Raw genomic sequence first — 52,137 nt, 5'->3', positions numbered from 1 at the left:
CGTCGGCGTCCTCGTAGCCGCAGCAGATCGCGAACATGCGCGCGCGGAACATATCGACCAGGCTGTGCACGACCCGCGTCGGATCGCGCCGATCCGGGAACACCCGGGCCAAATTGTCGGCCAAACCGAGACGCCGCTCGGCCATCGCCAGAAGCATCACGCCCCCGTTCGAGGTTAGGCGCCCACCATCGAAGGCAGCTGTGACTTTCTTGGCGTGAACGGCTGGAAACGAGAAGGGCGGAATCGTATCGTCGGTCATGGCGGGCGTGGCGTTCGCGGTTGGAGGTGATGGGGTTGGCTTCGCAACCGAATCCTACGCCGCATCAGCGCTTTACCCCTCAGGCGCACTCTTACGAATAAGACGGGCTAAAGCGACCTCGCGATCAGCAGCTTCATGATCTCGTTGGTGCCGCCATAGATCTTCTGGATGCGGGAATCGATGAAGATGCGCGAGATCGGGTATTCCTGCATATAGCCGTAGCCGCCGAACAGCTGGAGGCATTCGTCTGCGGTCTGGACCTGCTTGTCCGAGCACCAGTATTTCGCCATTGAGGCCGTCACCGTGTCGAGATCCCCGGCGACCAGGCGCTCGATGCACCAGTCGACGAAGACGCGCGCGATCATCGCTTCGGTCTTGCGCTCGGCGAGCGTGAAGGCGGTGTTCTGGAAGTCCATCAGCGGCTTGCCGAACGCCTTCCGCTCCTTGGTGTACTCGGTGGTGAGCTTGACCGCGCGCTCCATCGAGGCGACCGCGCCGACCGCAAGCGCGAGACGCTCCTGCGGCAATTGCTGCATCAGCTGCACAAAGCCCTGGCCTTCCTCCTTGCCGAGCAGGTTTTCCGGCGGCACCGTGACATTGTCGAAGAACAGCTCTGACGTGTCGGAGGCGTGCAGGCCGATCTTGTCGAGGTTGCGCCCGCGCTTGTAGCCGTCCGTGCCCGCGGTCTCGACCACGATCAGCGAAATGCCCTTGGCGCCGGCTTCACCCGTGCGTGCCACGACGACGACGAGATCGGCAGCCTGGCCGTTGGTGATAAAAGTCTTCTGGCCGTTGATGACGTAGGAATTGCCCTGTTTCTTGGCGGTGGTCTTGACGGCCTGCAGGTCCGAGCCGGTGCCGGGCTCGGTCATGGCGATGGCGCCAACCATCTCGCCGGAAGCCATCTTCGGCAGCCAGCGCTTCCTCTGCTCCTCCGAGCCGTAGTTGAGGATGTAGTGCGCGACGATGGCGCTGTGCACGGAAACGCCGGTGGTGAGCTCCGGCACCGTGCTTTCGAGATCGTCCAGCACGGCGGCGTCATAGGCGAAGGTGGCGCCGAGGCCGCCATATTCCTCCGGCACGCTCGCCAACAGCGCGCCCATCTCGCCGAGCCCGCGCCAGGCGAAGCGGTCGACCATCTTCTGCTCGCGCCATTTCTCGGCATGCGGCGCCAGATCCTTGGCCAGATATTTCCGGAACTGGTCGCGGAAGATTTCGAGCTCTTCGGTCATCCAGGAGGAGCGGTAGGACATGGTCACCTCGGTCAATGCGGCTTTCCGGCCTTGGTAGGCTGGTCGGCGGCGGCAATTATTGTGTTTTCAGGCTGCGCCGGTGACGCTACCAAGGCGGCCGGAAACGCGTCTGTCAGGATGGCTGATTGTGGCGACCAAAACCCAAGAGCTCAAGCTCGACATCGAGCGCATCGGCACGGTCTCGGCGATCCTGACGCAGCCGGACAATGCGCGCGCCTGCTACGTCCTCGCGCACGGCGCCGGCGCAGGGATGCGGCATGCATCAATGGACAGGATTGCGGAGGGGCTCGCGGATCGTGGCATCGCGACGTTCCGCTTCAATTTTCCCTACATGGAAAACAAGCAGGGCCGTCCTGACCAGCCAGCGGTCGCCCACGCCACCATCCGCGCGGCAGTCGCGGACACAGCGCGGCTCTGCCCCGGCTTGAAGCTCGTTGCCGGCGGAAAGTCGTTTGGCGGGCGCATGACCTCGCAGGCGCAGTCCAAGGCGCCGCTGCCTGACGTCAAAGGGCTCGCCTTCCTCGGCTTTCCCCTGCACGCCGACAAAAAGCCGTCCACGGAGCGCGCCGAGCACCTGGCCCATGTCGAGGTCCCGATGCTGTTCCTGCAAGGCACGCGCGACGGGCTTGCCGATCTCGGCCTCCTCAAGCCCGTGATCGCGCAGCTCGGCCCGAAGGCGACGCTGCACGAGGTCGCCGGCGGCGATCATTCCTTCGCGGTGCTGAAGAAGTCTGGCCGGACAAATGAAGAGGCCCTCACAGAGGTGCTCGATACGCTCGCGGCCTGGATCGATGAACTCGCTTAAGGCTCAAGCGGAATAAAGCCCCTTGTCCCGCGCCTTCTGGATCGCGAGCGCGGCGATCAGGTCGAGCGTCGGCGTCGACAGGCCGGCGGTACGGGCGAAGGCGGCGGGCGCCTTCACCAGCACGTCGATCTCCATGGCGCGGCCGAGCTCGTAATCCTGGAGCAGCGACGGCTTGTGGTTGGGGGCGGCGCCGCTGCGCGTCACGCGCTTGACCTCGGGGATGAAGTGCTGCGCGATGTCGTTGGCCTCGTTCAGCATGCGCGGAATGACCTCGGCAAAGGCAGGGTCGTCACGCACGCCGCGCGCGGTCTGGCCGGTGAGCAGGCACAGCACCGACAGTGACATGTTGGTCAGGAGCTTTGACCAGATCGCCTCGCGGATCTCGGCCACCGGCGGCGATTCCAGCCGTGCGTCGTTGAGAACGCCGCGAAGCCTGGTGATGCGCTCGCAATTGCGGTCGTCGCATTCGCCGATCAGCAGGCGGTTGCGGTCCGGCGTCAGGTTCTGCACCACACCGGGCGCGGTCACCTCGTTGGAGGAGAAGACGACGCCGCCGACGATCCGCTCTTTCGGAATGCATGCGCGCAAGCGCCCGCCGGGGGTCGAGGAAGGAAATGTCGGGCGGCGTCGGATGCCGCGGCGGCAGGCCGATGCCGTACCACCAGGGAATACCGTTCTGCGCAAAGACGATCGCGGTGTCGTCCTGGAGCAGCGGTTTTATGCTGGCGACCAGCCCCGTCAGCGCGGTCGCCTTGAGCGTGCTGATCACGACGTCCTGCGGGCCGAGCTGGGCCGCATCGCCGGAGGCGCTCACCTTGGCAGTGACCTCGGAATCGCCGACGCGGAGCTTAAGGCCATTGGCGCGGACCGCCTCCAGATGGGCGCCGCGCATCACGCACGAGACCTCATGGCCGGCGCGGGCCAGCCTGACCGCAATATGGCTGCCGACGGCGCCCGCGCCGAAAATGCAGATGCGCATGGTGTGATGTCCCGTCCCTGATCCCGTGATGTCGCCCGGCAGCAGCATGACACAACCCGCCATGCGATGGACGCGGCCGCCCTACGCCGGAAAGATATGGATCGGGATGAGTTGCCTCCGTCATAGTGGGCGGCAAACAAGATGACCGGAGGATCGCCGATGACTGCCAACCCCGTCCTGTGGACCCTCGATGAGCGTGGGGTTGCGACCGTCACGTTGAACCGGCCTGAAGTGAACAATGCCTATGACGGCGCATTGATCGCAGGCGTGCTCGCGGCCATGGACGATCTCGGCGGGAAGTCCAACCTGCGTGTCGTCGTGCTCCGGGGCAATGGCAAGCATTTCCAGGCCGGCGCCGACCTCAAATGGATCAACAGCGTGCGGCCGCAATCGGCTGAGGCGAACGAGGCGGCGTCGCGGGCGACCTTCGAGGCCGTGCAGCGGCTCAATACCTTGCCAATCCCGAGCGTCGCGCTGGTGCAGGGGGGCTGTTTTGGCGGCGGCACCGGCGTGATTGCCGCCTGCGACGTCGTGATCGCGGCGGACAATGCGCTGTTCTCGATCACGGAGGTGCGCTGGGGTCTGACCGCCGCCATCATCATCCCGCAGCTTTGCGATGCCATTAGTGTACGGCAAGTCCGCCGCTACGCGCTGACAGGCGAACGCTTTGGCGCCGAAGATGCCCGCCGCATCGGCCTCGTCCACGAGGTCGTCCCGCTCGCCGACCTCGAAGCCGCCGGCGCCAAGGTGGTCGAGCAGCTCCTCGCCAACGGACCGGAGGCGATGGCCGAGACCAAGCGGCTGGCGCTGGAGAGCTCGTTTGGCGGGATGGCGGTGGACGATGCCGCCTACAAGCGGCTCGTGCACCTGCATTCGGTCAAGCGTCAGAGCGCGGAGGCGGCGGAAGGGCTGGCGTCGTTCGCCGAAAAGCGCGCGGGGCGTTGGAGCAACCAAGGGTAGATTTTGCTCCGGCGATGTGCTGGATGGCCACCACTATCGAGAGTGTGGGGGCTGAGAGGTCATGCGTCGGAAGTTCATTCTTGCACTGCCGTTGCTCGTCGCAATCTGGCCCGGTCATGCAAGCTCCGATGACAGCGTCGTCTGCAACGACGAGAAGGTTGCCTCCAACATACGCATCGAGGTCTGCACAAGACTGCTCGATCAGGAGAAGAACAAGGAGAGCCGATCCCGACTGCTGGCCCGCCGCGCCGATGCCTATTTTGACAAGGACGACTTCCCACATGCGTTGACCGATTTCGACGAAGCGATTGCAAGTCATCCGGGGAATGCTGACGCCTTCATGCATCGCGGTTTCCTGCACTGGTACCGTCTCGAAGATGATGTTGCGTTCAAGGATTTCGATGCGGCGCTTCGGCTTGATCCGGCGCCATCGCGCCTGTTGTCTCGGGGGCGGAGATACGTTTTGCTGCGACAGTTTGATGCCGGGATCGCCGACATGACACGGGCGATCAAGCTCGATCCTCGTTCCAGGGACGCCTATGCGGATCGCGCATGGGCTTACAGCCGGAAAAAGGCATTCGATCTCGCGATCGCGGACTATGATCGGTTGCTCAAGCGTGACCCGAGCGACGGCCGCAGCACGCTGGCGCGTGACAATGTGCGCGCGGCGAAGGGCGCAGGTGTGAAATCCATCGATGAATACGGCCGCATGTTGGTTGCGCGGCTGCAAATCGAAAAGTCCTACCCGCGGCGGGCCGTCAGCGACAGGGTGGAAGGGACGGCGGAGCTTGCATTCAGCATCAGCCGCTGGGGATTGCTCGCGGCGAGCAGCGTGAAAACCAGCTCAGGCTCGCCCATGCTGGATGAGGCGGCGCTCAATACCCTTAGGCAGGCACAACCGTTCCCGCCATTGCCTCCCGGCAGCAGGTCGATCGAGGCCTTCGTGATCTCACTGATCTATCGAAATCAGTCGGAACGTTAGGCGCCTTGAGCTCGGTCGCGATCTCAGCAGCCGCGGCAGATGTTGTTGATGCTGCGATAGACGGCATCGTCGTCCTGCCGCATCTGGCGCATCGATTCGAGCGTCTTGCTTTCCGCGTTCGGCTCCGGCTTGCGCTTGGCGGCCAGCGCGGCTTCCTGACGTTGGTAACACGCTTCGCGCTCCGGCTTAGCCTGGATGAACCGGCATTGCGCGACCTCAGCGCGGGCCGGGGCCGTACCGGCCATGATGCCGATCGCGATGGCGGCAGCCATTTGCATCCTTGATCCCACCGTCATTCCCTCGAACCACTCATTATCCCTCAGCAACCCGATATCATCTGCATCGGACCTCTGTCCCAAATCTCGTCGGCGGCGGATCGAGGCGAATCTCCGTAATTCCGCGGGGCCTTCCTTAAGGGTTCAATCATTCCCGGCCATTAGGGTTACGACAATTGTCACGCCATGGTGTCGAATGCACAGACAAGTTTTGGGACTTTGGAAAGCCGGATCGATCGTCGCCGCGGCGGCAGGGCTGCTGGTTCTGCAACCGGCTGCCGCTTCACCGCGATTGATCTCCCTGGCGTTCAATTCCCAGCTGGGGAGCCCGCAGCAAATCGGGGCCGATGAGTTTCGCCAGAAGCTGGTGGCATCGGCCGGCAAGCGCATCGTGATCGACGAGCGCGCCACCAACGCGCTCGGCAGCGAGAACGCCATCCTGGCGGCGACCCGGGCCGGCTCGGTCGATATGGCGGTGCTGTCGGGTTCTGTGGTCAGTTCGGTCGTCCCCGAACTTGGCGTGTTCGACATTCCCTTCCTGTTCCGCGACACAGCCCACGCGAAGGCCGTGGCGCAAGGTCCGGCCGGCGCGGCAATCGCCACCAAATTCGCTGACAAGGGGCTGACGCTGCTGGCGATCGGCCGACAGGGATTTCGCAACGTCACGAATTCCAAACGGCCGGTTCGCTCTCCCGAGGATATCAAAGGTCTCAAGATTCGCGTCATTCCGAACGAGATCTACCAGATGACGTTCAAGGCGCTCGGCGCCGAAGTGGTCCCGATGGAATTTCCGCTGGTCTATACCGCGCTGAAGGACGGCCGGCTCGATGGACAGGAAAATCCGGTGCCGACCATCGCCGGCTCCCGGCTCTACGAAGTCCAGAAATACCTGACGCTGACCGGTCACTTCTTCGCGCCGATCGCGTTCGTCGCCAACCGTGCCATGTTCGAACAGCTTCCGCCGGCCGACCAGGCCATGCTGATCGCGCTGGCGAAGGAGGGAGCGGAGGCGACCTGGCAGGCGAAGCTCGATGCCGCGTCGCTCGAGCAAGTGCGTAGCGGCGGCATGGACGTCATCGAGACATTCGATCGCCAGCCCTTCGTCGACGCGGTCAAGCCGCTCGATCAGGAATTCGAGAAGCGGTTTGGCAAGGATCTGCTCGCCGCCATCCGCTCCACTCGTTGAAGCATTTCGGATTTGCCATGAAATTATCGCACATGATGTCCCGGGTCGGCGTTCGTCCGCGCGTGTTTGGCGGCTTCGCGCTGGTTCTCAGCTTTCTGGTCCTGCTCGCGGGCTTCGCCATGGTCCAGGTCGAGCGGATCGGCGGAACGGTCAATGAGCTCGTGACCAGCGCTGCCGGCGACGCCGGCATGTCGCAGGCGCGGGCCGCGCTTCTGGAGGCGAACTCGGCGGTCGAGAAATTCATCCGAACCTGGAATGTCGGCGACAAGGATGCGGCGGCCAAGGCGATCGACGGCGTCGGCAAGCTGGCCGATCAGGTCGACCGGCAGTTCGGCAAGCTGCAAGCGATCGCGGAAGGCATCGGCCCGGTCAAGACCGCGCTGGAAACCTATCGCGCGTCGTTCACCGCGGCAGCGGAGGCGGCGGATCGGCTGCGCGCCGCGACCACGAAGACCGACGCCCAGGGTGCAGCCGCCGGCCTCAATGTCAGCGGCATTCAGGTTGCGCTCGCCAACCGGTCCGAGGACGCGGAACGGCTGATCAACCCGATGCGCCTGGCCGGCGTCGTTGACGCACTGCGGATCACCGTGATGCGCTATGGCTCCACCTTGTCGACGGGCGATGCCGACGACGCCAAGCAGGCGTTGTCCTACGCCCAGCTGGCGATCACAGACACCGAGGCTGAGCTGGCGGGGGCGAACGACGCGAAGCTGAAAGCGCTGGTCGCAGCGCTCAAGACTGCGATCACTGCCGACGCGGCCGCGCTGGACGAGGTCATCAAGGTGGCCGCCGATCTGCGCGCCAGGCAGGCCGAATTGAAGAAGGCCAGTGCGGCAATCGACGACCACGTCAACAAGATCAATGCGAAGCTCGGCACCGTGCGCGCCGAGCAGGGCGACAAGACCGCGGCAGCGGTCGATCAGACCAAGCAGACCGTCATCGCGACCGCGGCCGGCGCGCTGCTGCTGGGAGCGGTGCTGGCGTGGCTGATCGGCGCCAGCGTGTCGGGTCCGATTCGCGGCATGACAGACCGGATGCAATCGCTGGCGGCGGGCGAGCTCGATGAGCCGATCCCCGGCGGCGACTCGCGCGATGAAATCGGCCGCATGGCGCGCGCCGTCGAGGTGTTCCGCGAAAACGCGCTGGCGGTTCGCCGCATGGAAGGTGAGGCGACGGCACAGCGCGAAGCCAGCGAGGCCGACCGCGCCCGCATGATGTCGGATCTTGCCGGCCGCTTCGAGCAGGGCATGCAGGGGGTGATTGCCGGTGTCGGCGGCCGTGCCGACGACATGGGGCGCAGCGCCGAGGAGTTGGCAAAGGTTGCCGAACGCGGACGCGGGCTCGCCGAAGCGGTCGCGACCCGCGCCGAGCAGGCATCGATGAATGTGCAGACCGTCGCCTCCGCCACCCAGCAACTCGCGGCCTCGATCCGTGAGATCTCGAGCCAGGTGCACCGCTCCGTCGCGGTCTCGAACAGGGCGACCGACGAGACCAACCGCACCTCCGAATTGATGCATGGGCTGTCGGATGCGGCTGAGAAGATCGGCACCATCATTCAGCTGATTCAGGCCATCGCCAGCCAGACCAATCTGCTGGCGCTGAACGCGACCATCGAAGCGGCGCGCGCCGGCGACTCCGGACGAGGCTTCGCGATCGTCGCCAGCGAGGTCAAGAGTCTCGCCACCCAGACGGCGCAGGCGACCGAGCAGATCGCCAGCCAGATCGCGACGATCCAGAGCGCGACCGGCCAATCCGTCCAGGCGATCAGGCAGTTCGGCTCCACCGTCAAGGAAATGGCCGACATCGCCACGGCGATTGCCGCAGCCGTCGAACAGCAGGGTGCGGCCACGGGCGAAATCGCGCGCAACGTCGAGGAGGCGGCCAACGGCACCACGGCGGTGACGCAGGAAATCGGTCAGGTGCGCGCCGTGGCGGGCGAGACCGACGCCGGCGCCGAGGCCGCCCTGACGGTCGCTGCCGCCCTGAAGCAGCAGGCGGATTCGATGAGGTCGAACGTCGACGATTTCCTCCACACCATCCGCTCGGCGGCCTGAACCCGGAGAAGCCGGTGACGCCACGAGGGCGAACGAGGCGGCCTTACAGCACCGGCAGCAGTGCGCTCTTCAATTCGCGCAAGAGAGCCTGCACCGCGGCGGCGTTGCGCCGCCGCTCGGGGATCGCGGCCTTGACCCACAGCTCGGGAATTGGAACGTCGCGCAGCACCGGCTTGAGCGTACCGTCGCGCAGGGCATCCGCCACGAGATAATGTGAGATCAGCGCGATGCCGTTACCGGCGATCGCGCTACGCGCCAGCACATGGCCCTCGTTGGAGGAGAGCAGCGGGCTGACCTGGATGCTGATGCGCCCGCGCGGGCCGTCGAAGATCCACTCCGGTCCCGTCGGCAGGAAGCTGAGGCAGCGATGGTCGACGAGGTCGCGCGGGTGCTTTGGCGTGCCGTGCTTCTTCAAATAGGCCGGTGAGGCGCAGAGCAGCCGCTTCAGCGGACACAGCGGCTCGTCGACCACGCCGCCGAAGGAATGAGGGAAGGCGCCGATGGCGATGTCAAAGCCTTCGGTGACGGGATCGACCGGGCGGTCGATCAGCACGATCTCGAGTTTCAATCGCGGGTTCTGCGTCTGGAAGGCGCTGAAGGCGTCGGCAAGGCGCGCCACGGTGAGCGAGGTAGGCGCCTTGATGCGGAGGTGATCGACGAGATCGTGGCCCTTCTCGCCCATGCGCGAGAGCAGGTCGGTGGCATCGGCGACGACGCTGCGGGCGCGATGCACATAGCGCTGGCCGGCTTCCGTCAGGCGCAATTGCCGGGTCGAGCGATGGAACAGCGGCGCGCCGATCCGCGCCTCCAGTTGCGTGACGCGCTTGGCGACGACCGAGGTCGAGACATTGAGCTTGCGCGCGGCGGCAGAGAATCCGGCCGTATCCGCAGTGGCGAGGAAGGCCTGAAGGTTCACCAGGATGTCCATGTCGACCTTTCTCGATTCGAGAAAGCTGATCGCGTATTTTGGTAGATTGTAGCTCGCCCTGCGTTAATTCATAGTCGGCTTCAAGCAAGAGATTTTGGGAGCGGACGCGCATGCGGGCCATGATGATCGAAGAACCGGCGCGCCAGGTGCCGCTCTACGGCGAATATGAAGTCGTCGTTCTCGGCGGCGGACCCGCCGGCATCGTGGCGGCGGCGTCAGCGGCGCGCGCGGGACGAAAGACGCTGCTGATCGAGCGCTACGGCTTCCTTGGCGGCATGGGCACGGCTGCCGGCGTCACCAATTTCTGCGGCCTGCATGGCAATGTCTACGGCCAGGCCCACCGGCTGGTGCAGGGCATGGCGTCCGAACTGCTGGCGCGGATCGATCATTTGAACGGCCTCAACGCACCGCATCTGATCCTCGGCAAGGTCTTCGCCCAGGCCTATGACACCGCGGCCTACAAGATCGCGGCCGACGAGCTGCTCGCAAGCCACAAGGTGCACATCCTCTTCCATGCGCTCGGCGCCGGCGTCGTGATGGGCGATAACAACCGCATCGATGCGCTGATGGTCGAGACCAAGGCCGGACGGCAGGCGGTCCGCGCCGAGATCTTCATCGACTGCTCCGGCGACGGCGACCTCGCGGTCTGGGCAGGGGCGCCGTTCGAGGTCGGCGACGAGCACGGTCATCCGATGTACCCCTCGATGATGCTTCGCCTCAACGGCATCGATCCCGAGAAGGCTGGCGATGCCTGGCGGACCATCCCGCAATTGATGGAGAAGGCGCTCGCCGCCGGCACCCACACATTCCCGCGCAAGAGCGCGATCGTGCGGCCGCAAAAGTCCGGCATCGAATGGCGGGTGAATTTCACGCAAGTGGCACGCGAGGACGGCCATGCCATCAACGGCATCGAGCCCGACGACCTCACCCGCGGCGAGATCGAGGGTCGCAAGCAGGCGCTGGCCGCATTCGAGTTCCTCCGCAGCACCGTGCCGGGCTTTGAAAAGTGCTACATCGTCGATCTGCCGCCGCAGCTCGGCATCCGCGAGACCCGCCGCATCAAAGGCGGCTACCAGCTCAGCGGCGAGGATGTGCTCGGCTGCGCGTCTTTCGAAGACTCGATCGGCGTCAATGGCTGGCCGATCGAGGCCCATGTTCCCGGCGACGTCGTCTTCACGTTCCCGCCAATCCCGGAATCGCGCGGTTATAACGAGCTGCCGTACCGGATGCTGGTGCCCGAGGGCGTCGACAATCTCCTCGTCGCCGGCCGCTGCGCCTCGATGACCCATGAGGGGCAGTCGGCGGCGCGGGTTTCCGGTGCCTGTTTCGTGATGGGTGAGGCCGCCGGTTCCGCCGCGGCGCTCGCGCTCTCAGGAAACCGCATCCCGTGCGACATCCCCATTGAAAAATTGCAGGAAACGTTGAAACAACAGGGCGCCTTCATCGGGCGGGACCAGCCCGTGCCCGAAGGTTTGTGACGGTTGTAACAGAACGACCGAGAGAACGACGACGGAGGACACGGGATGATCGGGATTACGCGGCTCGCACTGGCTGGCCTGATGGCGATCACAGCGATGGGCACGGCCCGGGCCGAAGACGCGCTGAAAGCCAGGGTCGGCGTGCTCCGCCTGTCGTCGTCCGCGCCCGTCTTCATTGCGCAGGACAAGGGCTATTTCCGCGAGGCCGGTCTCGATGTCGAGCTGAAGTTCTTCGATGCGGCGCAGCCGATCGCGGTCGCGACGACCTCGGGCGACATCGATTTCGGTGTCACGGCCTTCACGGCGGGTCTCTACAATCTCGCCGGCAAAGGCACGCTGAAAGTGATCGGCGGGATGAGCCGCGAGAAGGCCGGTTATCCCCTGATCGGCTATTTCGCCAGCAACAACGCCTATGCCGCCGGGTTGAAGACTCCGAAGGACCTCGCGGGCAAGCGCATAGCCGTGACGCAGGTTGGCTCATCCTTTCACTATTCGCTGGGGCTGCTCGCCGACAAATACGGTTTCAAGCTCGCCGACGTGAAGATCGTGCCGCTGCAATCGCTGTCGAACGCGGCCGCCGCCTTGAAGGGCGAAACCGTGGATGCGGCGCTGCTGCCGATCTCCACCGCGCGAAAGCTGATGGACGAGGGCGGCGCGAAGTTTTTGGGTTGGGTCGGCGACGAGACGCCGTGGCAGCTGGGCGCAGTGTTCGCTTCGCCGAAGACGCTGACCAACAAGGTGCTGGTGACGAAATTTCTCGGCGTACTCGCGAAAGCCGATCGCGAATATCACGACGTCATCCTCGCCGCCATGAAGGACGGCGTAGCGCCCATCAACGACAAGACCAAGCCGCCGCTGGAGATCATCGCCAAATACACCAATTTGCCGGTCGAGCAGGTGGTCGGCAATTGCGCCTATATCGATCCCGACGGCAAGCTGGACGTCAAGAACGTCGACAACCAGATCAAATGGCTCCAGGAGCAGGGCTTTGCCGACAAGGGCTTTGATGTGAACACGATCATCGCCAAGGATCTTGTGAAGGCGGATTGATGCTGCGTTCCCCAAACCATCCCCGTCATCCTGAGGTGCGAGCGCAGCGAGCCTCGAAGGATGCACGGCCCGGATGTATCTCGGCCGGACATCCTTCGAGGCTCCCATTGCGATGCATCCGCATCGCAATGGGAGCACCTCAGGATGACGGGGAGAGAGCAGAGCGCGTTTCATGGACCTGATCGCCAACCACATTAGCCACCGCTTCGGCGACCTCGCCGTGCTCGACGACGTTTCCTTCACCGTCGGCGCCGGCGAGGTGGTGGCGATCGTCGGGCCTTCGGGATGTGGCAAAAGCACGCTGCTGTCGATCCTCGGCGGGCTGTTGCAGCCGACCTCTGGCGCGCCGGAGCTGCGCGGGACTCCGCCGGCGGACAGCCTCAATCCGCTGACCTTCGTGTTCCAGGATTTCGCGCTGCTGCCCTGGGCGACGGTGGAGGAGAATGTCGAATTCCCGCTGCTGCATACTCAGCTCTCGGCCGCGCAGCGCCGCGCGCTGGTCGACGATGCCCTGCGCCGCACCGGGCTGACCGACTTCCGCACGACCTATCCGAAGCAGCTTTCCGGCGGCATGCGCCAGCGCGTCGGCATTTCGCGCGCGCTTGCGGTCAAGCCCGCCATCCTGCTGATGGACGAGCCGCTGTCGGCGCTGGATTCGCAGACCCGCGAATTGCTGATGGAAGATTTCGTCCGCCTGCTCGCCGATGGCGGCATGGGCGCGGTCTATGTCACCCATAATCTCGAGGAAGCCGCACGGCTCGCCGACCGCATCGTGGTGCTGTCGCGGCGGCCGGGCCGCATTCGCGAAGTCGTGACCGTACCGATGACGCGCACCGAGCGCGGCGAGATCGCTGCGCGTGAAAAGCTGCTGGCGCTTCAGAACCAGATCTGGTCGCTGATCCGCAACGAGGCGATCGACGCCGAGCGCGAGGTCCAGCATGCTTGATCGCGCGGGGACGTCTGCGAAGGACGACACGACGCGGCGCGTCCGTTTTCGCGGCGCCGGCTTCGTGCCCGCCTCGAGCCGCTTCGGCGGCTGGATCGCGCTCGCTCTTGTCATCGCGATCTGGCAGGCGGCCGGCAGCGCCGGGCTCGTCAATCCGCTGTTCCTGCCGGCGCCGGCTGCGATCGCGCGGGCGATCTATGAGCTCGCGGTTTCAGGCGCGCTCTGGCAGCATCTGTCCGCCTCGATCCTGCGCATCGGCGTCGGCTGGCTGCTGGGAACGGCGGCCGGCGTTGCGGTCGGCTTCGCCATCGGCCTGTCGCGGCTTGCGCGCAGCGTCGGCATCACCTTCATCTCGGCGCTGTTCCCGATCCCGAAGATCGCACTGCTGCCATTGCTCATTCTCTGGCTCGGCATCGGTGAAGAGCCGAAGATCGCGACCATTGCGCTCGGCGTGTTCTTCTCGACCGCGATCTCGGTCTATAGCGGCGTCGATGCGGTGCCGCGCAACCTCATCCGCATGGCGCAGAGTTTCAACGTCCCCTTCGCCACCATCGTGCGCAAGGTGATCTGGCCTGGCGCGTTGCCCGCCATCCTCGCCGGCTTCCGCATCACCGCGTCCGTCGCGCTATTGCTCGTCGTCAGTGCCGAAATGATCGGCGCCCAGTACGGTATCGGCGCCTTCGTGCTTCAGGCCGGCAATCTGATGCAGACGGATCAGCTGCTCGCGGGCGTGGTGATCCTGTCGGTGTTCGGGCTCGTGGTGGGGAAGGTGATCGGCTGGCTGGAGACGCGGCTGTTGCACTGGCGGTGAATCCGCTGTCGTCCCCGCGAAAGCGGGGACCCATACCGCGTAATCTATCGGGGAAGGGCGGTCTTCGTACCGACGAAGATAACTACGAATTTTCGTCAAGCTCCTTCCTGGGGTTATGGATCCCGGATCTGCGCTTCGCTTGTCCGGGACGACACCGAGAATGAGGCCAACACGCCGGCCGTCACGCATTACCGCGATCCTCGCGGAACAGATCCAGCTTCTGCTGCACCGGGCGATCCGAGAAGCTGAACAGCACGGCGTCGTCTTCGGCCTCGTGCGTCACCCACTGCCAGCTCGGCACCACGAACAGATCGCGCGGGCCCCATTCGAAAACGGCATCGCCGATCCGGCTGCGCCCCTTGCCCTCGATCGGACAGAACACCGTCGCATCGGTCGCGCGGTAGCGGGCCGTCTTGAAACCCTTCGGCAGCAACTGGATGAAGGTGCCGATGGTCGGCATTGCGAAATCACCGGTCTCGGGGTTGCTGAATTTCAGCTTCAGACCGTGGCAGGCGTCCCACTCCTGGCTCGCGCGGGCTTTCTCCAGCGCCTCGCGGGTGTAGGCATAGGGATAGCTGAAGATCGGTGAGGTCTTGGACGATCGCTTCGCGTCGACCGGCAGCAGATTGTGGCCGTAGCGCGCAAAGCTGTCGCCGGCGGGCCTTGTAATCCTCTGCTGGTCTTCCTTGGAGCCTTCCGCAAAGGAGCAGTCGAAGAACTGCACCAGCGGAATATCGAGACCGTCGAGCCAGAACATCGGCTCAGTGGTCTCGTTGGAATGATCGTGCCAGGTCATCGACGGCGTGATGATGAAATCGCCGGGCTCCATCGCGGTGCGCTCGCCGTCGACCGCGGTGTGGGCGCCCTTGCCTTCGAGCACGAAGCGCAGCGCCGACTGGCTGTGCCGGTGGGCGGGCGCGACGTCGCCGGGCACTACCATCTGCACGCCGGCATAGAGCGAGGTCGTGATTTTCGACTGGCCGCGCAGGCCGGGATTCTCCAGCACCAGCACGCGCCGTTCGGCTTCCTTGGCCGTGATCAGTCGGCCTGCTTCCGTCATGTAGTCGCGGATGACGTCGAATTTCCACAGATGCGGGCGGCAGGCGCTCTTCGGCTCCGGCGTGATCAGATCGCCCATCACCGTCCACAGCGCGGTGAGGTTTTCGCCGTCGATCTTCTTGTAGAAGGCCTCGCGTTCCGGCGTCTTGGTCACGGCTTCCATGGTGCGGCTCCCGTTCGTTTTGTTGATTGACAGTATACTGACGATCTAGGTAGCGTCAACGTAATGGACGACATACAAGGTCGTCATTCCGGGCACTCGCTTCGCGAGCCCCGGAATGACGGAAAATAAAGGGAGGGTTCCGATGAAGCTGCACGGCTATTTCCGCTCCAGCGCCGCCTATCGGGTGCGGATCGCGCTGAACCTCAAGGGCCTCGGCGCCGAGCACCTGCCGCATCATCTTCGCAAGGGCGAGCAATGTGCGCCCGCCTATCTCGCCATCAATCCGCAAGGGTTGGTGCCGACGCTGGAAAGCGATGCGGGAGCGGTGCTGACCCAATCGGTCGCCATCATCGAATGGCTCGACGAGACGCATCCCAATCCGCCGCTGCTGCCGAGGGATCCGTTGCGGCGCGCGAAGGTGAGGGCGTTCGCGCTGGCGATCGCCTGCGACACCCACCCGGTGCAGAATTTGAAGGTGCTGGCGCGGCTGCGCGAGCTTGGGCTCGCCGAGGAGAAGGTCCAGGACTGGGCAGCGTGGGTCAACCGCGAGGGGCTGTCGGCCTGCGAGACGCTGATCAAGGACGAGCCGGGACCGTTCTGCTTCGGCGATGCGCCGACGCTCGCCGATCTCTGTCTCGTGCCGCAGCTCGCCAATGCCCGCCGCTTCGGCGTCGATGTGTCGGCCTATCCGCGGCTGCTGAAGGCGGAGGCTGCGGCAAAGGCGCTGCCGGCCTTCGCCAATGCCGCCCCGGAGAAGCAGCCCGATGCCGAGTAAGCCCGCCGCTCCGATCACGATCGACGCGGTCTATGCCGCGCCGGGCTATCTGTTCCGGCGCATGCAGCAGATCGCAGTCTCGATCTTCATGGAGGAGTGCAAGGCGTTCGATCTCACGCCGGTGCAATACGCAGCGCTGATCGCGATTCACACCCATCCCGGCATCGACGCGACACGGCTGTCGGCGGTGATCGCCTTCGACCGCTCCACGCTCGGCAGCGTGATCGAGCGGCTGCAGGCCAAGGACTTTATCGAGCGCAAGCCGGCACCCGAGGACAAGCGGATCAAGCTGCTCTATCTGACGAAATCAGGCGCTGCGATCCTGCGCGAGATCATCCCCGCGGTCGAGCGCGCCCAGGCGCGCATGCTGGAGCCGCTGAAACCCGCCGACCGCAAGGCGCTGATGGGGCTTTTGGTGCAGCTCGTCGATCTCAATAACGAGGCCTCGCGCGTGCCGCTGCGTGCGGAGGACGCGCTGGAGCATCTGGGGAAGGGTGGGTGAGGGGGAGCGACGCGACGCCGTCGCCTTTATCTCCGCTGTCATTCCCCGCGAAAGCGGTGAATCCAGTACGCCGCGGCTTCTCGGATCAATCACAACCGTCCGTGGAATACTGGATCGCCCGGTCAAGCCGGGCGATGACAGCGGTTGTGTGGTGGTGGGAGTGCGCTCTTCACGGCTGCTGGCTTCACATCCGCAACAACGCCTGCCGGTCGATCTTCCCCGTCCCGGTCTTCGGCAGCTCGTCGATGAAGATCACCTCGCGCGGATATTTGTAGGGAAGCAGCTTGCCCTTGACGTAATCCTGTAGCCGCCGCGTCGCCTCATTCTGATCGGTCTCGCGGTTGTTCATCACCACCACTGCCTTCAGCGTCATGCGGCGGTCCGGCAGCTCGGCGGCGAACACGGCGCATTCGCGGATGTCGGGGTGGTCGGCGAGGCACAGCTCGACTTCGAGCGGATAGACCCACTGGCCGGAGATCTTGATGAGGTCGTCGGCACGGCCGCGGAAGAAGTGGAAGCCGTCGGCATCGCGCACGAAACGGTCGCCGGTGTAGATCCAACCGCCCTCGCGGATGGTCTCGGCGGATTTGTCCGGCCGGTTCCAGTACAGCGGCGTGTTGGAATCGCCGCGCACCCACAGGATGCCTTCCTCGTCGTCGGCGACGTCGCGGCCGTCCTTGTTGCGCAGTGCGACCTCGTAGCCTGGCACGCGCAGGCCGGCAGCGCCGAGCTTCTTCTGTTCGGGGCGGTTGGAGAGATAGATGTGCAGCACCTCGGTCGAGCCGAGGCCTTCGACGATCTCGAGCCCGGTGAGCGTCTTCCAGCCGTTGAAGACGTCCGCAGACAAGACCTCGGCCGCCGAGAGCGACATGCGCAACGACGAGAAGTTGGTCTTTTCTGCCCCCTCCGCCTTGGTCAGTGAGGTGTACAGCGTCGGCAGGCCGAAAAAGACCGTCGGCTTGTATTGCTCGATCGCGGCAAAGATCGATGCTGGCTTCGGCTGCCCCGGCAGCAGCAGCGTCGCGGCACCCGCGGAGAACGGGAAGGTGACGGAGTTGCCGAAACCGTAGGCGAAGAAGATCTTCGGCACCGAGAAGCAGATGTCGCCGGGCGTCAGCTTCAGCACGTTCTGCGCAAAGGCGGCATCGCTGTAGGCCATGTCGTGCTGGAGATGCACGATGCCCTTGGGCCGGCCGGTCGAGCCGGAGGAGTACATCCAGAACGCCATCTCGTCGCGATGGGTGTCCGCTTCCGCGAGCTCGGCCGGGAACTGCGCGAGCCAGCCGGGCGCCGCGATCGCCGCAGGCGCGGCGTGGCCGCGCGCTTCGCCGTTGACGACGATCAGCGTGCGCAGGCAGGTCGCCGCGCAGGCCTCCGCATCGAAGCGCGTCGCGAATTCGGCATCCGCCACCGCGACCGCCGCGGCGGAATCGGCGAGATAGAATTGCAGCAGGTCCGGCGGCGTCAGCGTGTTGATCAGGAGCGGCACGAAGCCGGCACGCACCGCGCCGAAGAATGCGGCCGGATAGGCCGGGGTATCGTCGAGGAACAGCAGCACGCGGTCGCCGCGCTTCAGGCCGAGCGATGCGAAACCGTTGCCCCAGCGGCAAGCTTCCGCGCAAAGCTCGGCATAGCTGCGCGTCCCCGCGGGTCCGATCAGCGCGGGCTTGTCGCCGCGGCCCTTGGCGAGCTGGTCGAACAGCACGCGGCTGGCATTGTAGGTTTGCGGAATGGCAAAGCCGATTTCGCGGGCGCCCGGGCTGTCGGCGGGCACCTGGTCGCGGATCTCGCGGCTCATGCGGCATCTCCGCCGTTCTTCTCGGCCTCGTAGCGCGTCATGAAGGCGGGCGACATCGCGCGCAGCCGGGGGTCGTCGATGCGGCCGGAGCGGGTGATGTAGCTGTAGGCGAAGTCCATCAGGCCGAGCTGCATGTGCTGGGCAAAGTTCTCGTACCAGAAGGCCGAGGTGCGCGCGGCATTGACGAGCTTCTGCACCACCGGCTTTCGAGCCGCCTGGTAACGGTGGAGCGCGGTCGAAAGATGCGCATCCGATTCCAGCGCCTTGACCAGGGCAATGGCGTCCTCGATCGCGAGCCGCGTCCCCGAGCCGATGGAGAAATGGGCCGAGTGCAGGGCATCGCCGAGCAGCACCATGTTCTTGAACGACCAGTGCTCGTTCCAGACCCAGGGAAAGTTGCGCCAAACCGACTTGTTGGAGACCAGGCAGTGGCCGCCCAGCGTGTCGGCAAAGACCTCCTCGCAGACGCCCTTGGACTGCTCGGCATCCTTGTAGGCGAAGCCATAGGCCTGCCATGTCGCGTGATCGCATTCGACCAGGAAGGTGCTCATGGTCGGGGAGTAGCGATAGTGATGGGCATTGAAGGCGCCGCGGTCGGTCTTCACGAAGGTCTGCGACAGCGTGTCGAAGCGTTTCGAGGTCCCGTACCAGACGAACTTGTTGGAGGAGTAGGACAGCGACGTGCCGAAATCGCCCTCATAGGCGCGCCGCACCAGCGAATTCAGCCCGTCGGCCGCAACGATCAGGTCGTGGCCGTTGAGCTGGTCGATGGCGTGGATCTGCGTGTCGAAGCGCGGCGTGACGCCGGCGTCGAGCGCGCGCTGCTGGAGGAACTGCAGGAGCTCCAGCCTGCCGATCGACGAGAAGCCGACGCCGTCGATGGCGACGCTGTCGCCGTGAAGGTTGAGCGTGATGTTCTCCCAGCTCTCCATATGCGGCGCGATCGCATCGACCGTTTCGGGGTCGTCGGCGCGCAGGAATTCCAGGGCCTGATCGGAGAACACGACGCCAAAGCCCCAGGTCGCGTCGGCCGGGTTCTGTTCGAACAGGTCGACTTGATCCTCGGGGTGACGCTTCTTCCAGAGATAGGCGAAGTAGAGCCCACCGGGCCCCCCGCCAATCACGGCGATCCGCAACGTCTGCCTCCCTAATTGACAGTATACTTACTATCTAGGGGTAGACTAATGTGCTCCGTCCGTCCACGCCAGCGGAATTATCGAAGGCGAGGCGCGTCGAAGCTTACTCCCGGACGCGCGCCTGGCGCGTGTCCGAAGCAGTGACGTTGCGAACCATAGCCAAACCGTGCGGGCTTGGCCATCGGGGGGTCAGACGCAGCGTTTCACGTAGACACCGTTCACCAGCACCCTGGTACAGCGGACCGCGGGAACCGGCTTGCGCACCACGACGGCCGCATTCGGCCCGGCACAGCCGGCACGGTAGACGCCGCGGGCGCACACCACCGCGTTGGCATCGGTAGACTCAAAGGTCATGCTCGCGCCGAAGGCGAGGAGCGCGGCAGCAATAAGCAGAAATGAACGCATGTTGTCCTCCCGGTCTTGTCGTGATCGAAATTGGTTACTTGCAAAGGGTTGGTCGCGGCCGGCGCGCGAAAATTCATTCGCGCGCGGCCGATCGTGGTCGCGCGCTTGGCGCGCAATTTCGCGCCGCTTATCGCGCCGCGAATGGCGCCAGCACTTCCTTGCAGGCGGGCGACAGTGATGCGGCATTGCTGGAGATGCATTGCACGATGCGGCCCCCGCCCGGCGCGACGCCGGCGCAGAGCGTGCGGATGTCGGCACCGCAGGCCGAGCGCACGATGAACAGCTCTTCGCGGGGCCGCAGCGGGCGCAGAGCGATCACGGCCGGCGCCGCCGCCGGTGCTGCTGCCGCAGGAGCTGCGCCTGCAGGTGTTGCTGTCGCAGCAGCGCCGCCGCCACCGGTTGCGGCGCTCACCGCCTTCTCACAGGCCGGCGAAACCTTGGCCTTGTTCTTCTCGAGGCATTCGAGGGCGGGGGCGCCGCCCGGCGGCACGCTGGCGCACACCTTGGGATAATCGGCGCGGCACGCGCTCTTGACCGCGGCAATCTGCGTGCTGCTCGGCTGCTTTGACGCCGCCGCTTTCGGAGCCGCTGCGGCGGCGGGGGCCGCTTCGGTCTTTGCCGGTTCGGACTTGGCGGGTGCAGCTTCAGTCTTCGGCGCCGCAGCGGGCTCGACCGCGCGAACCGCGGTCTGGCATCCCGATGACAGGCTGGACATGTTCTTCTGGAGACATTGATACGCCTCCACGCCGCCGGGCGTGACGCTCGCGCAGTGCGCCATGAAGTCCGAGCGGCATGCGGAACGGATGGCGCTCTTCTGAGCCTCGGTCGGCGCTTGCGCGAATGCGCCTGTTGCAGTTGCGAAGAGCGTTGCCGCCAGCAGCGCGCGACGCGTTGATGCATGTTTCAACGTGTTGAACATTTGGGTAAATTCCCTGCCCTGTCGGTCACGCCGACGATTTTTAAATGTAATGCAAGCAATCATTGCGGGTGATGCCGCGTGCAGCATCATTGGCTGCCTCGGCCTCTACCGCAAGTAGATTATACGGGCGCAATTGCGACGTAACCAGAGCACGATCCGGAAAAGTGTGCCGCGGCTTTCCCTCGCGACAAACGCGGAACGCGTTGGCGCGGAGATCATGCTCAAACAATACGGCGTCAGAGCTTGACCATGCGCTTGCCGCGGTTCTCTCCCGCCAGCAATCCGATCAGCGCCTTCGGCGTATTCTCCAATCCGTCGATGATGTCCTCCTGCACCTTCAGCTTGCCGGATGCGACCCAGCCCTGGAGGTCGGCGAGCGCGCGCTGGCTCTCCTTCATGTAGTCCATCACGATGAAGCCCTGCATGACGAGCCGCTTCACCACGACCAGGCCGGGCACGCCGCGCGGGCCGTGCGCGGCAGGTGCGCCGTCATATTGCGAGATCGCGCCGCAGCAGGCGATGCGGCCGTAATTGTTCATCTGCGGCAGGCAAGCTTCCAGAATGTCGCCGCCGACATTGTCGAAATAGACGTCGATGCCTTTTGGCGCCGCCGCGCGCAGGGCCTTGAACACCGCGCCGTCCTTGTAGTCGACGGCGGCATCGAAGCCGAGCTCGGCGGTCAGCCAATTGCACTTGTCGGCGCCGCCGGCGATGCCGACCACGCGACATCCCCTAATCTTGGCGATCTGCCCGACGATCGAGCCGACGGAGCCGGCCGCCGCGGACACCACGACGGTCTCGCCCTCTTTGGGCTTGCCGACCTCCAGCAGGCCGAAATAGGCGGTGAGGCCGGCGATGCCGAACACGCTGAGCAGATGCGTCATCGGTTCGAGCTTCGGCATTTTCGTGAGATGCTTTGCCGGCACCGCGGCAAACTCCTGCCAGCCGGTGTCGCCGAACACGATGTCGCCGGCAGCCAGCCCCGGCGCCTTCGAGCTGACGACCTCGGCGATGCCGCCGCCGGCCATCACGCTGTTGGCCTCGACCGCGGAGCGATAGGTCGCGCCGTGCATCCAGGCGCGGTTGGCCGCGTCGAGCGAGATGTAACGCACCTGCAGCAAGGCCTCCCCGTCCTTCGGCTCCGGCATCGCACCCTCGACCATCTTGAAGTGCTCGGCACCGAGCTTGCCGCTGGGCTTTTCGACCAGAAGAATCTGGCGATTGATGCTGCTGCTCATGGCGTTTCCTCTTCGTTTGCTTGACGATTATTGATGCAGCCGCCGCAAAGAAAACGTGCAAGCCGCATTCGTTGTGCGCTGCATGAAGGCTAGATCGCGCCGACCCGTTTCGCAACGGGAACATCCGGCCATCGCGCGCGCACGCCAAGCGTGTTGCGTCGTCGTCATATCTGCGACATCATGAAGCGCCGGTGTAGGTGGGGGTAAACGATGTCGAACAGGTTTACGCAATACATTCTGGCCGCGATGGTGCTGGGCATCGTCATGGGGGCGGCGATCTTCAACTTCCTGCCTGACACCAGAGCCGAATGGGCTTCCTCCATCAACCTGATCGCCATGATGTTCCTGCGCTTGATCAAGATGATCATCGCGCCGCTGGTGTTCGCGACCCTGGTCGGCGGCATCGCGCATATGGGCAGCGGCTCGCGGCTCGGGCGCATCTTCGCCAAGACCATGGGCTGGTTCGTCAGCGCCTCGTTCGTGTCGCTGCTGCTCGGCCTCGTCATGGTCAATCTGCTCCAGCCCGGCGCGAACTTCCCTGGCACGCTGCCGCAGGCGGGGCAATCGACCGGCTTGCCGGTCTCGGCCTTCTCGATCGAAAAATTCCTGACCCACCTGATCCCGACCTCGATCGCCGACGCCATGGCGCAGAACGAGATCCTCCAGATCGTGATCTTCGCCGTGTTCTTCTCGGTGGCGATGGGCTCGATGCCCGAACGGTCGAAGCCGATCCTGGCAATGATCGACGACGTCGCTCACATCATGCTCAAGGTGACGAGCTATGTGATGCTGTTCGCCCCGCTCGCGGTATGGGCCGCCATCACGGCCACTGTCGCCAAGAACGGTCTCGGCGTGCTGTGGAAGCTCGTCGTCTTCATGGGCGGCTTCTATCTCGCGCTGGCGATCCTGTGGGGCATCCTGATGGTCGTCGGCTTCATCGTGATCGGGCCGCGCTACAGCCATCTCTTGAGACTGATCCGCGAGCCGTTGATGATTGCGTTCTCCACCGCGAGCTCGGAAGCGGCCTATCCGAAGACGCTGGAGGGGCTGACCAAGTTCGGCGCGTCGTCGCGGATCTCGAGCTTCGTGCTGCCGCTCGGCTACTCCTTCAATCTCGACGGCACGATGATGTACTGCACCTTCGCAAGCATCTTTATCGCGCAGACCTACCACATCGAGATGTCGCTCGCGACGCAGCTGGCGATGCTCGCGACGTTGATGATCACCTCCAAGGGCGTTGCCGGCGTGCCGCGTGCGTCTCTCGTGGTAATCGCCTCGACGCTGTCGCAGTTCGGCATCCCCGAGGCAGGCCTGCTGATGATCATGGGCATTGATACGTTCCTCGACATGGGACGCAGCGCCACCAATGTCATCGGCAATTCGCTCGCGACCGCCGTGGTCGCGAAATGGGAAGGTGAACTCGGGCCCGAGCACGAGCTCGGACCCGGCGAAGCCGCGACGCCGGACATGGTGCCGGGCGAACTGCCCGCGATGGCCGGCCACTGACGGGAGGGCGTCATGCGCCTTTCAACTGCGATATCGGGCGGCCTGTTGCTGGCAGCATGTCTGCTGGCAACCGGCGCCTCAGCCCAGACCGGCGGCAGCGAGGGGCTCAGCCCGACGCTGTCGGCCATCAAGCAAGCGCACACCGTGCGGCTCGGCTATCGCGAGAGCTCGCCGCCGTTCTCCTTCCTCGACCAGTCGGGCCGCCCGATCGGCTACAGCCTCGAACTCTGCGAGGCCATCGTCGAGGAGATCGGCGTCGAGGTCGATGATCCCAATCTGAAGATCGACTACGTCAAGGTCACTTCGGACGACCGCATCGACGCCGTGCTCCAGAACAAGATCGACCTGGAATGCGGTTCGACCACCGCCAATGCCGAGCGCGGCAAGCGCGTCGCGTTCTCGCCTTTGATGTTCGTCGCCGGCACCAAGCTGATGGTGCCGAAGGCATCAAAGGTCCAGTCGCTGACCGATCTGAAGGGCAAGACCATCGTGGTGACGAAGGGCACCACCAACGAGCAGGCGATCCATGCGGCCGACAAGAAGTCCTCGCTCGGGCTGAACATCGTCACCTCGCCGGATCACGAGCAGTCCTACCAGATGCTCGTCGACGGCAAGGCCGACGCGTTTGCAACCGACGACATCCTGCTCTCCGGCCTGATCGCGCGTCACAAGGCGCAGGACAAGTTCCGCGTCACCGGCGATTACCTGTCCTATGACCCCTACGGCATCATGTTCAGGAAGGGTGAGCCTCAGCTGACGGCGGTGGTCGACCGCACCTTCCGCAAGCTCGGCTCCAATCAGGACCTCATCCCACTCTACAACAAATGGTTCATCGCACGGCTTCCGACCGGTGAACGTCTGAACGTACCGATCTCCCTGCAGCTGGAGGAAGCCTTCAAGTCGATGGACGACTCGGCGAGCGCGAATAATTGAGCCGCAAGCTCGGTGCACCCTCTCCCCTTGCGGGAGAGGGTGGCTTCGCGCCACCTTCTCCCGCAAGGGGAGAAGGGAAGACGGCGAGTGCTGAGCGCTCAGCCTTTATCCCCAAACACCCGATCCAGCGCCGCGTCGTACGTCGCCTGCACCAGCTCCGGATGCAGCTTCGCCAGCGCTTCCATCATCACGCCGGAATTGATTTCCAGCACCCGCCACTCGCCATCGACGCGCACCACGTCAATTGACGCAAAGGCGATGCCGATGGCGCTCGCGGCATCGGTCGCAAGCTTCACGCAGGCCCTGCGAACCTCGCCGTCCTCCGTCAGCACCGGCTTTGCGCCGGCATCGAGATTGTGTCGCCAATCCGACCCACGCTGCTTGCTGTAGACGACGAGTGGTACATCATCGAGCAGGATCACGCGCACCTCTTGCTCGATCGCGACATAGGGCGAGATCACGAGGCCGGTGCTCATCGAAAAGACCTCGGCAGCTGCGTGGTCGAGTTCCGCCTCTGTCGTCACCTTGAACACCGAGCGCCCTGATGTTCCCTCGTTCGGCTTGACCACCAGGCCTTGCGGATGGTCGTGAAGCAGCTCGAGCATTGCGTTTCGCCAATTGGGGCCAACAACGTTCTTGCCCAGCTTTGGATTGAGGAAGAGGCGATGGGGAACGCATGGCACGCCCTCAAGCGCCAGCACCTCGGCAGTGGCCGATTTGTCGTTGGCGAGGCGGTGCGCGATGGCGCTGTTGAGGCCGATGTCGTAGCCGAACGCGAAGTGGCGCTTCGCGCGGCTGCGCATCGCGAGCAGCCAGCCGCCGGCGCGGACGTCGAGCGCGATACCATGGGTCGCGCAATAGCGCCTGATCGCCTGGACGAAGATCCGCTCGCCGCTTGCCATGTGTTCAGTCGTTCCTGTCGCCAAAAGCCGCAAAAATGCGGGAAACGGCGCCAAACCGGGGTGAAAATCAGAGCTATTCTTAATGAAATTCTCGCGAGCGCGACGGAAATTAAGTGCTGCAATCGGGCCCTGGAGGGAAAAGAAATTGCCCGCCGCGCATGCCCGGCAGCAGATTCATTAATGATGTGGCCATTTCCGCCGCAAATGCCGGTTTGAGCGGCATCAATTGCATCCGGAACGAGGTTGATTATTGGCCTCAATGGCGTAGATCACACACGCGAAATCCTCCGCCATGGCAATGGTGTCCGCCCCGTTTTCAGGGGCCGGGCAACGCTTTTGCCCTAAAACCGCAATTATTCGGAATATCGAAAATCATGAGCGCGTTTTACCGAGAGAAGGTTCTTTCCGTCCAGCACTGGACCGACACGCTGTTCAGCTTCCGCGCCACGCGCGACACCGGCTTCCGCTTCCAGAACGGCCAGTTCGCCATGATCGGCCTTGAGGTCGACGGTCGTCCGCTGCTGCGCGCCTACAGCATGGCGAGCGCCAACCACGAGGAAGAGCTCGAGTTCTTCTCGATCAAGGTTCAGGACGGTCCGCTGACCTCGCGCCTCCAGAAGATCAAGGAAGGCGACACCATCCTGGTCGGCCGCAAGGCGACCGGCACGCTGATCACCGACAATCTCATTCCCGGCAAGCGGCTGATGCTGCTCTCGACCGGCACCGGTCTCGCGCCCTTCGCCAGCCTGATCAAGGACCCCGAGGTCTACGACCAGTTCGACAGCATCGTGCTGGTGCATGGCTGCCGCCAGGTCTCCGAGCTTGCCTATGGCGAGAAGCTGGTTGCTTCCTTGCGCGAGGACGAGCTGTTCGGGGAGCTGCTGGCGGACAAGCTGATCTACTATCCGACCGTGACCCGCGAGCCGTTTAGGAACCGCGGCCGCATCACCGACCTCATCAACTCCGAGCAGATCTTCAACGATATCGGACAGGGCCCGCTCGACATCGAAACCGACCGCATCATGATGTGCGGCAGCCCGGCGATGCTGGAAGAGCTGAAGGTGATGTTCGAAGGCCGCGATTTCATCGAGGGCTCCGGCAACAAGCCCGGCCATTTCGTGATCGAAAAGGCGTTCGTCGAGCGATAAGCCGCTCGGCTTTTGATTGACGCTCCGTAGCCACAACATCGGTGTCGTCCCGGGGCGCGCGAAGCGCGAGCCCGGGACCCATAACCACAGGAAGTGGTTTGGCGATGGCTAGTGGTTATCAGCTCGCTCTATAACCTCTCCCTGTGGTTATGGGTCCCCGCGTTCGCGGGGACGACAGTTGCGAGTGTGGCTGCCATCTCGCCTCACACTCGCTAACACCATCGTCTTCCCTCACCATCCTCCCCCGACTTTGTTATTGGCGCGTCTCGCGCGCACCTTGTTATAAGCTCGCGCCAAAATCTCGCCGCGATGTTGCAATGCGAGAGCTGGGGGAGCTGCGCAAATCTTGTCCGTGATCGACCATGGTCCACCGAAACCGACCGCCTTCGTGCTCGCGGGCGGCGGCAGTTTTGGAGCGATCCAGGTCGGCATGATGCATTCACTGGCGCGGCACGGGGTCGTCGCCGATCTCGTCGTCGGCTCCAGCGTCGGCGCGATCAACGGCGCCTATTATGCTGGCGACCCCTCGCTCAAGGGCGTGCTCGGGCTTGAAGCCGTCTGGCGCGGCCTGAAGCGCCATGATGTCTTCCCGGTCACCTGGAAGAGCCTCGCCGGATTCATGTGGCGGCGCGATTTCCTGATTCCCCATGACGGCATCCGCAAGCTGGTCGAGGACCACATCCCCTATCGCAACCTCGAGGATGCCGCGCTTCCGGTGCACATCGTCACCACCGATTTCGTCTCCGGAGAGAGCGTGGTGTTGTCGGAGGGGGCGACGGTGGATGCGATCCTGGCGTCCACTGCGATCCCCGGCGCGTTCTCGCCGGTCTACTACCGCAATCGGTTCCTCGCCGACGGTGCGCTCTCCTCGAACACCCCGGTCCGGGTCGCGATCAGGAAAGGCGCGAAGCGGCTGGTCGTGCTGCCGACTGGGCACGCCTGCGCGGTGAAGGATCCGCCGGTAGGCGCGGTTGCCAATGCCCTGCATGCGCTGACGCTGCTGATTGCCCGGCAATTGGTGGCGGAGCTCGAGGGGCTGGCGTCCGACATCGAATATGTCGTGGTGCCGCCGCTCTGTCCGCTGGTGGGATCGCCCTACGATTTTTCGCGAACCGACGACCATATCGAGCGCGCGGTCGCGAGCACCGATGCCTCTGGCGCGAGGCGGCCTCGAGCAGCACGGCGTCATTCCGCACGAGGCACAGCCTCATGGTCACTGATTTGTCATTTCATTTGAATCTATTGCACTGCGAAGCCCGCCGCGGGATGGATTGATTTGCGGCATCCGGATTCGGTAGCCTCAAGGCGGGGTCCGCGTCATATCTGTGGACGTGGCGCGGGCGTATCATGCCCCGTCAGACTGACGAGAGGGATGTGGTCGTGGCCAACGATAACAAGACGCAAGCTTCGGCCGAAGGGCTGATGGAAACCCTGCTGCTGCCGTTCTCGCCGCGCTTCATCGTGCTGACCATCTGCGCGGTCGTCACCGCGCTGCTGATCGGCATCGGCCTCGCCGATGGCAAGATCTTCGACATCCTGCTGATCCCGATCCTGATCTTTGGCGCGCTGACGCTGCTCGGCGTCCGCGACCTCATGCAGAAGGGCCATGCGGTTCTGCGCAACTACCCGATCTCGGCGCACATCCGCTTCCTGCTGGAAGAAATCCGTCCGGAGATGCGGCAGTACTTCTTCGAGAGCGAGAAGGACGGCATGCCGTTCTCGCGCGACATCCGCGCGGTGGTCTATCAGCGCGCCAAGATGGAGCTCGACAAGCGTCCGTTCGGCACCCAGGAGGACGTCTACCGCGAGGGCTACGAGTGGATGCATCACTCGGTCTCGCCGAAGACGCATGCCGAGGAAAAGTTTCGCGTCACCATCGGCGGGCCCGATTGCGCAAAGCCATATTCGGCATCGGTATTCAACATCTCCGCGATGAGCTTCGGCGCGCTCAGCCCGAACGCCGTGCGCGCGCTCAATGCCGGCGCCAGGAAGGGCGGCTTCGCGCATGACACCGGCGAGGGCGGCTTCAGCCCCTACCATCGCGAGATGGGCGGCGACATCATCTGGGAGATCGGCTCCGGCTATTTCGGTTGCCGTCATCTCGACGGCACGTTCGATCCGGAGGCATTCGCCCGCGTCGCGAGCCAGGACCAGATCAAGATGGTCGAGCTCAAGATCAGCCAGGGCGCCAAGCCCGGCCATGGCGGCGTACTGCCGGCTGCGAAGGTGTCGGAGGAGATATCGAAAATCCGCGGCGTCACGATGGGCGAGGACTGCATCTCGCCGGCCTCGCACCGCGCCTTCTCCACGCCCGTTGGCATGATGCAGTTCATCGCCGAGATGCGCCGCCTGTCCGGCGGCAAGCCGGCTGGCTTCAAGCTGTGCATCGGTCATCCCTGGGAATTCCTGGCGATCTGCAAGGCGATGCTGGAGACCGGCATCTATCCGGATTTCATCGTCGTCGACGGCAATGAAGGCGGTACCGGCGCCGCGCCACTGGAGTTCATGGACCATCTCGGCATGCCGATGCGCGAGGGCGTCAATTTCGTCCACAACGCGCTGGTCGGCATCAATGCGCGCGATCGGATCAGGATAGGCGCGTCCGGCAAGATCGCGACCGCCTTCGACATGGCGCGGGCGATGGCGATCGGCGCTGACTACTGCAACTCGGCGCGCGGCTTCATGTTCTCGCTCGGCTGCATCCAGTCGCTGAGCTGCCACACCGACCGCTGCCCGACCGGGGTTGCGACCCAGGACCCGACGCGTGCGCGTGCGCTCTACGTGCCGCTCAAGATCGACCGCGTCCATAATTATCACCACGCCACGCTGCACTCGCTCACCGAGCTGATCGCCGCGGCCGGCCTCGAACATCCGCAGCAGCTGCGCCCGATCCACTTCAGCCAGCGGACATCGACCACCCAGGTGCGATCCTTTGCACAGCTCTATCCGTCGCTGCGTCCGGGCGAGCTGCTCGAAGGCACCGAAGATCCGCGCTTCCGCGATGCCTGGCAGATGGCGCGCGCGGAGTCGTTCCAGCCGGCGCCGTAGGGGCCACCGCATGATCCGCCGCATCCTGCGGCGGTGAAAATTCATCGGAGATTGTGGTTGCGTTTTAACGTCTGTGTCAGCTTAGGGTGTAAATTGGCCCCATGGACGAGCGACGCGACAAAGCCAGGCACCGCGTGCTGAAAGCCGGAACCATCGAGTTCGGCGGCGGCGCGATCGACTGCACCGTCCGCAATTTCTCCGACACCGGCGCCGCGCTCGATGTCACCAGTCCGGTCGGTATCCCCGAGCGGTTCACCCTGGTCATCCAGGCCGACGGAACGCATCTCGCCTGCACGATGGTCTGGCGCAAAGAGAAGCGGATCGGGGTGCGGTTCGGGTGAGCGGTCTGCGTTTGATCGGCGCGCGCTTAGGGCGCGCTTGTCCGGGACGACGGGTGGAGGGTTGGGTGCGCAATCACCCCGTCTCGACCTCACTCAACCGGTCCGCCAGAATCTTGTCGATCCTGCGTCCGTCGAGATCGACCACCTCGATATGCCAGCCGGCGAAGTCGAAGGCATCGCCGACATTGGGCAGCACGCTGAACTGTTGCAGCACCAGGCCCGCCACCGTGTTGTAGCGGTGCGGCGGCAGCTCGATGCCGAGCAACTCGCCGAACTCGTCGACCGGCATCCAGCCGGAGACCAGCAGCGAGCCGTCATCGCGCCTGACATAGGCCGGCTCCGGCGGTCCCTCCTCGGAATGGAAGGCGCCGACGATCGATTCCAGAATGTCAGCCGTCGTCACGATACCCTCGAAGGCGCCGTATTCGTCGTAGACCAGGCCGACATGAACCGGAGCGGCTTTCAGAATCGCCAGCACGTCGCGGGCGTCGGCTGATGCCGGAATGCCGGGCGCCTCGCGCACCAGCGCTCGCAGATCCGGCGTGCGCTCGTTCATGTAGGCGACCAGCAGGTCCTTGGCCTGGAGCACGCCGATCGGCTTGTCGCGATCGCCGTCCGAGACGGGAAAGCGCGAATGCGGGCTCTTCGCGATGATCGCTTGAATGGCCTCCGGCGCATCGTTCAGATCGATCTCGTTGACCTCCGTGCGCGGCGTCATGATCGCGCCGACCGGCCGGTCGCCGAGCCGCATGACGCCCGCGATCATCTCCTTTTCGCCCGACTCCAGCACGCCCGCGTTCTCGGCTTCGCTGACGAGGTGATGGATCTCGTCCTCCGAGACCTTCTCCTCGGCCTTGCCGCCGCGGCCGAGCAGCGTGAGGATCAGCTTGCCGGAGAGATCGAGCAGGAAGACGAGGGGCAGCGAGATCCGCGCCAGAACGTGCATCGCGGGCGCGACCTTGACCGCGATGCTCTCGGGGTCGCGCAGCGCCACCTGCTTCGGCACCAGCTCGCCGACGATCAGGGTGGCGTAGGTGATGAGCGTGACGACGATGCCGACGCCGACGATGTCGGCGATCCCTGAGGACAGGCCGAGCTCGACCAGCCATTGCGTCAGCCGCTGTCCGAGCGTCGCGCCGGAGAACGCGCCCGAGAGCACGCCGACCAACGTGATGCCGATCTGCACCGTCGAGAGGAACTTTCCGGGATCGGCCGCCAGCGTCAGCGCCCGCTCGGCGCCGCGCACCCCCTTGGCCGCGAGCAGCGACAGCCGGGCCGGGCGGGACGAGACCACGGCCAGCTCGGACATGGACAACAGGCCGTTAATGACGATCAGGACGACGACGATGATGAGTTCGACGGACAACATTGCGCGCAAGGAAAAGGGATACCTGACCCGGCGAACGCCGGACCAAGCTCCTTATATATGAACTCGATGCACAATTTGTCCGGTTCCAGCCAAATTGCCGCAGGCGGGATCAAGCGCTCTCGCCCGGGTTTTCGAGGCTGAACGTCTCCGACTGCTCATCATACGCGAACAGCTCGCCATAACGCCCCCAGGACACGACGGTCCTGAGCGTCTCGTCCGCATAGTCCTCGGACATGTAGTCTTCGAGCTCGTTGCGGAACCGTGCCGCGGGGGCGGTATGGGAGGGACGTTCGTCGAGCACGCGGCGAATCAATCCCATCACCGGCACGTAAGTGACGAGATGTTCGGCGAACAGCGTCTTGCGCGCGTCGGTTTCGAGATGGGCAAAACGCTTGCCGGTGTCGGTGAGCATCAGGTCGCCTTCGCTCAGCTGGGCGAAGCGCAGCAGTTGCAGGGACTCACCGAGGTGGAGGATCTCGTCGGCCTCGAGCTGGAGCTGGCTTGCGAGCACGGGCAGGTCGGCGTGTCCGTGATAGGGCGGCCCCGCCAGCGTCTCGATCAGGCCCGACAGCACGTTGGACGACACGTGGTGCAGAGTCATGCCGACACCGGAGCCCAGGATGCCTTCGACGGGGGGCGCCTTCGGTTCGGCGCGTTGGGTCATGCGCGCGTAGATGCTGTCGACGAGCTGCCGGAAATGGGGGTCGAGCCGGTTGCGCGGATGCGGCATGTCGACCTTGATCTCGGCGGCGACACGCCCTGGATTGGATGAGAACACCAGGATGCGATCGCACATCAGCACCGCCTCCTCGATATTGTGCGTCACCATCAGGATCGATTTGATCGGCAACCGGCCCTCGATCCAGAGGTCGATCAGGTCCGTGCGCAGCGTCTCGGCCGTGAGGACGTCGAGTGCCGAGAACGGCTCGTCCATCAGCAGGAGGTCCGGATGCACCACCAGCGCGCGGGCGAAGCCGACGCGCTGGCGCATGCCACCCGACAGTTCCTTCGGGAAGGCGGACTCAAACCCGTCAAGGCCGATCAGGTCGATCGCAGCCAGGGCGCGCTTGTGGCGCTCGGTGGCCTCGACGCCCAGCGCTTCGAGTCCGAGCTCGACGTTCTGGAGCACGGTCAGCCAGGGAAACAACGCGAATGACTGGAACACCATGGCGACGCCGTTCGGCGGCCCGACGATGGTCTCGCCGCGACAGGTCGCCTGTCCCGCAGACGGGCTGACCAGACCAGCGATGATCCGCAGCAAGGTGGACTTGCCGGAGCCGGAGCGGCCGAGCAGGCCGACGATCTCGCCCGAGCGGATCGTCAGGTCGACCTTGTCCAGCACCAGGAGCTGTTCGCCGCTGCCTTTCGGGAAGGATCGGCAGACACCGCGGATGTCGATGAGCGCAGAGGGTTGATCGAGCATGATGGTCTCCTCGTCAGCCGAGCCGCAGGCGACGCTCGCCGAAGGCATAGAGCGGCCGCCAGACCAGACGATTGAACAACGTCACCAGAATGCACATCGTGGCAATTCCGAGCACGACGCGTGGGAAGTCGCCGGCTTCCGTGGCGGAAGCGATATAGGCGCCGAGCCCGGTGGCCTTCAGATGCGTGTCGCCCCAGCTTGCGACCTCCGCGACGATCGACGCGTTCCAGGAGCCGCCGGACGCCGTGATCGCGCCGGTGATGTAATAAGGAAAGACGCCGGGCAGGATCGCCTTGAACCACCATCGCCATCCCCGGAGATGGAAGCTGCCGGCGGCTTCGCGCAGATCGGTCGGAAAGGCGCTCGCGCCCGCGATCACGTTGAACAGGATGTACCACTGCGTGCCCAGGATCATCAGCGGGCTCAGCCAGATGTCTGGATTGAGCTTGAAGCTGACAATGGCGACGACAAAGACGGGAAAGGCGAGGTTCGCCGGGAAGGCCGCCAGAAACTGCGCCAGCGGCTGGATTCGTTCGGCGAGCTTCGGGCGAAGCCCGATCCACACGCCAACCGGCACCCAGATCAGCGTGGCGAGGCTGATCAGGATGGCGACGCGCAACAACGTGATGAGCCCGTCCCTGATGACGACGACAACGTCGGACATTCCGAGACTGGCCGAGAGATAGCGATAGGTCAGCCAGGCGGCATAGGCCGTGCCGGCGAGGATCAATGCGATCCAGACCGTATCGACGAGGCGTGACGTCTGCCCTTTACCTGGTGCCGCGGGCGGCAGCCTCGGCAGCGGAATGCGCAAGTTCGAGATGGCGCGGTTCAGCGCCGCGAAAGGAAGGGTCAGCGCACGCAGCGCCCGAGTCCGGCGGAACAGGTCGAGCATCCAGGAGGCCGGCGCCTCGCCTGAGGCGGTCTGCTCGAAGCGGAATTTGTCGGCCCAGGCGACGATGGGGCGGAACAGCAGCTGATCATAGGCGATGATCACGAACAGCATCGCCAGCATGGCGTAGAGGATCGCCGGCAAATCCTGCTGCTGAATTGCCATCGCGACATAGGAGCCGATGCCCGGGAGCGTCACCGTGGTGTTGCCGACCGTGATCGCCTCCGAGGCCACCACGAAGAACCAGCCGCCCGACATCGACATCATAGCGTTCCAGATCAGGCCCGGCATCGCGAAGGGGACGTCGAGGCGCCAGAAGCGCTGCCAGCCCGACAGGTGAAAGCTTTGCGTGGCCTCTTCCAGATCCTTCGGAACGTTGCGGATCGACTGGTACAGGCTGAACGTCATGTTCCAGGCCTGGCTGGTGAAGATCGCGAACACCGAGGCGAGCTCGGCGCCGAGCACCTGCCCCGGAAACAAATTCATGAAGAACACGACGGTGAAGGTGAGGAAGCCCAGGATCGGGACGGATTGCAAAATATCCAGCAGCGGGATCATCACCAATTCGGCTCGCCGGCTCTTGGCTGCGATCGCCGCGTAGATGAAGGTGAAGACCGTCGAACAGACGATGGCGAGCAGCATCCGCAACGTGGTGCGCAAGGCGTAGAGCGGCAGGTTTGCCGGATCGAGCGAGACCGGTGCGCGCTCCAGCTCGGACAGGGGCGCGACGGTCTGCTGGCCGCCATAGACGATCAGCACCATGGCGCCGATCACAAGGATCAGCGCCGCGATGTCCCAGACATTGGGGAGTAGCGCCCGGCCGATCGCGGCCGTGCGGATATCTCTCGGCTTCATAGGCCCGCCCCTGGGCTGGAATTTTGGGCTAGAACTCTGCGTGCAGGCGGCCCGAGAAGATCGAGACCGGCCCGCGGTCGGCGTTATAGGCCGGGTTTGTGATCAATTGATAGTCCGCGGTCAGCGTGACGTTCTTGATCACCGAATAGGCATAGTAGGCCTCGAGAATCCGCTCGTTGTTGTAGTTGAGACGGCCGTCGCCGATCAGGAGGCCGATGCCGCCGGCGGCAAGGAAGTCGCGATGCCCGGCCGACAAGCCGTTGATGGCGCCGCCGATGCCGACCGTGTCGTCCGGCCGTCCCCAGCGGCTGCCCTTGATCGACAGGCCGCCGGAGAGACTGCGGTCAATGTCGGTGAATGACAGAATCTGGTTCTGGCCGTCGTTCCAACTCGCGCGGGCGAATAGCCCGACGTCGTTGACGATCTGTTGCTCGAGATTGACGTAGAAGCCGTATTTGGGGCGGATGCGCTGGGTTGCGGTGGCGATGTCGTTGATGTCGAGCGCAGGGTTGGCGGCCGCCAGTGTCAGGACTTCGCGATAGTTCGCGGTGTTGCCGCCATTGGCAAAGACGCCGACACGCAATTTGCCCGGCTGCTCGAAGATCGAATGGCGCTCTTCGAATTCGACGACCGCGCCGCCCATCTTGTAGACCAGTGTATCGCTGTTGGGCGCATCGGGGACCTGGAACAGTCCGGCGCGCACGGCCCAATCCTTGCGGTTGAGCTCGACCACGGCGCCACGCGTGTAGCCGGGCAGGTCGGCGGGGAAATCGTACGCCCCCGACGACCACATCGCCCAGTTCATGAAGTCGGCGCGCGGGTCTTTTGCATATGAATTGCCGTCGAAGAAGTCGCCGACGGCAAAACGGCCGACGATCAGCGTGATGCGGTCGATATCGCGCTTGCCGGCAAGCTGGTTCGGCGCGTCGGCGACCGCTTCCTGCTCGCCGCCGAGACCGAAGGTCTGCTTGAAGTAGTAGCGCTGCGGGCGAATCTTCGGGAACGGCGCGCCGGCCTTCTGCGCCTCGCCATTGGAGAAGCCGGCGAGGCCGAGTGTGCCGTTGAGGCCAAAGCCCTGCGCCAGTTCAGGATTGAAGTAGAACTCGCCGCCGTCCCACAGCCGCGCACCCAGGAAGGCCGTCGTCGTCCACGTCGCCTGAAACTGGCCGCTGCCGGGAAGGCTCTGCGGGCTCGCATAGGGCGAGTGGATCGGCCCGTAGCCCTGCGGCAGCACGGTCGTCTGCGCGTGGACATTCCAGTCGCCGGACTCCGGCAGTTTCGTCTTGCCGTTGATCGGTGCCATCCACGGCGTATCGCCGAAATGATAGTTGAGGCCGAGCTTGAACAGGTGGACGCGTGGTTCGACATCGATATTGGCGAGGCCAAAGCCGCTGAGATCGTAGGTGCGCCGCGACAGCGCGACGTAGTCGTATTCGGCCTTTGCGGTCCAATTGCCGCTGACGGCGAATTCAAGGCCGAGGCCCGCCGTCCACCCGGTTTGATATTTTCCGACCGGAAACAGCTCCGAGACACCGTCGGCATCGTTGACGTTGATATGCGTATGGCCCCAGGCGAAACCGCCGGTGACGAAAGGCATGAAGCGATCGAAGGCATAACCGATGCGGCCGCGCACCGTGCCGACATAGTCGCTCGTGGTGTTGAAGGGGGTCGGTGACCGTTCATGCGCGACGACGTCGCGCGGACCGGTGAAGGTGGAGTCCGCCTCGATCCCGAGCACGACACGGTTTGCAAGCTGGCGATTGTAGCCAAGCTGGTAGCCGCCGGAGAGGCCGGTCGCGCTGGGCGGCAGGATCATTCCCTGCTCGGGCAGCGGGTTGGTGCCGGGTCCAAAGCTCGCATCGCCGTAGCCGAAATGGCCGCCGACATAGAAGCCGGTCCAGTCGTAGAGGGTCTTCGCCGTTCGTGCCTTCAGCGGCAGATCGGCGGCAAAGCCTGCGTCGGGAAGAATCAGCACGCCCGAGGCAATCGCCGCGGCCGTTCGCAAATACCGGTGTCGGTGACCTCTCAACGTCAAAACGCACGCCCCCAAACGCGAATGTGTCCCATTCGCCGCGATATCCCTGCAGATTCGCGGCGACCCTGTCACGAAGTCTTGGTTGTTCACGCGATCGGACCAGACGATCCCGATTCGACGCGATTTCTTCCCAAGCCCCTGAGCCTGCTGCGAACCTTATTGCGATTAATTCGCAATAGCAACTGGCACGGATTGCCGCAGCGGATGGTTCGCACTCTTGTGTGACGGAGCTGCAACAAATTCTCGGGTCCAAAATGAATGACCCGCCCGGGGGGACAGCCGGGCGGGTCGGGGGCACGACACGGGGTGGATGAGGCGCCCGTGTCGAACGCAGGATCCACGTGAGATCGGCCTCAGGTACCTAGATCAGTAGCAAGTACGAACGCGGCCGACGTACTGGCCGAAGGCGTTGTACTGGGCGACCCAGCCGCAGCGGTGATAGCCGTAGTAATAGGGGTCATTGCTGGCGGCGATCGCGGAGCCGACGACGGCGGCGGTGGCGATGCCGGCACCCACACCCCAGACCCAGCCGGGCTGCTTGGCTTCGGCCTGCGAGGTGGTGGACACGATGCTGCCGGTGACGGCGAGGGCAGCGAGTGCGACGGCGGCAATCCTGGTCTTGATCGACATGTGAAACTCCATCCGGGTTGAGGCGGTCCATTGTGGCCCGCGTGCCCAGTTGGACGGAGGCTTGCCGCGTCCGGTTCGAATCCCGCAAAAGCGGGCGTGCAGCCCGGCTGTTTCCTGAATGATTCCAGCCGGATGCGAGCTAGCCGAGAGGCCCTTTGGCGAGCCTGTTCACGTCGAAGTTATCGACCTCGGCCAGCAGCTCGCAAAAGGCGCGCGCGCCCTGATCGATCAGCTGCTCCCCCTTCTCGGGGACGGCCAGCGTCGCATTGCCGATCGCGCCGCTCGTGTGGAGATCCTGCGCCTGCCAGGCGAACGGCGCGGGCCGCTGTGTCGACAGCCAGCGATACTGCTTTTCCATGGCGATGCTGCTCGCGGGAAAATCCGCGATCGCATCCTTGCGCACCTGATCGGGATAGCGCGCCAGCATGATCGACGTCTCGACCGCGCCGCCATGGATGCCGTGGCGCACCTCATCGGCAGGGAACAGTTTGTCCGCGCCCGACAGCCGCGACCACGACGTCGTCACCACAAAGAGCTTGTGATGCGCGCGTAGATCCTGCGCGACCAGCATCATTGCCGCGCTGTTGCCGCCATGGCTGGTGATGATGACGAGCTTCTTCAATCCGCGCCGCGCGACGTCCTCGCCGATTGCGGTCCATCTCTTCAACGCCACCTCGGTCGGCAGCGTCTGCGTGCCCGGAAAGTCGATATGCTCGGTGGAAATCCCGACCGGTTCAATGGGCAGGAACGTCGCCGGAACATTTGCGGGCAACAGCTCGCGCGCGCGCGCGAGATAGGCGTCCGCGATCAGCACGTCGGTCTCGAGCGGCAGATGCGGGCCGTGCTGCTCGGTCGCCGCCAGCGGCAGCACCGCGATCCAGCGCGACAAATCCGCAGGGGCCGCATTGGCCCAGTTGATGTCGATCCAGTCGCGAGACGGCGTCATCGTGGTTTCTTTGCCCGAATTTGTCGCGTATTTTGGGGTTATCAGGGGACGCGGGCCTGGCCGGCTCGCGTCCCCGAACTTCATGCGGTTCTATCGCGTTGCCCTCACATCGGCCAGCCACGATCGACGGAGTGCCATCATGACCCCCTCTCATCTGCGACGAGCGTTAACGGCGGGCTTGATGGCCGCTTGCGTCTCTCTTGCGCCGGCGCGCGCCGAGACGCTGGACAAGGTCACCTTCGGCACCAATTGGGTCGCCGAGGCCGAGCATGGCGGTTTCTTCCAGGCGGTCGCCGACGGCACCTACAAGAAGTACGGCCTCGACGTCACCATCGTTCCCGGCGGTCCGAACGAGAACAACCGGATGCTGCTGATCGCCGGCAAGATCGATTTCTTCATGGCCGCGAACACGCTGATGTCGTTCGACGCGGTGGCGAATAACGTCCCCGTCGTCACCATCGCAGCGGTCTTCCAGAAGGATCCGCAGGTGATGCTGACGCAGCCGGACGCCAAGGTCGCCAAGATCGAGGATCTCAAGCCGCTGACCTTGTTCGTCTCCAAGGAGGGCATGACGAGCTACTTCCAGTGGCTGAAGTCCGAATACGGCTTCAACGAGAAGAACGTCCGTCCCTACAATTTCAATCCGCAGCCCTTCATCGCCAACCCCAAGAGCGCGATGCAGGGCTACGTCACCTCCGAGCCCTTCGCGGTCGAGAAGGCCGCCGGCTTCAAGCCGAATGTGCTGCTGCTTGCCGATTACGGCTTCAACACCTATTCGACCCTGATCGAGACCCGCCGCGACATGGTCGAGAAGAAGCCGGACCTGGTGCAGCGCTTCGTCGATGCCTCCATGGTCGGCTGGTACAATTACATCTACCGCGACAATTCCGCCGGCAATGCCATGATCAAGCAGCTCAACCCGGAGATGACCGACGAGCTGCTCGCCTATTCCGTCGCCAAGATGAAGGAATACGGCATCGTCGATTCCGGCGAGTCCTTGAAGAACGGCATCGGCGCGATGAGCGACGAGCGCTACACGTCCTTCTTCAACAAGATGGTGAAGGCCGGCGTCGTGAAGGCGGACCTCGACTTCCGCAAGTCCTATACGCTGCGCTTCGTCAACAAGGGCGTCGGTGTCGAGCTGCGCCCGAGCAAGCCGTAGCGCAAGGTCCATGTCGTCCGTCAAAAGCTCGTCCGGGGTCGAGGCCGGCCTGACGGCTCTCGCCGTCAGCCTGCGCGGCGTGACGAAGGCGTATGACAATGGCGTCATGGCGCTCGGCCCGCTCGACCTTGCCGTTCGCAAGGGCGAGTTCATCTCGCTGCTGGGCCCGTCCGGTTGCGGCAAGTCCACTGCGCTGCGCCTGATCGCAGAGCTCAGCGCGCCATCGTCCGGCATCGTGCGGGTGGCGCACCACGAGGGCGATGTGCTGCCGGGTCATGGCATCGGCTTCGTGTTCCAGGAGCCGACCCTGATGCCCTGGACCAGCGTGCGCGAGAATGTGCGGCTGCCCTTGAGGCTCGCGGGCGTTCCGAAGGCGGAGGCGCGCGCGCGGGCCGATGAGGCGTTGGCCAGCGTGGGTCTTGCCGATTTCGCCGATGCTTTCCCGCGCGAACTTTCCGGCGGCATGAAGATGCGGGTGTCGCTGGCGCGTGCGCTCGTCACCGACCCTGATATCCTCCTGATGGATGAGCCATTCGCCGCGCTCGACGAGATCACGCGCTTTCGCCTCAACAACGACCTGCTTGCGCTCTGGCGAGCCCTGGGCAAGACCGTCATCTTCGTCACCCATTCGGTGTTCGAATCCGTTTACCTGTCGCAGCGGGTCGTCGTCATGACCGCGCGGCCCGGCCGCATCCAGGCCGATATCCGCATCGAGACGGTCGAGCCGCGCGGTGAGGAGTTTCGGACCTCGGCCGCCTATTCCAATTGTTGCCGGAAAGTGTCGGCCGCGCTGGCGCCGTCCTATTCGGGGCAGTCGACGCTATGAACGCCCAAGCTGCCGTCACCGCAAAACCATCCGGCGCGCAACGCGCGATGCGCTTCGTCCTTCCCGTCATCGTGTTCGCAGCGGGGCTCGCGGCCTGGGAACTGGTCGTCCGCATCAAGGACATCCCGCCTTACGTTCTGCCGGCGCCCTCCGTCATCTTCCTGACGTTGATCAAGGACTGGGCGGTGCTGTCACAATCGCTCGCGACCACGCTGCTGACCACGCTCGAAGGTTTTGTCGCCGCCAGCATCGGCGGTATCGCGCTGGCGCTGCTGTTCAACCAGTCGAAATGGGTGGAATATTCGCTATTCCCCTATGCAATCGTCCTCCAGGTGACTCCTGTCATCGCAATTGCACCGCTGCTTCTGATCTATCTGGAGCAGCAGACCGCGGTCGTGGTCTGCGCCTTCATCGTTGCCTTTTTCCCGGTGCTGTCCAACACCACGCTCGGGCTGAATTCTGTCGATCGCAACCTTGCCGGCCTGTTCCAGCTCTATGGCGCCTCGCCGCCGCAAACCCTGCGCTTCCTGAAGCTGCCAGCGGCGCTGCCCTATATCCTCGGGGGCCTGCGCATTGCCGGCGGCCTGTCGCTGATCGGCGCGGTCGTGGCCGAAATCGCGGCCGGAACGGCCGGCGCCGGCTCCGGGCTCGCCTACAGGATCGCCGAATCCGGCTATCGATTGAACATACCCCGCATGTTCGCAGCGCTGCTGCTGTTGTCGCTGGCCGGGATTGTCATCTATGGGGTGCTGGCGCTAGTTTCCCACCTCGTTTTACGGCGCTGGCACGAGAGCGCGCTTGGAAAGGAAAACTGATGACTACCGGTTCGATTTCGTCCGAAAAGATCGACCTTCTGATCTATGGGCCGGTGCGGCCAATTCTCGACAACGGTTTTTCCGATCATTTCGTCGTGCACAAGGCGGAGACCCGGGGCGATCTCGAGCGGCTGACACCGGCGATCCGCGAAAAAATCCGCGGCGTGGCGGTGACCTACCACACCGTGCGCGCCGACAAGGATTCGCTGTCGCAGCTGCCCAAGCTGGAGATGGTGGCGAGCTTCGGCGTCGGCTACGACCACGTCGACGCCAAATACGCGGCCGAGCACAGCATCATCGTCACCAACACGCCCGACGTGCTGACCGAGGAGGTCGCCGACGTCGCGATGGGCCTTCTGATCTCCACGGTGCGTGAGTTCATCAAGGCCGACCGCTACGTCCGCTCCGGCCTCTGGCAGACGCAGAACTATCCGCTCAGCGTCGGCTCGCTGCGCGACCGCAAGGTCGGCATCGTCGGCATGGGCCGGATCGGCCAGGCCATCGCGCGCCGGCTCGATGCCTCGCTGGTGCCGGTGGTCTACCACTCCCGCAATCCGTCGAAGGACGTCTCCTACAAGCACTATCCCGATCTGATCGAGATGGCGAAGGCGGTGGACACGCTGATGGTGATCGTGCCGGGCGGCGCCTCGACCAACAAGATGATCAATGCCGAGGTGCTGAAGGCGCTCGGTCCGCGCGGCGTGCTGGTCAACGTGGCGCGCGGTTCGGTGGTCGACGAAGCGGCGCTGGTCCAGGCGCTGAAATCAGGCACCATCCTCGCCGCCGGTCTCGACGTGTTCGCGGCCGAGCCGAGCGTGCCGGACGAGCTCAAGACTATGCAAAACGTCGTGCTGCTGCCGCATATCGGCTCGGCGTCGGTGGTGACGCGCAACGCGATGGATCAGCTCGTGGTCGACAACCTCAAGTCCTGGTTCGCCGGCAAGGCGCCGTTGACGCCGGTTGCGGAAACGCCGTTCAAGGGGCGCTGATGAGAGGTCTTCGGGTCGTTGCATTCGCCGTCGCGGCCTGCGTGGCCGCGATCGGCATCGCGCATGCGCAGGATGCGACGACCCTGAAGAAGACGATGCCCGGGCAGTGGGAGCTCTCGACCACCGAGCGCAGCAAGACCTGCGTCGTCACGATGAAAGGCGATGCCGCGGGGCAGGGGTTCAAGCTGGAGCTGGAGCCGGCCTGCAAGACCACGCTGCCCTTTACGAAGGACATCGTCGCCTGGAGCGTCAGGGGCCTCGACATCGTTCGTTTGCAGGACGCGACCGGCGAAGCCGTGATCGACTTCACCGAGGTCGAGGCCGGCATCTTCGAAGGCCTGCGGCAGGGCGAGGGCGTCTACATCCTCCAGGACCTCGCCGCGGCTCGCTCGATGGCCAAGTCGATGGACCAGATGATTGGCGACTGGTCGATGGTGCGCGGCAACGGCCAACCGGTGTGCGGGCTGACGCTGACCAACACGGAAGCCGGCCCGGACAATTTCCAGGTCTTCCTCAAGCCGAAATGCGATCCGGCGATTGCTCAGTTCAATCCGGCGCAATGGCGGCTCGAGCGCGGCCAGATCGTCCTGATGTCGAAATCGGGCGAGGCCTGGCAGTTCGAGGCCGACGACAACGCGCAATGGCGGCGCGTCCCCGATACCGCCGATCCCCTGATCATGCTGCGGCAATAATTCTTCCGGTCGATGTCGATTTAGCCAAGGCTCAATCGTCACATCCATAGCGAGCCGGTTTGCAGCCGGAGCGGTTGCTGCTCGCCAAGGGAGTTATTCATGCGCTTCATGTACATCGTCACCTCCAGCCAGCCGATGGCTGCCCCGAGTCCGGCGCTGATGGAGGCCATGCAGAACATATCCGAGCGGGAGATCAAGGCCGGTCGAATGATCGACAATGGCGGCCTGATGCCGCTTGCGACCGGCGCACGGTTGCGAATCGTCGACGGCGAGCTCAGCGTCATCGACGGCCCCTTCGTCGAGGCCAAGGAAGTGATCGGCGGCTATGCCATTTTCGAGCTGCGCGACAAGGCGGAAGCCGTGGCCATGGCGAAGGAATTCATGCAGCTGCACCTCGATCACATGCCGGGCTGGGAGGGCACCTGCGAATTGCGGGCATTCGCCACGCCGGGCGTCGACATAGCCTGCCAGGTCGACGCGCAGTCCAGGGTGGCTGCCCGCGCCTGATGGACACCACCGCTCGTCCTGGAGCGTTTTCGAGCGAAGTGGATACCGGTTCGCGTCAAGAAAACGCGTCAAAGCAAGAATCTGGAGCCCCGTTCCGATTCCATCGGAACGGAAAGGGCTCTGGTCGGCGGCGATGACGACCGCCGACATCGATCGTGAGATCCGCGCCGCGATTCACGCAACCTGGCGCGTCGCGCAGCCGCGGCTGACCGCCACGCTGTCGCGTATGCTGCGGGACGTGCCGCTGGCGGAGGAACTGACCCAGGACGCACTGGTCGCAGCGCTGGAAGCCTGGCCGCATAGCGGGGTGCCGGACAATCCCGGCGCCTGGTTGGTTGCGACGGCCAAGCGCCGCGGGCTCGATCATCTGCGCCGGGCCAAAATGCTCACCCGCAAGCAGGACCTGCTGACGCACGAGCTGATGCACGAACAGGACGCGATGCCGGATTTCGACGCCGCCCTCGACGACGATATCGGTGACGAATGGTTGCGGCTGATCTTCACGGCCTGTCACCCGCTGCTGCCGCGGCAGGCCCGCGCGGCGCTGGCTTTGCGTATGATCTGCGGCCTGACCACCGACGAGATCGCGCGCGCGTTCCTGGTCACGGAGGCAACCATCGCCCAGCGCATCGTCCGCGCCAAGCGCACGCTATCGCGGTCGGGCCTGAGCTACGAGACCCCGGGTGGCGAGGCGCTTTCGGAGCGTCTCGCCTCGGTGCTCGAGGTCGTCTATCTCATCTTCAACGAGGGCTATTCGGCCTCAGGCGGCGAGGAGTGGCTGCGGCCGCAGCTCTGCGACGAGGCTCTGCGCATGGGGCGGGTGCTGGTCGGGCTCGCGCCTCTCGAGCCCGAGGCCCACGGTCTCATGGCACTGATGGAGCTGAATGCCGCGCGGAAGCAGGCGCGCACGGGCATCGATGGCGAGCCCATCCTGCTCATGGACCAGGACCGCAGGCTCTGGGACCGGCGCCAGATTGGCGGCGGCCTTCGCGCGCTCGATCGCGCGCGCGAGCTCGGCGGTGCCGGCCGGTTCTACACGTTGCAGGCCACGATCGTCGCGTGCCACGCGACGGCGGAGACGGCCGCTGCCACCGACTGGCGCCGCATCGCGGAGCTCTACGGCCAGCTTGCGGCGCTGGTGCGCTCGCCGGTGATCGAGCTCAACCGGGCGGTCGCGCTTGGCATGGCCGAAGGGCCGCAGGCCGGTCTCGATCTCGTGGACATGATCGCGGACGAACCGGCGCTCGGGGCCTACCACCATCTCCATTCTGTCCGCGGCGACCTCCTGGAGAAGCTCGGCCGCTTCGCCGAGGCGCGACTATCGTTCGAGACCGCTGCACGTCTCGCGAACAATGCGCGCGAGCGCGTGTTGATGGAGCGGCGTGCGGCAGCCATTGCCGATGCCGACGGCTGAAGACGCAAACGGCCTTACGTCGTCGGCTTCGGCGGCGGCGCGGTGCCTTGCGCCCACTTCTCGAGCTTGCCGAGCACGCCCCAGGCCGTGAGCGCCAGCGAGATCGGCATCGCGAACTGGCCGAGGCCCGGCACCGCCGACACGATCGTCCCGAGCAGTCCGGCAAGACCACCCGCATTCGGGCTCGCGGTCACTGAAGAGAGCAGCGCGGTGAGCACCGAGCCGCCGATGCCGAGTGCCGTCTTCTTGCCGTCGAGCAGCTTGCCGATGGTCTCGCCGAGCGCGCCGTTGACCTGGCCGAGCACCGGCTTGCCGTTCTTGTTGAGCAGGGTGCTGAGCAGGTCGACGACCTGCTTCAGCTGATCGACGGGGGCCGGGTTGGTCGGGGTGACTGGTCCTGGCATGGGCGCCGTCTTGTTGATGAGGGAGAAGAGCCGTTCGAACAGGTTGATCGGATCGTTGGTGGCGGGCAGCGTGTTGCCCGGGGTCGTCGTTCCCGGTATTACGCCGCCGGCTGACGGTCGCAGCAACTGTGCGAGGTCTTCCAGCCGCTTCAGGACCTTGGACAGATCGCCGCTCGGCACGGAGCCTCCCGCCTGCGTTGCACGCGTGAGCGCCGCGACCGTGGCCCCGTCGAGAAGCCCGGTATCCCTCAGGCCGTTCTGCTGCTGAAACTGCGAGACCGCGGCGCCGGTCTTCGGTCCGCTGATGCCGTCCTCGACGAGCGGCGGATTGGCGCCGAGCTTGTTGAGCGCCTGCTGCATCAGAACAATCGTCGACGCCGCATCGTCCTCGGGCTCGGTGCGGCCGGCGAATTGCGGGCTGCCGTCGAGGGTGATCGAGGAATCGAGCGACATCATCGCATGCAGGATCACCGCCGTGCCGAGCTGGGAATCGACATGGTTCGAGTCGAACACGTGGTCGCGGACGAACTTGCCGGCCCTCGCCTCGGGCGGGCCGTACAGTGTCGAACCGCCATAGAGATAAGGCGAATTGCAGCCCTTCGAGTGATAGCCAAAGCCGTTGAACGCCTCGAGCCGGAACAGGATCCGCGCGATGCCCCAGTCGTGGGCGCCGATGAAGTTCTCGATTCTGAACGCGTCCACGGCGCCGTCCACGAACGTGGTAAAGGGGCCGCGCCCCTTCGGAACGATGGTCGTCACGCGATGAAGCGTTTCGCCGTTGCCGAGATAGGTGTCGAAATCGAAGTTGGATTCGCGGTAATGGCAGAGCGCGGCAAAATACCAGGGGACTCCGGTCAACCGCTCGATCTGCTGATAGGTCGCCTTGCCGTTGATCGCCTTGCGCGCGACTCCATTCGCGTCGGCGAGGCGGGAAGGCCGGATCTCGAGATTGGACCAATTCCGCTCGTACTCGCTTTTCAGACTCTCGAATGAGACCATCTTCCGCTCCCGAAAATTGATGAATTATCGAAATTTCGTGCAAGTCAGATATGGACCAGGCGCCGTAATCGGCGTGTGACCCCAACGTGATCTCCGGCAAATGTGGCAGGTTGCCGGCCCGGCGCATGTGAAATGGCTTACAGCCTGGGCGGGAAAATGTGCCGCAGGGCCGGACCAACGCCGTCGCCGGCAGCGCGAACCGCCAGTGGGGGAACCGGCATGGTCGTTCGTCCGTTAGCATTTTAGACGATGCGGTAGGGAGCCCTGCATGGCCAAGCGCGTCCTCGCGATCGGCATCGAACCCGGCAATGCGGACTACAGCGCATTTCCGCAGCTCACGCCGGAGCTCGTGCGCCATTACATCGAAGCGCAATTGCTGCGCCTGCGTGATCTCGGCTACGAGGTCACGAGCTGCCTGATCGATCTCGACGCGACTGCGGAAGCCGGCGTCACGGCCGCACTGCGCGACGAGCGCTTCGACTGCATCGTGATCGGTGCGGGCCTGCGCGAGCCGAAAGAGCGCCTGCTGCTGTTCGAGAAGGTGCTCAACCTCGTCCATCAACTGGCGCCTGACGCCGCGATCTGCTTCAACTCCACGCCGGCCGACACCGCCGAGGCCGTGCAGCGCTGGATCGAAGCTTGACGTCCGATCGGCCGGCCTGCGGATCGCCCGCGGCATGGTTTGAGCCGTCTTCGCGCTGCGCCTCCGGCGCCATCGCGTAGGCGTCGTGAGCCGCGCCGCCGGCTATTTGTCTGGTCCGAATCCGCTTCCGGCGCTATGACTGGCTCATCACAGGGAGGGCGAGCATGCTTCGAGGTCTTCGCATTGGAAGTTTTAGAATCGCGGCATGTCTGACGGTCGCGATGGCGATGCCGGCGCATGAGGCCGCGGCCCAGGATGCCATCGGCGGCGCGATCATCGGCGGTGTCGGCGGGGCGATCCTCGGCGGCGCGCTCGGCGGCGGACGCGGCGCCGCAATCGGCGCGGTCGTCGGTGCCGGCACGGGCGCTGCGATCGCCTCCGAGGGCGAGCGCCGCCGCTCCGGCTACTACGCCTATCAGCGCGGCTGCTATGTGCAGCGTCCCGACGGCTATTACGTCCGGGTCAGCCAACGCTATTGCTATTGATCGATCAGCCGCCGGCTGGTGGTTCGCATGAGCATCCGATCGCGCATGTGCCGGTGGCTGATCGCCGCGATCGTGGCTGGCGATCTCGTCGGAGCCGGGACTGCCCGGGCGCAACAGATTCCAGCCGACGAACCCGCGTTTACGGCTTTCGTGGCCGAGCGCATCCGCGCCGAGATTCGTGACACCCCGGTCGTGATCAAGGGACCGCTGACGCTGTCGGTCGGCCCTCTGCAAACCAACCTCGACCGCATCTACGCCTTCTGCAAGGCCAATACGGGCGGCTGCGCCAGGGAGATCGGCGCCTATGTCAGCGGCGTCAAGGCAACGGCGAGCAGCCGGAACGATCCTCCGACCCGAGCAGCCCTTCGCGTGGTCGTGCGCTCAGCCGATTACATGCGGCAGGCGCTTCGGGAGGTCGACGCGCGCGGCCCGGCCCTGACGCGGCCCCTGGCGGAGGGGCTGGTGATCGTCCCGGTGCTGGATTCGCCGCGGGCGGTCAGGGTGTTCAACGACAAGGATCGTGCCGCGCTCGGCTTGACGCAGGACCAGGTCTTCGACATCGCCATCGCCAATCTGCGCAGCAGCGTGAAGCCGCTCACGACCGTCGCAAAAGCGGTCCCATCAGGACAATTCGGCACGCTGACGGGGGACTATTATCAGACCAGCCGGCTCGCGCTGATCGACAGCTGGGCGCCGCTCGCACAGGCCCAGGGCGGTGTCCTGATCGTCGCGGCGCCGTCGGCCGATCTCGTGCTCTATGCAAGCGAAGATTCCAGTGCCGCGATCGACGCGCTGCGGACGCTGGCCAGGAACATGATGGCGCGCGCGCCGAAGCCGCTGTCCGGTAGCTTGCTGCGCTGGACGCCGAAGGGGTGGCAGCTGGTCCGGTGAGATGCTCTCTCGCGGGGCAAGCCGCTCTGCTCAACTCTTGCCCGGGTCTGCCGGCATGATCTGCAGCAGCGGCTCCGGCTGGATCGAGATCTGGCCGGCGAACGGCCGATCATGCGCGGCGATGAGCAGGACGGAGGTGGCGACGCCGGTGGCGAACAGGCCCATCGCGACCGCCGATCCCAGCCGGTTGTCGCAATGAACGAGGCCGATCACCAGCAGCGCGCAGGCCGCCTGGAGATACAGGCACCACCATTTGACCGGGTTCACCGCGGCGAGGCTGACGATGATCCGCTGCCGCCGCGCGTCCAGCGCCTGCTCGAGCGCGGCGATGAGCTCGCGCTGCACATTCGCCTGCCCCGGGCCTTGCGGCGTCATCGCGACGACGAACTGCAGGGCTTCGGCGAGCGCCGGCGGCGTGACCTTCAGCGACACCTCCTGATGCGCCATCAACGGCCATTCCACCGCGACGGCCTGGCCGACATAGTCGCGCACCAGGCCGCGCAGCTTCGTCTCCTGCTCCGCCGGCAGGCCGGCGGCCAGCAGCACGGCGCTGCGCAGCGCACTGGCCTCGCGGCTCACCGCGGCGCTGGCGCGGTCGCTGTCGCCCCAGACCTGCGCGGCGATGAAGGCGACGAACAGGCCGAAGATGATGCCGAGCACCGGCAGCATGCCCGGCGAGATCGCCTTCAGCGACTTCGCGCGCTCTTCCGTTGCGGCCCGCGCGACGCCTGCGAAGATCGCCGCGGCGAGCAGGTACGTGAATCCAAGATCACCAGCGCCATCACGGGCACCGGCAGATTGTGCAGCCAGTCGCTCATGCTGCTGTTGTCACTTGATTCGAAGCCCTGGATCAACCGCATCCGCGCAGGCCGGCGTGGCCGCTCCTGCCGACGCGCACGATGCAGCCCGGAATTGTCGTCATTTGAGCTGCGCGCAACAATTAGCGCGGCGCGGCTGCGGCGCGATCAAGGGAGACGGAATGAGGACCCTTCGAGCATTTCTCGCTCCGGTCTACGGCTGGTTTACCGAGGGCTTCGACACCCGTGACCTGAGTGGAGCAAAGGCGTTGTTGGAGGAGTTCGCGACGCCGTAAGTGGAAATAGCGCCCGCTTGCTCATTTCGTAAACGGGCGCGGTCTTCCATTACAAAGATGTTAGTTCCTTGCTTCTTTGGGTGCTGGCGGATTCTGCGGAATAAAGGTGTGGGCCTTGGTCTTCCAGTTCCCGTCAGCTTGTTTAAGCAGAACGCGCAACGTGTGCCCGCTCATCGCCCGTACCTCGCCCCCGCTCTTGACTTGATTCACAGTCCAACTCGACAGGAGGTACGCGAGATTTCCATCGGCGCGGGTCTCAATTATCTCGAAGGTGTGATCCTTGAAGCCCGCTTTGATGGCACCCTCCCAAAATTGCTTGATTGCCTCAGGCCCAATTGCGACTGGGGAGCCTCCTGGTACCAAGATAGCATCGTCAGTGTACATGGCTGGAAATGCCGCGGTATTTGGAGTGTTAAATGCGTTCAGCCATTGTTGGTTGGAAACTTCCATCGCTGTACGAAGATCATCCGCCCTTGCAGGTGAGCCCCACATCAGAAGCGGGAGAAGCAATGCGAAGACCAATGATTTCGCGCTCATTTTCCTCTCCTATTGTCTGCCATTGAGAAAATGAAGTCAGGAAAACAGACAGAGGTTATCCCATGCCGTTGGTTCGCGAAATGCGAGAAATGTGCGGGAGACTCACCCGGTGAAGCTGGTTTATCCGGTAGCAATATAGCCGCGGCGTCTCCTCGAGATGCAGAAACAGCTATGTCTGATCCAGACGAACAGCGCTGAAATCCCGGAAGCGGACAGCAACGTCAGCAGTTCTGACGGAGCTCGTGATCGGGTTAGTGGCTTAGGCGACTGGCAGCACCAAGACCGCCGCCCGAGGCCAAGCTGAACGGCCTCAGAGAGTCGCTCCAAAGAGAGCCCCGACCGTACCAGCCGGGGCTCCAGGCCAGATCCGCGCGGCCGGGAGAGCAAGCCGCGCAATTTCGGAGTATGCCTGAGTCCATGCTGCCTCCTGTGATGGAAGTGCGGCGGTCCACAGGAAAGGCTGCTCAAAGCAATCCGCTCGCCACGAACCTGCAACGAGTGGCCGCCACCGCGTAACAAGTGAGGTGAACTCCAGAACGCCACTGCCGCGCCACCAAATCGCCTAACGACTCAACGACGCATGTTGCATCGGGCCGGGGCGATGCGCATGGGTGGTGTAGTGATGCGCAATTGGTCCAATGTTTATGTGACTGCGTCCGTGAGCGGGCTGATGGTCACGATGCTTTTGCTTGGCGCGATCCTCGCTCGAAATGTCGGACTGGCGGAGAAGAAAGGCGACCGGGTCATCGCTGTGTCAGCGCACAGCGAGGCCCGCACCCAGACGACTCCTGAGAACGGTGGCGGAGCCAGGGTAGATTTTGGTGTCGCGGACCTTAGAGGGTCGCTGCCGTAAGGACGTGATCATCGGCCCGCCCGGCCGAGCTCGCTGAGAGACCTTTCGGCCGGCCAGTCATCTTGCCTAGCCGAGGCGATCGGTAAGGCCCGCTTTAGCCCCCAAGAGGGGACGTCGTTTAGATCAGCTTCAGTCCCTTCAGACTGGCGTGACCTTGTTTGCCGACGATGATGTGGTCGTGCACGGCGATACCGAGCGGCTTGGCGATGTCGATGATCGCCTTGGTCATCTGGATGTCGGCCTGTGACGGCGAGGGATCGCCGCTGGGGTGGTTGTGGACGAGGATCAGCGCGGTCGCCGACAGCTCCAGCGCGCGCTTGATCACCTCGCGCGGATAGACCGGGGTGTGATCGACGGTGCTGGTCTGCTGCACCTCGTCGGCGATCAGCTGGTTGCGCTTGTCGAGGAAGAGCAGGCGGAATTGCTCCTTGTCGGCAAACGCCATGCTGGAGCGGCAATAGTCGATCACCTCGTTCCAGGACGACAGCGCGTTGCGGCTGTTGACCTCGCCCTTGGCGACGCGGTGCGTTGCCGCGGCGATCAGCTTGAGCTGGTGGATCGCGGCTTCGCCGATGCCGTCGACCTCGCGCAGCCGCGCCACCGGGGCATGGACGACCTCGGCGAACGAGCCGAATATCTTGATCAGCATTTTCGCCAGCGGCTTGGTGTCGCGCCGCGGCAGCGCCGGAAACAGCGCCATCTCCAGCAGCTCGTAGTCGCTGAGCGCATCCGCGCCGGCGCTGTAGAAGCGCTCGCGCAGCCGCTCGCGATGGCCGTGATAGTGCGGCGCGTCCTCGGGCTTGCTCTTGTCGTGGTCGGTCCTGGCGGGCATCAGGCCTAACCATGCCGTACGGCGCGCGTTTTGCAACCGGGAAGTGTCCGGCCCCGGCGGCTCGCTCATTGGCGTGACCGCCGGGGCCTCGTCGTCTGCCTACGGCGAAAACCCTCCCGGCGGGGTGCAGACCTCGACCAGGACATGGCCCGGCGCGGTGACATAGAAGTGCGGGACGCGGACGGCGCCGCCACGGTCCATGAAGGCGATCCTGCTCGGGTCGAGGCCCGCGGCCCTTAACTCGGCGTGCTTGGCTTCCACGTCGGCGGCCTCGTCGTAGTAGAAGCCGATATGGAAATTGGCGGGATATTCGGCCGGCGCGCCTGTCTTGCCGCGCATCACGGTCAGGATGAAATCCTCCTTGTTGCGCAGGACGACGAGGGCTTCGCCGCGCGAGGCATAGGGTGCAAAGCCGAAGAAGCGCTCGAAGAAGGCGGCAAGCGCGATGACGTCCGAGGTCGCGAGGTTGAGATGTTGCAGTCGCATAGGTGCTCTCCGTTCAGGTGAAGGAACGGACGGAACGAGATTCCACACTGAGCGGCGGCCGAGATGGCACGATGACATGACCCGCCGAGCAGCGTGACGATCGCGTCACTCTGTCCGGCCGTGGGTCCTACCGTGGAGACGGTGGCAGAATTCCTGGCAAGTCAGGAACAGGCCGGGCTTACCAATCCGGCCATGCCTTTTTCGGCGCGCCCCGGGTAGCAGAGTTCGCGCGCATCGGCAACGCCGGGAGCCGGTCAGGATGTTGCCGGCCCGGATTTACGCTCGCGGCGAATGAGCCGTCGGGAAAAAAATTTCACACCAGCTGTCTTCGTTCTCCTGCCTCGTTCGTCTCAGCGCTGTTGGCCGGTCGAGTGGCCAGCCGACCTTCCGCAACAGGAGAATATCAATGTCCCGGACCAGACCTGAGCCGTCGCGTCGTGCCTTCGTTGCCACCGGCCTCGGAGCCGGCGTCTTGCTCGTCGCGCAAGCGGCGCCGTCCCACGGCCAGAACAGGAGTTCG

50 protein-coding genes and 1 pseudogene (1 of these 51 running past the window's edge) are annotated in these 52,137 nt (G+C 64.5%); 28 read left to right on the top strand and 23 right to left on the bottom strand.

Annotated elements, in window-relative coordinates; genetic code table 11:
- Together QJT78_RS05035 and QJT78_RS05030 are read right to left on the bottom strand one after the other, a co-directional pair.
- Window positions 1-259: transposase (locus tag QJT78_RS05035; RefSeq protein WP_281460188.1), on the bottom strand; the 259-nt coding region annotated here is incomplete at its 3' end.
- Between the two features lie 107 nt (window positions 260-366).
- On the bottom strand, window positions 367-1,512 hold the full coding sequence (locus QJT78_RS05030; RefSeq protein WP_028148340.1) for an acyl-CoA dehydrogenase family protein: 1,146 nt from the start codon (window positions 1,510-1,512) through the stop codon (window positions 367-369).
- 127 nt (window positions 1,513-1,639) lie between these two features.
- Between QJT78_RS05030 and QJT78_RS05025 the strand changes: the two genes are divergently transcribed.
- Window positions 1,640-2,317 carry an alpha/beta family hydrolase gene (locus QJT78_RS05025; protein ID WP_028148339.1) on the top strand — a complete coding sequence of 226 codons (678 nt, stop codon included), beginning with the start codon at window positions 1,640-1,642 and terminating at the stop codon, window positions 2,315-2,317.
- Window positions 2,318-2,320: 3 nt separating this feature from the next.
- Here QJT78_RS05025 and QJT78_RS53120 read toward each other — a convergent pair.
- Window positions 2,321-3,296, bottom strand: a pseudogene (locus QJT78_RS53120) (ketopantoate reductase family protein).
- 159 nt (window positions 3,297-3,455) lie between these two features.
- On the opposite strand from QJT78_RS53120, the gene QJT78_RS05010 reads away from it, so the two are divergent.
- Window positions 3,456-4,256 carry an enoyl-CoA hydratase-related protein gene (locus tag QJT78_RS05010; protein ID WP_028148337.1) on the top strand — a complete coding sequence of 267 codons (801 nt, stop codon included), beginning with the start codon at window positions 3,456-3,458 and terminating at the stop codon, window positions 4,254-4,256.
- A 91-nt stretch (window positions 4,257-4,347) separates the two neighbouring features.
- Entirely contained in the window at window positions 4,348-5,238 is an 891-nt protein-coding gene (locus QJT78_RS05005) for a TonB family protein (protein WP_212496641.1), read from the top strand.
- A 23-nt stretch (window positions 5,239-5,261) separates the two neighbouring features.
- On the opposite strand, the gene QJT78_RS05000 is transcribed toward QJT78_RS05005, so the two are convergent.
- Window positions 5,262-5,510 (bottom strand): hypothetical protein, encoded by a 249-nt coding sequence (locus QJT78_RS05000; RefSeq protein WP_240537550.1) that lies wholly within the window; start codon window positions 5,508-5,510, stop codon window positions 5,262-5,264.
- 199 nt (window positions 5,511-5,709) lie between these two features.
- Here QJT78_RS05000 and QJT78_RS04995 point away from each other — a divergent pair, with 199 nt between their 5' ends.
- Complete coding sequence (locus tag QJT78_RS04995) at window positions 5,710-6,699, top strand: TRAP transporter substrate-binding protein (protein ID WP_028148334.1); 990 nt, start codon at window positions 5,710-5,712, stop codon at window positions 6,697-6,699.
- Between the two features lie 17 nt (window positions 6,700-6,716).
- Window positions 6,717-8,753: a HAMP domain-containing methyl-accepting chemotaxis protein gene (locus QJT78_RS04990; RefSeq protein WP_028148333.1), complete on the top strand. Its 2,037-nt coding sequence runs from the start codon at window positions 6,717-6,719 to the stop codon at window positions 8,751-8,753.
- 43 nt (window positions 8,754-8,796) lie between these two features.
- Here QJT78_RS04990 and QJT78_RS04985 read toward each other — a convergent pair whose 3' ends face one another.
- Window positions 8,797-9,681, bottom strand: coding sequence for a LysR family transcriptional regulator (locus QJT78_RS04985; protein WP_028148332.1), 885 nt, complete (start codon window positions 9,679-9,681; stop codon window positions 8,797-8,799).
- 110 nt (window positions 9,682-9,791) lie between these two features.
- Between QJT78_RS04985 and QJT78_RS04980 the strand changes: the two genes are divergently transcribed.
- From QJT78_RS04980 to QJT78_RS04965, 4 genes are all read left to right on the top strand, one after another.
- Complete coding sequence (locus QJT78_RS04980) at window positions 9,792-11,159, top strand: FAD-dependent oxidoreductase (RefSeq protein WP_038942777.1); 1,368 nt, start codon at window positions 9,792-9,794, stop codon at window positions 11,157-11,159.
- Window positions 11,160-11,204: 45 nt separating this feature from the next.
- Window positions 11,205-12,209, top strand: coding sequence for an ABC transporter substrate-binding protein (locus QJT78_RS04975; protein ID WP_028148330.1), 1,005 nt, complete (start codon window positions 11,205-11,207; stop codon window positions 12,207-12,209).
- Between the two features lie 172 nt (window positions 12,210-12,381).
- Entirely contained in the window at window positions 12,382-13,155 is a 774-nt protein-coding gene (locus tag QJT78_RS04970) for an ABC transporter ATP-binding protein (protein ID WP_028148329.1), read from the top strand.
- Window positions 13,148-13,966, top strand: a complete 819-nt coding sequence (locus tag QJT78_RS04965; RefSeq protein WP_028148328.1) for an ABC transporter permease — start codon at window positions 13,148-13,150, stop codon at window positions 13,964-13,966. The genes QJT78_RS04970 and QJT78_RS04965 overlap by 8 nt, the downstream gene beginning before the upstream one ends.
- A 181-nt stretch (window positions 13,967-14,147) precedes the next feature.
- On the opposite strand, the gene gtdA is transcribed toward QJT78_RS04965, so the two are convergent.
- A complete protein-coding gene (gene gtdA / locus QJT78_RS04960) occupies window positions 14,148-15,188 on the bottom strand; it encodes a gentisate 1,2-dioxygenase (RefSeq protein WP_028148327.1) in 1,041 nt (346 codons plus the stop codon).
- 142 nt (window positions 15,189-15,330) lie between these two features.
- Here gtdA and maiA point away from each other — a divergent pair, with 142 nt between their 5' ends.
- Complete coding sequence (gene maiA, locus QJT78_RS04955; RefSeq protein WP_028148326.1) at window positions 15,331-15,963, top strand: maleylacetoacetate isomerase; 633 nt, start codon at window positions 15,331-15,333, stop codon at window positions 15,961-15,963.
- Window positions 15,953-16,465, top strand: coding sequence for a MarR family transcriptional regulator (locus QJT78_RS04950; RefSeq protein WP_028148325.1), 513 nt, complete (start codon window positions 15,953-15,955; stop codon window positions 16,463-16,465). The genes maiA and QJT78_RS04950 overlap by 11 nt, the downstream gene beginning before the upstream one ends.
- A 184-nt stretch (window positions 16,466-16,649) precedes the next feature.
- On the opposite strand, the gene QJT78_RS04945 is transcribed toward QJT78_RS04950, so the two are convergent.
- The 5 genes from QJT78_RS04945 to QJT78_RS04925 form a co-directional block, all read right to left on the bottom strand.
- The gene (locus tag QJT78_RS04945; protein WP_028148324.1) at window positions 16,650-18,263 is read right to left on the bottom strand and encodes a benzoate-CoA ligase family protein; all 1,614 of its coding nucleotides are present in this window, start codon (window positions 18,261-18,263) and stop codon (window positions 16,650-16,652) included.
- Window positions 18,260-19,399: an FAD-dependent monooxygenase gene (locus QJT78_RS04940; protein ID WP_028148323.1), complete on the bottom strand. Its 1,140-nt coding sequence runs from the start codon at window positions 19,397-19,399 to the stop codon at window positions 18,260-18,262. The genes QJT78_RS04945 and QJT78_RS04940 overlap by 4 nt, the downstream gene beginning before the upstream one ends.
- Before the next feature lie 189 nt (window positions 19,400-19,588).
- A complete protein-coding gene (locus QJT78_RS04935) occupies window positions 19,589-19,804 on the bottom strand; it encodes a hypothetical protein (RefSeq protein WP_028148322.1) in 216 nt (71 codons plus the stop codon).
- A gap of 127 nt (window positions 19,805-19,931) precedes the next feature.
- Entirely contained in the window at window positions 19,932-20,723 is a 792-nt protein-coding gene (locus QJT78_RS04930; RefSeq protein ID WP_028148321.1) for a cysteine rich repeat-containing protein, read from the bottom strand.
- A gap of 236 nt (window positions 20,724-20,959) precedes the next feature.
- Window positions 20,960-21,961 (bottom strand): NADP-dependent oxidoreductase, encoded by a 1,002-nt coding sequence (locus QJT78_RS04925; RefSeq protein WP_281460187.1) that lies wholly within the window; start codon window positions 21,959-21,961, stop codon window positions 20,960-20,962.
- 210 nt (window positions 21,962-22,171) lie between these two features.
- On the opposite strand from QJT78_RS04925, the gene QJT78_RS04920 reads away from it, so the two are divergent.
- The gene (locus QJT78_RS04920) at window positions 22,172-23,467 is read left to right on the top strand and encodes a dicarboxylate/amino acid:cation symporter (RefSeq protein ID WP_028148319.1); all 1,296 of its coding nucleotides are present in this window, start codon (window positions 22,172-22,174) and stop codon (window positions 23,465-23,467) included.
- Window positions 23,468-23,479: 12 nt separating this feature from the next.
- A complete protein-coding gene (locus QJT78_RS04915) occupies window positions 23,480-24,400 on the top strand; it encodes an amino acid ABC transporter substrate-binding protein (RefSeq protein WP_028148318.1) in 921 nt (306 codons plus the stop codon).
- Between the two features lie 98 nt (window positions 24,401-24,498).
- Here the strand turns inward: QJT78_RS04915 and QJT78_RS04910 are convergent, their stop codons facing one another.
- Window positions 24,499-25,302, bottom strand: coding sequence for an ATP-grasp domain-containing protein (locus QJT78_RS04910; protein WP_028148317.1), 804 nt, complete (start codon window positions 25,300-25,302; stop codon window positions 24,499-24,501).
- 374 nt (window positions 25,303-25,676) lie between these two features.
- On the opposite strand from QJT78_RS04910, the gene QJT78_RS04905 reads away from it, so the two are divergent.
- From QJT78_RS04905 to QJT78_RS04890, 4 genes are all read left to right on the top strand, one after another.
- Entirely contained in the window at window positions 25,677-26,450 is a 774-nt protein-coding gene (locus tag QJT78_RS04905; RefSeq protein ID WP_028148316.1) for a ferredoxin--NADP reductase, read from the top strand.
- Window positions 26,451-26,802: 352 nt separating this feature from the next.
- Complete coding sequence (locus tag QJT78_RS04900; RefSeq protein ID WP_281460189.1) at window positions 26,803-27,687, top strand: patatin-like phospholipase family protein; 885 nt, start codon at window positions 26,803-26,805, stop codon at window positions 27,685-27,687.
- 185 nt (window positions 27,688-27,872) lie between these two features.
- The gene (locus QJT78_RS04895; protein WP_038942783.1) at window positions 27,873-29,498 is read left to right on the top strand and encodes an FMN-binding glutamate synthase family protein; all 1,626 of its coding nucleotides are present in this window, start codon (window positions 27,873-27,875) and stop codon (window positions 29,496-29,498) included.
- A 101-nt stretch (window positions 29,499-29,599) separates the two neighbouring features.
- Window positions 29,600-29,839: a PilZ domain-containing protein gene (locus QJT78_RS04890; protein ID WP_028148313.1), complete on the top strand. Its 240-nt coding sequence runs from the start codon at window positions 29,600-29,602 to the stop codon at window positions 29,837-29,839.
- A 73-nt stretch (window positions 29,840-29,912) separates the two neighbouring features.
- Here the strand turns inward: QJT78_RS04890 and QJT78_RS04885 are convergent, their stop codons facing one another.
- From QJT78_RS04885 to QJT78_RS04860, 6 genes are all read right to left on the bottom strand, one after another.
- Window positions 29,913-31,208 (bottom strand): hemolysin family protein, encoded by a 1,296-nt coding sequence (locus QJT78_RS04885; RefSeq protein ID WP_028148312.1) that lies wholly within the window; start codon window positions 31,206-31,208, stop codon window positions 29,913-29,915.
- 109 nt (window positions 31,209-31,317) lie between these two features.
- Window positions 31,318-32,631, bottom strand: coding sequence for a nitrate/sulfonate/bicarbonate ABC transporter ATP-binding protein (locus QJT78_RS04880; protein WP_028148311.1), 1,314 nt, complete (start codon window positions 32,629-32,631; stop codon window positions 31,318-31,320).
- A 13-nt stretch (window positions 32,632-32,644) separates the two neighbouring features.
- Complete coding sequence (locus QJT78_RS04875) at window positions 32,645-34,378, bottom strand: ABC transporter permease subunit (protein WP_028148310.1); 1,734 nt, start codon at window positions 34,376-34,378, stop codon at window positions 32,645-32,647.
- 28 nt (window positions 34,379-34,406) lie between these two features.
- A complete protein-coding gene (locus tag QJT78_RS04870) occupies window positions 34,407-36,353 on the bottom strand; it encodes a carbohydrate porin (protein ID WP_240537551.1) in 1,947 nt (648 codons plus the stop codon).
- Window positions 36,354-36,779: 426 nt separating this feature from the next.
- Complete coding sequence (locus QJT78_RS04865) at window positions 36,780-37,043, bottom strand: hypothetical protein (protein ID WP_028148308.1); 264 nt, start codon at window positions 37,041-37,043, stop codon at window positions 36,780-36,782.
- Between the two features lie 139 nt (window positions 37,044-37,182).
- Complete coding sequence (locus QJT78_RS04860) at window positions 37,183-37,989, bottom strand: creatininase family protein (RefSeq protein WP_028148307.1); 807 nt, start codon at window positions 37,987-37,989, stop codon at window positions 37,183-37,185.
- Between the two features lie 139 nt (window positions 37,990-38,128).
- Here QJT78_RS04860 and QJT78_RS04855 point away from each other — a divergent pair, with 139 nt between their 5' ends.
- The 7 genes from QJT78_RS04855 (at window position 38,129) to QJT78_RS04825 (ending at window position 44,394) form a co-directional block, all read left to right on the top strand.
- Entirely contained in the window at window positions 38,129-39,151 is a 1,023-nt protein-coding gene (locus QJT78_RS04855) for an ABC transporter substrate-binding protein (protein WP_028148306.1), read from the top strand.
- Between the two features lie 10 nt (window positions 39,152-39,161).
- Entirely contained in the window at window positions 39,162-39,977 is an 816-nt protein-coding gene (locus QJT78_RS04850; RefSeq protein ID WP_028148305.1) for an ABC transporter ATP-binding protein, read from the top strand.
- Window positions 39,974-40,792, top strand: coding sequence for an ABC transporter permease (locus QJT78_RS04845; RefSeq protein WP_038942786.1), 819 nt, complete (start codon window positions 39,974-39,976; stop codon window positions 40,790-40,792). The genes QJT78_RS04850 and QJT78_RS04845 overlap by 4 nt, the downstream gene beginning before the upstream one ends.
- Window positions 40,792-41,781, top strand: a complete 990-nt coding sequence (locus tag QJT78_RS04840; protein WP_028148303.1) for a 2-hydroxyacid dehydrogenase — start codon at window positions 40,792-40,794, stop codon at window positions 41,779-41,781. Before QJT78_RS04845 ends, QJT78_RS04840 begins: the two co-directional genes overlap by 1 nt.
- A complete protein-coding gene (locus QJT78_RS04835; protein ID WP_014490298.1) occupies window positions 41,781-42,473 on the top strand; it encodes an AprI/Inh family metalloprotease inhibitor in 693 nt (230 codons plus the stop codon). Before QJT78_RS04840 ends, QJT78_RS04835 begins: the two co-directional genes overlap by 1 nt.
- A 99-nt stretch (window positions 42,474-42,572) precedes the next feature.
- Window positions 42,573-42,980 carry a YciI family protein gene (locus QJT78_RS04830; RefSeq protein ID WP_281460186.1) on the top strand — a complete coding sequence of 136 codons (408 nt, stop codon included), beginning with the start codon at window positions 42,573-42,575 and terminating at the stop codon, window positions 42,978-42,980.
- Window positions 42,981-43,113: 133 nt separating this feature from the next.
- On the top strand, window positions 43,114-44,394 hold the full coding sequence (locus tag QJT78_RS04825) for an RNA polymerase sigma factor (RefSeq protein ID WP_281460185.1): 1,281 nt from the start codon (window positions 43,114-43,116) through the stop codon (window positions 44,392-44,394).
- A gap of 14 nt (window positions 44,395-44,408) precedes the next feature.
- On the opposite strand, the gene QJT78_RS04820 is transcribed toward QJT78_RS04825, so the two are convergent.
- Window positions 44,409-45,797: a peptidoglycan-binding protein gene (locus QJT78_RS04820; RefSeq protein ID WP_038942788.1), complete on the bottom strand. Its 1,389-nt coding sequence runs from the start codon at window positions 45,795-45,797 to the stop codon at window positions 44,409-44,411.
- 268 nt (window positions 45,798-46,065) lie between these two features.
- On the opposite strand from QJT78_RS04820, the gene QJT78_RS04815 reads away from it, so the two are divergent.
- From QJT78_RS04815 to QJT78_RS04805, 3 genes are all read left to right on the top strand, one after another.
- Window positions 46,066-46,440 (top strand): hypothetical protein, encoded by a 375-nt coding sequence (locus tag QJT78_RS04815; protein WP_028148300.1) that lies wholly within the window; start codon window positions 46,066-46,068, stop codon window positions 46,438-46,440.
- Between the two features lie 164 nt (window positions 46,441-46,604).
- Complete coding sequence (locus tag QJT78_RS04810) at window positions 46,605-46,925, top strand: hypothetical protein (protein ID WP_028148299.1); 321 nt, start codon at window positions 46,605-46,607, stop codon at window positions 46,923-46,925.
- A 27-nt stretch (window positions 46,926-46,952) separates the two neighbouring features.
- On the top strand, window positions 46,953-47,816 hold the full coding sequence (locus tag QJT78_RS04805; protein WP_244433175.1) for a hypothetical protein: 864 nt from the start codon (window positions 46,953-46,955) through the stop codon (window positions 47,814-47,816).
- 30 nt (window positions 47,817-47,846) lie between these two features.
- Here the strand turns inward: QJT78_RS04805 and QJT78_RS04800 are convergent, their stop codons facing one another.
- From QJT78_RS04800 to QJT78_RS04785, 4 genes are all read right to left on the bottom strand, one after another.
- Entirely contained in the window at window positions 47,847-48,485 is a 639-nt protein-coding gene (locus QJT78_RS04800; RefSeq protein ID WP_240537553.1) for a DUF4239 domain-containing protein, read from the bottom strand.
- Window positions 48,486-48,969: 484 nt separating this feature from the next.
- Window positions 48,970-49,446 carry an SgcJ/EcaC family oxidoreductase gene (locus QJT78_RS04795; RefSeq protein WP_080586531.1) on the bottom strand — a complete coding sequence of 159 codons (477 nt, stop codon included), beginning with the start codon at window positions 49,444-49,446 and terminating at the stop codon, window positions 48,970-48,972.
- A gap of 971 nt (window positions 49,447-50,417) precedes the next feature.
- Complete coding sequence (gene radC, locus QJT78_RS04790) at window positions 50,418-51,131, bottom strand: DNA repair protein RadC (protein ID WP_028148296.1); 714 nt, start codon at window positions 51,129-51,131, stop codon at window positions 50,418-50,420.
- Window positions 51,132-51,230: 99 nt separating this feature from the next.
- The gene (locus QJT78_RS04785; protein WP_049807534.1) at window positions 51,231-51,617 is read right to left on the bottom strand and encodes a VOC family protein; all 387 of its coding nucleotides are present in this window, start codon (window positions 51,615-51,617) and stop codon (window positions 51,231-51,233) included.
- Window positions 51,618-52,023: 406 nt separating this feature from the next.
- Between QJT78_RS04785 and QJT78_RS04780 the strand changes: the two genes are divergently transcribed.
- On the top strand, window positions 52,024-52,137 hold the 5' portion of the coding sequence (locus QJT78_RS04780) for an antibiotic biosynthesis monooxygenase (RefSeq protein WP_080586532.1). Its footprint extends 327 nt past the window's final position; only the first 114 of its 441 coding nucleotides appear in the window; its start codon is at window positions 52,024-52,026; its stop codon lies beyond the right edge, outside the window.

The sequence above is a fragment of the Bradyrhizobium sp. Mp27 genome (genome assembly GCF_029953005.1).
In the GTDB taxonomy this organism is placed as follows: Bacteria; Pseudomonadota; Alphaproteobacteria; order Rhizobiales; family Xanthobacteraceae; genus Bradyrhizobium; species Bradyrhizobium barranii.
The sequence above is the reverse complement of the archived record's forward strand: the minus strand, read 5'-3'. Positions and strand labels throughout refer to the sequence as shown.

Coding starts and splice junctions, on each gene's coding strand:
- QJT78_RS05030 (WP_028148340.1), bottom strand. CDS start 1,512: ATGTCCTACCGCTCCTCCTGGATGACCGAAGAGCTCGAAATCTTCCGC.
- QJT78_RS05010 (WP_028148337.1), top strand. CDS start 3,456: ATGACTGCCAACCCCGTCCTGTGGACCCTCGATGAGCGTGGGGTTGCG.
- QJT78_RS05000 (WP_240537550.1), bottom strand. CDS start 5,510: ATGGCTGCCGCCATCGCGATCGGCATCATGGCCGGTACGGCCCCGGCC.
- QJT78_RS04995 (WP_028148334.1), top strand. CDS start 5,710: ATGCACAGACAAGTTTTGGGACTTTGGAAAGCCGGATCGATCGTCGCC.
- QJT78_RS04990 (WP_028148333.1), top strand. CDS start 6,717: ATGAAATTATCGCACATGATGTCCCGGGTCGGCGTTCGTCCGCGCGTG.
- QJT78_RS04985 (WP_028148332.1), bottom strand. CDS start 9,681: ATGGACATCCTGGTGAACCTTCAGGCCTTCCTCGCCACTGCGGATACG.
- QJT78_RS04980 (WP_038942777.1), top strand. CDS start 9,792: ATGCGGGCCATGATGATCGAAGAACCGGCGCGCCAGGTGCCGCTCTAC.
- QJT78_RS04975 (WP_028148330.1), top strand. CDS start 11,205: ATGATCGGGATTACGCGGCTCGCACTGGCTGGCCTGATGGCGATCACA.
- QJT78_RS04970 (WP_028148329.1), top strand. CDS start 12,382: ATGGACCTGATCGCCAACCACATTAGCCACCGCTTCGGCGACCTCGCC.
- QJT78_RS04965 (WP_028148328.1), top strand. CDS start 13,148: ATGCTTGATCGCGCGGGGACGTCTGCGAAGGACGACACGACGCGGCGC.
- gtdA (WP_028148327.1), bottom strand. CDS start 15,188: ATGGAAGCCGTGACCAAGACGCCGGAACGCGAGGCCTTCTACAAGAAG.
- maiA (WP_028148326.1), top strand. CDS start 15,331: ATGAAGCTGCACGGCTATTTCCGCTCCAGCGCCGCCTATCGGGTGCGG.
- QJT78_RS04950 (WP_028148325.1), top strand. CDS start 15,953: ATGCCGAGTAAGCCCGCCGCTCCGATCACGATCGACGCGGTCTATGCC.
- QJT78_RS04945 (WP_028148324.1), bottom strand. CDS start 18,263: ATGAGCCGCGAGATCCGCGACCAGGTGCCCGCCGACAGCCCGGGCGCC.
- QJT78_RS04935 (WP_028148322.1), bottom strand. CDS start 19,804: ATGCGTTCATTTCTGCTTATTGCTGCCGCGCTCCTCGCCTTCGGCGCG.
- QJT78_RS04930 (WP_028148321.1), bottom strand. CDS start 20,723: ATGTTCAACACGTTGAAACATGCATCAACGCGTCGCGCGCTGCTGGCG.
- QJT78_RS04925 (WP_281460187.1), bottom strand. CDS start 21,961: ATGAGCAGCAGCATCAATCGCCAGATTCTTCTGGTCGAAAAGCCCAGC.
- QJT78_RS04920 (WP_028148319.1), top strand. CDS start 22,172: ATGTCGAACAGGTTTACGCAATACATTCTGGCCGCGATGGTGCTGGGC.
- QJT78_RS04915 (WP_028148318.1), top strand. CDS start 23,480: ATGCGCCTTTCAACTGCGATATCGGGCGGCCTGTTGCTGGCAGCATGT.
- QJT78_RS04910 (WP_028148317.1), bottom strand. CDS start 25,302: ATGGCAAGCGGCGAGCGGATCTTCGTCCAGGCGATCAGGCGCTATTGC.
- QJT78_RS04905 (WP_028148316.1), top strand. CDS start 25,677: ATGAGCGCGTTTTACCGAGAGAAGGTTCTTTCCGTCCAGCACTGGACC.
- QJT78_RS04895 (WP_038942783.1), top strand. CDS start 27,873: ATGGAAACCCTGCTGCTGCCGTTCTCGCCGCGCTTCATCGTGCTGACC.
- QJT78_RS04890 (WP_028148313.1), top strand. CDS start 29,600: ATGGACGAGCGACGCGACAAAGCCAGGCACCGCGTGCTGAAAGCCGGA.
- QJT78_RS04885 (WP_028148312.1), bottom strand. CDS start 31,208: ATGTTGTCCGTCGAACTCATCATCGTCGTCGTCCTGATCGTCATTAAC.
- QJT78_RS04880 (WP_028148311.1), bottom strand. CDS start 32,631: ATGCTCGATCAACCCTCTGCGCTCATCGACATCCGCGGTGTCTGCCGA.
- QJT78_RS04875 (WP_028148310.1), bottom strand. CDS start 34,378: ATGAAGCCGAGAGATATCCGCACGGCCGCGATCGGCCGGGCGCTACTC.
- QJT78_RS04865 (WP_028148308.1), bottom strand. CDS start 37,043: ATGTCGATCAAGACCAGGATTGCCGCCGTCGCACTCGCTGCCCTCGCC.
- QJT78_RS04860 (WP_028148307.1), bottom strand. CDS start 37,989: ATGACGCCGTCTCGCGACTGGATCGACATCAACTGGGCCAATGCGGCC.
- QJT78_RS04855 (WP_028148306.1), top strand. CDS start 38,129: ATGACCCCCTCTCATCTGCGACGAGCGTTAACGGCGGGCTTGATGGCC.
- QJT78_RS04850 (WP_028148305.1), top strand. CDS start 39,162: ATGTCGTCCGTCAAAAGCTCGTCCGGGGTCGAGGCCGGCCTGACGGCT.
- QJT78_RS04845 (WP_038942786.1), top strand. CDS start 39,974: ATGAACGCCCAAGCTGCCGTCACCGCAAAACCATCCGGCGCGCAACGC.
- QJT78_RS04840 (WP_028148303.1), top strand. CDS start 40,792: ATGACTACCGGTTCGATTTCGTCCGAAAAGATCGACCTTCTGATCTAT.
- QJT78_RS04835 (WP_014490298.1), top strand. CDS start 41,781: ATGAGAGGTCTTCGGGTCGTTGCATTCGCCGTCGCGGCCTGCGTGGCC.
- QJT78_RS04830 (WP_281460186.1), top strand. CDS start 42,573: ATGCGCTTCATGTACATCGTCACCTCCAGCCAGCCGATGGCTGCCCCG.
- QJT78_RS04825 (WP_281460185.1), top strand. CDS start 43,114: ATGACGACCGCCGACATCGATCGTGAGATCCGCGCCGCGATTCACGCA.
- QJT78_RS04820 (WP_038942788.1), bottom strand. CDS start 45,797: ATGGTCTCATTCGAGAGTCTGAAAAGCGAGTACGAGCGGAATTGGTCC.
- QJT78_RS04815 (WP_028148300.1), top strand. CDS start 46,066: ATGGCCAAGCGCGTCCTCGCGATCGGCATCGAACCCGGCAATGCGGAC.
- QJT78_RS04810 (WP_028148299.1), top strand. CDS start 46,605: ATGCTTCGAGGTCTTCGCATTGGAAGTTTTAGAATCGCGGCATGTCTG.
- QJT78_RS04805 (WP_244433175.1), top strand. CDS start 46,953: ATGAGCATCCGATCGCGCATGTGCCGGTGGCTGATCGCCGCGATCGTG.
- QJT78_RS04800 (WP_240537553.1), bottom strand. CDS start 48,485: ATGCTGCCGGTGCTCGGCATCATCTTCGGCCTGTTCGTCGCCTTCATC.
- QJT78_RS04795 (WP_080586531.1), bottom strand. CDS start 49,446: ATGAGCGCGAAATCATTGGTCTTCGCATTGCTTCTCCCGCTTCTGATG.
- radC (WP_028148296.1), bottom strand. CDS start 51,131: ATGCCCGCCAGGACCGACCACGACAAGAGCAAGCCCGAGGACGCGCCG.
- QJT78_RS04785 (WP_049807534.1), bottom strand. CDS start 51,617: ATGCGACTGCAACATCTCAACCTCGCGACCTCGGACGTCATCGCGCTT.